General features: G+C 64.5%; 54 protein-coding genes (1 of these 54 only partly in view). 22 read left to right on the top strand and 32 right to left on the bottom strand.

All coding sequences use genetic code 11. From position 1 onward, the window contains the following. Positions 1-2,106 carry the 3' portion of a xanthine dehydrogenase family protein molybdopterin-binding subunit gene (locus HAV22_RS28870; RefSeq protein WP_166864651.1) on the top strand. It extends 114 nt beyond the left edge of the window, so only the last 2,106 of its 2,220 coding nucleotides appear in the window; its start codon lies beyond the left edge, outside the window; its stop codon occupies positions 2,104-2,106. A gap of 291 nt (positions 2,107-2,397) precedes the next feature. Here the strand turns inward: HAV22_RS28870 and HAV22_RS28865 are convergent, their stop codons facing one another. From HAV22_RS28865 to HAV22_RS28830, 8 genes are all read right to left on the bottom strand, one after another. After that, complete coding sequence (locus tag HAV22_RS28865) at positions 2,398-3,915, bottom strand: TolC family protein (protein ID WP_166864649.1); 1,518 nt, start codon at positions 3,913-3,915, stop codon at positions 2,398-2,400. Next, positions 3,912-4,862: an efflux RND transporter periplasmic adaptor subunit gene (locus HAV22_RS28860; RefSeq protein ID WP_229421490.1), complete on the bottom strand. Its 951-nt coding sequence runs from the start codon at positions 4,860-4,862 to the stop codon at positions 3,912-3,914. Before HAV22_RS28860 ends, HAV22_RS28865 begins: the two co-directional genes overlap by 4 nt. A 7-nt stretch (positions 4,863-4,869) precedes the next feature. Further along, the gene (locus tag HAV22_RS28855) at positions 4,870-5,076 is read right to left on the bottom strand and encodes a DUF1656 domain-containing protein (protein ID WP_166864642.1); all 207 of its coding nucleotides are present in this window, start codon (positions 5,074-5,076) and stop codon (positions 4,870-4,872) included. Positions 5,077-5,087: 11 nt separating this feature from the next. Then, positions 5,088-7,118, bottom strand: coding sequence for an FUSC family protein (locus HAV22_RS28850; protein ID WP_166864639.1), 2,031 nt, complete (start codon positions 7,116-7,118; stop codon positions 5,088-5,090). Further along, positions 7,115-7,567 carry a MarR family winged helix-turn-helix transcriptional regulator gene (locus tag HAV22_RS28845; RefSeq protein WP_166864636.1) on the bottom strand — a complete coding sequence of 151 codons (453 nt, stop codon included), beginning with the start codon at positions 7,565-7,567 and terminating at the stop codon, positions 7,115-7,117. The genes HAV22_RS28850 and HAV22_RS28845 overlap by 4 nt, the downstream gene beginning before the upstream one ends. A 196-nt stretch (positions 7,568-7,763) precedes the next feature. Continuing rightward, positions 7,764-8,396 carry an HAD hydrolase-like protein gene (locus HAV22_RS28840; RefSeq protein WP_166864634.1) on the bottom strand — a complete coding sequence of 211 codons (633 nt, stop codon included), beginning with the start codon at positions 8,394-8,396 and terminating at the stop codon, positions 7,764-7,766. Between the two features lie 30 nt (positions 8,397-8,426). Beyond that, complete coding sequence (locus HAV22_RS28835) at positions 8,427-9,569, bottom strand: glycerophosphodiester phosphodiesterase (protein ID WP_166864630.1); 1,143 nt, start codon at positions 9,567-9,569, stop codon at positions 8,427-8,429. Further along, positions 9,569-11,983: a TonB-dependent receptor gene (locus HAV22_RS28830; protein WP_166864628.1), complete on the bottom strand. Its 2,415-nt coding sequence runs from the start codon at positions 11,981-11,983 to the stop codon at positions 9,569-9,571. The genes HAV22_RS28835 and HAV22_RS28830 overlap by 1 nt, the downstream gene beginning before the upstream one ends. 212 nt (positions 11,984-12,195) lie before the next feature. On the opposite strand from HAV22_RS28830, the gene HAV22_RS28825 reads away from it, so the two are divergent. The 3 genes from HAV22_RS28825 to HAV22_RS28815 all read left to right on the top strand — a co-directional run bounded on the left by HAV22_RS28825 (position 12,196) and on the right by HAV22_RS28815 (position 15,405). Continuing rightward, on the top strand, positions 12,196-13,407 hold the full coding sequence (locus HAV22_RS28825; protein ID WP_166864625.1) for an extracellular catalytic domain type 2 short-chain-length polyhydroxyalkanoate depolymerase: 1,212 nt from the start codon (positions 12,196-12,198) through the stop codon (positions 13,405-13,407). 204 nt (positions 13,408-13,611) lie between these two features. Next, positions 13,612-14,763 carry an acyltransferase family protein gene (locus HAV22_RS28820; RefSeq protein WP_166864622.1) on the top strand — a complete coding sequence of 384 codons (1,152 nt, stop codon included), beginning with the start codon at positions 13,612-13,614 and terminating at the stop codon, positions 14,761-14,763. Positions 14,764-14,835: 72 nt separating this feature from the next. Next, the gene (locus HAV22_RS28815) at positions 14,836-15,405 is read left to right on the top strand and encodes an HNH endonuclease (protein ID WP_307736137.1); all 570 of its coding nucleotides are present in this window, start codon (positions 14,836-14,838) and stop codon (positions 15,403-15,405) included. 10 nt (positions 15,406-15,415) lie between these two features. Here HAV22_RS28815 and HAV22_RS28810 read toward each other — a convergent pair whose 3' ends face one another. Genes HAV22_RS28810 through HAV22_RS28795 form a run of 4 tightly spaced genes read right to left on the bottom strand, consistent with a single transcriptional unit; the run spans position 15,416 to position 22,097 of the window. Next, complete coding sequence (locus tag HAV22_RS28810; RefSeq protein ID WP_166864619.1) at positions 15,416-16,606, bottom strand: DUF3322 domain-containing protein; 1,191 nt, start codon at positions 16,604-16,606, stop codon at positions 15,416-15,418. After that, positions 16,590-19,952 carry an ATP-binding protein gene (locus HAV22_RS28805; RefSeq protein WP_166864617.1) on the bottom strand — a complete coding sequence of 1,121 codons (3,363 nt, stop codon included), beginning with the start codon at positions 19,950-19,952 and terminating at the stop codon, positions 16,590-16,592. The genes HAV22_RS28810 and HAV22_RS28805 overlap by 17 nt, the downstream gene beginning before the upstream one ends. Next, positions 19,949-20,647 (bottom strand): DUF4194 domain-containing protein, encoded by a 699-nt coding sequence (locus HAV22_RS28800; RefSeq protein WP_166864613.1) that lies wholly within the window; start codon positions 20,645-20,647, stop codon positions 19,949-19,951. The genes HAV22_RS28805 and HAV22_RS28800 overlap by 4 nt, the downstream gene beginning before the upstream one ends. Then, complete coding sequence (locus HAV22_RS28795) at positions 20,628-22,097, bottom strand: DUF3375 domain-containing protein (protein WP_166864611.1); 1,470 nt, start codon at positions 22,095-22,097, stop codon at positions 20,628-20,630. Before HAV22_RS28795 ends, HAV22_RS28800 begins: the two co-directional genes overlap by 20 nt. Before the next feature lie 379 nt (positions 22,098-22,476). Here HAV22_RS28795 and HAV22_RS28790 point away from each other — a divergent pair, with 379 nt between their 5' ends. The 4 genes from HAV22_RS28790 to HAV22_RS31890 all read left to right on the top strand — a co-directional run bounded on the left by HAV22_RS28790 (position 22,477) and on the right by HAV22_RS31890 (position 24,838). After that, positions 22,477-23,685: an RtcB family protein gene (locus HAV22_RS28790; RefSeq protein ID WP_166864608.1), complete on the top strand. Its 1,209-nt coding sequence runs from the start codon at positions 22,477-22,479 to the stop codon at positions 23,683-23,685. A 3-nt stretch (positions 23,686-23,688) separates the two neighbouring features. Next, a complete protein-coding gene (locus tag HAV22_RS28785; protein WP_166864605.1) occupies positions 23,689-23,859 on the top strand; it encodes a hypothetical protein in 171 nt (56 codons plus the stop codon). Beyond that, on the top strand, positions 23,852-24,604 hold the full coding sequence (locus tag HAV22_RS28780) for a hypothetical protein (protein ID WP_166864602.1): 753 nt from the start codon (positions 23,852-23,854) through the stop codon (positions 24,602-24,604). The genes HAV22_RS28785 and HAV22_RS28780 overlap by 8 nt, the downstream gene beginning before the upstream one ends. A 126-nt stretch (positions 24,605-24,730) precedes the next feature. Continuing rightward, positions 24,731-24,838 (top strand): SEC-C metal-binding domain-containing protein, encoded by a 108-nt coding sequence (locus HAV22_RS31890; RefSeq protein ID WP_208296415.1) that lies wholly within the window; start codon positions 24,731-24,733, stop codon positions 24,836-24,838. 55 nt (positions 24,839-24,893) lie between these two features. Here HAV22_RS31890 and HAV22_RS28770 read toward each other — a convergent pair whose 3' ends face one another. The 3 genes from HAV22_RS28770 to HAV22_RS28760 are packed head-to-tail and all read right to left on the bottom strand — an operon-like array spanning position 24,894 to position 26,591. Beyond that, complete coding sequence (locus tag HAV22_RS28770) at positions 24,894-25,445, bottom strand: hypothetical protein (RefSeq protein ID WP_166864599.1); 552 nt, start codon at positions 25,443-25,445, stop codon at positions 24,894-24,896. Beyond that, positions 25,442-26,017 (bottom strand): transglycosylase SLT domain-containing protein, encoded by a 576-nt coding sequence (locus HAV22_RS28765; RefSeq protein WP_166864597.1) that lies wholly within the window; start codon positions 26,015-26,017, stop codon positions 25,442-25,444. The genes HAV22_RS28770 and HAV22_RS28765 overlap by 4 nt, the downstream gene beginning before the upstream one ends. A 1-nt stretch (position 26,018) precedes the next feature. Continuing rightward, the gene (locus HAV22_RS28760; protein ID WP_166864594.1) at positions 26,019-26,591 is read right to left on the bottom strand and encodes a PAAR domain-containing protein; all 573 of its coding nucleotides are present in this window, start codon (positions 26,589-26,591) and stop codon (positions 26,019-26,021) included. Between the two features lie 319 nt (positions 26,592-26,910). Here HAV22_RS28760 and HAV22_RS28755 point away from each other — a divergent pair, with 319 nt between their 5' ends. Genes HAV22_RS28755 through ybiA form a run of 6 tightly spaced genes read left to right on the top strand, consistent with a single transcriptional unit; the run spans position 26,911 to position 31,148 of the window. Then, positions 26,911-27,576, top strand: coding sequence for an NUDIX hydrolase (locus HAV22_RS28755; RefSeq protein WP_166864591.1), 666 nt, complete (start codon positions 26,911-26,913; stop codon positions 27,574-27,576). Between the two features lie 2 nt (positions 27,577-27,578). Continuing rightward, a complete protein-coding gene (locus tag HAV22_RS28750; RefSeq protein WP_166864588.1) occupies positions 27,579-28,598 on the top strand; it encodes an SPFH domain-containing protein in 1,020 nt (339 codons plus the stop codon). Between the two features lie 14 nt (positions 28,599-28,612). After that, complete coding sequence (locus tag HAV22_RS28745; RefSeq protein ID WP_208296414.1) at positions 28,613-29,530, top strand: diacylglycerol kinase catalytic domain-containing protein; 918 nt, start codon at positions 28,613-28,615, stop codon at positions 29,528-29,530. Positions 29,531-29,550: 20 nt separating this feature from the next. Beyond that, on the top strand, positions 29,551-30,189 hold the full coding sequence (locus HAV22_RS28740; protein WP_166864582.1) for a DUF4291 domain-containing protein: 639 nt from the start codon (positions 29,551-29,553) through the stop codon (positions 30,187-30,189). Positions 30,190-30,214: 25 nt separating this feature from the next. Beyond that, positions 30,215-30,571 carry a hypothetical protein gene (locus HAV22_RS28735; RefSeq protein WP_166864579.1) on the top strand — a complete coding sequence of 119 codons (357 nt, stop codon included), beginning with the start codon at positions 30,215-30,217 and terminating at the stop codon, positions 30,569-30,571. 31 nt (positions 30,572-30,602) lie between these two features. Further along, a complete protein-coding gene (ybiA, locus tag HAV22_RS28730; RefSeq protein WP_166864722.1) occupies positions 30,603-31,148 on the top strand; it encodes a riboflavin biosynthesis intermediates N-glycosidase in 546 nt (181 codons plus the stop codon). Between the two features lie 21 nt (positions 31,149-31,169). On the opposite strand, the gene HAV22_RS28725 is transcribed toward ybiA, so the two are convergent. The 4 genes from HAV22_RS28725 to dnaA form a co-directional block, all read right to left on the bottom strand. Then, the gene (locus HAV22_RS28725; RefSeq protein WP_166864576.1) at positions 31,170-31,802 is read right to left on the bottom strand and encodes a GNAT family N-acetyltransferase; all 633 of its coding nucleotides are present in this window, start codon (positions 31,800-31,802) and stop codon (positions 31,170-31,172) included. Between the two features lie 84 nt (positions 31,803-31,886). Then, positions 31,887-34,391, bottom strand: a complete 2,505-nt coding sequence (gyrB, locus tag HAV22_RS28720) for a DNA topoisomerase (ATP-hydrolyzing) subunit B (protein ID WP_166864572.1) — start codon at positions 34,389-34,391, stop codon at positions 31,887-31,889. Between the two features lie 156 nt (positions 34,392-34,547). Further along, positions 34,548-35,654 (bottom strand): DNA polymerase III subunit beta, encoded by a 1,107-nt coding sequence (gene dnaN, locus HAV22_RS28715; protein WP_166864569.1) that lies wholly within the window; start codon positions 35,652-35,654, stop codon positions 34,548-34,550. 96 nt (positions 35,655-35,750) lie between these two features. Beyond that, the gene (dnaA, locus tag HAV22_RS28710) at positions 35,751-37,169 is read right to left on the bottom strand and encodes a chromosomal replication initiator protein DnaA (RefSeq protein ID WP_166864566.1); all 1,419 of its coding nucleotides are present in this window, start codon (positions 37,167-37,169) and stop codon (positions 35,751-35,753) included. Positions 37,170-37,652: 483 nt separating this feature from the next. Here dnaA and rpmH point away from each other — a divergent pair, with 483 nt between their 5' ends. The 7 genes from rpmH (at position 37,653) to HAV22_RS28675 (ending at position 42,834) form a co-directional block, all read left to right on the top strand. After that, complete coding sequence (gene rpmH, locus HAV22_RS28705; RefSeq protein WP_010401996.1) at positions 37,653-37,787, top strand: 50S ribosomal protein L34; 135 nt, start codon at positions 37,653-37,655, stop codon at positions 37,785-37,787. 33 nt (positions 37,788-37,820) lie between these two features. Continuing rightward, entirely contained in the window at positions 37,821-38,264 is a 444-nt protein-coding gene (gene rnpA, locus HAV22_RS28700; RefSeq protein WP_166864563.1) for a ribonuclease P protein component, read from the top strand. Next, entirely contained in the window at positions 38,261-38,521 is a 261-nt protein-coding gene (yidD, locus tag HAV22_RS28695; RefSeq protein WP_166864561.1) for a membrane protein insertion efficiency factor YidD, read from the top strand. The genes rnpA and yidD overlap by 4 nt, the downstream gene beginning before the upstream one ends. 9 nt (positions 38,522-38,530) lie before the next feature. Continuing rightward, positions 38,531-40,183, top strand: coding sequence for a membrane protein insertase YidC (yidC, locus tag HAV22_RS28690; protein WP_166864558.1), 1,653 nt, complete (start codon positions 38,531-38,533; stop codon positions 40,181-40,183). Positions 40,184-40,257: 74 nt separating this feature from the next. Further along, on the top strand, positions 40,258-41,637 hold the full coding sequence (gene mnmE / locus HAV22_RS28685) for a tRNA uridine-5-carboxymethylaminomethyl(34) synthesis GTPase MnmE (RefSeq protein WP_166864555.1): 1,380 nt from the start codon (positions 40,258-40,260) through the stop codon (positions 41,635-41,637). Between the two features lie 74 nt (positions 41,638-41,711). After that, positions 41,712-42,290 carry a DUF1439 domain-containing protein gene (locus HAV22_RS28680; RefSeq protein ID WP_166864552.1) on the top strand — a complete coding sequence of 193 codons (579 nt, stop codon included), beginning with the start codon at positions 41,712-41,714 and terminating at the stop codon, positions 42,288-42,290. 331 nt (positions 42,291-42,621) lie between these two features. After that, positions 42,622-42,834 (top strand): hypothetical protein, encoded by a 213-nt coding sequence (locus HAV22_RS28675; RefSeq protein WP_166864518.1) that lies wholly within the window; start codon positions 42,622-42,624, stop codon positions 42,832-42,834. 50 nt (positions 42,835-42,884) lie between these two features. Here HAV22_RS28675 and HAV22_RS28670 read toward each other — a convergent pair whose 3' ends face one another. After that, positions 42,885-43,493, bottom strand: a complete 609-nt coding sequence (locus HAV22_RS28670) for an Hpt domain-containing protein (protein WP_166864550.1) — start codon at positions 43,491-43,493, stop codon at positions 42,885-42,887. Positions 43,494-43,509: 16 nt separating this feature from the next. Beyond that, positions 43,510-44,490, bottom strand: coding sequence for a CAP domain-containing protein (locus tag HAV22_RS28665; protein ID WP_308789250.1), 981 nt, complete (start codon positions 44,488-44,490; stop codon positions 43,510-43,512). 157 nt (positions 44,491-44,647) lie between these two features. Between HAV22_RS28665 and pssA the strand changes: the two genes are divergently transcribed. After that, on the top strand, positions 44,648-45,430 hold the full coding sequence (pssA, locus tag HAV22_RS28660; protein ID WP_166864546.1) for a CDP-diacylglycerol--serine O-phosphatidyltransferase: 783 nt from the start codon (positions 44,648-44,650) through the stop codon (positions 45,428-45,430). 66 nt (positions 45,431-45,496) lie between these two features. On the opposite strand, the gene HAV22_RS28655 is transcribed toward pssA, so the two are convergent. From HAV22_RS28655 to HAV22_RS28605, 11 genes are all read right to left on the bottom strand, one after another. Continuing rightward, positions 45,497-45,805 (bottom strand): metal-sensitive transcriptional regulator, encoded by a 309-nt coding sequence (locus HAV22_RS28655; RefSeq protein WP_166864544.1) that lies wholly within the window; start codon positions 45,803-45,805, stop codon positions 45,497-45,499. A 14-nt stretch (positions 45,806-45,819) separates the two neighbouring features. Further along, a complete protein-coding gene (locus HAV22_RS28650; protein WP_166864542.1) occupies positions 45,820-46,749 on the bottom strand; it encodes an aldo/keto reductase in 930 nt (309 codons plus the stop codon). A 137-nt stretch (positions 46,750-46,886) separates the two neighbouring features. Further along, positions 46,887-48,035, bottom strand: a complete 1,149-nt coding sequence (locus HAV22_RS28645; protein ID WP_166864538.1) for a D-alanyl-D-alanine carboxypeptidase family protein — start codon at positions 48,033-48,035, stop codon at positions 46,887-46,889. 100 nt (positions 48,036-48,135) lie between these two features. Then, complete coding sequence (locus tag HAV22_RS28640; protein WP_166864535.1) at positions 48,136-48,765, bottom strand: alpha/beta hydrolase; 630 nt, start codon at positions 48,763-48,765, stop codon at positions 48,136-48,138. An 11-nt stretch (positions 48,766-48,776) separates the two neighbouring features. Next, positions 48,777-49,103, bottom strand: coding sequence for a (2Fe-2S) ferredoxin domain-containing protein (locus HAV22_RS28635; RefSeq protein WP_166864532.1), 327 nt, complete (start codon positions 49,101-49,103; stop codon positions 48,777-48,779). 60 nt (positions 49,104-49,163) lie between these two features. Further along, complete coding sequence (locus HAV22_RS28630) at positions 49,164-50,291, bottom strand: VanZ family protein (RefSeq protein ID WP_166864530.1); 1,128 nt, start codon at positions 50,289-50,291, stop codon at positions 49,164-49,166. Then, positions 50,288-50,911: an ABC-type transport auxiliary lipoprotein family protein gene (locus HAV22_RS28625; RefSeq protein WP_229421489.1), complete on the bottom strand. Its 624-nt coding sequence runs from the start codon at positions 50,909-50,911 to the stop codon at positions 50,288-50,290. The genes HAV22_RS28630 and HAV22_RS28625 overlap by 4 nt, the downstream gene beginning before the upstream one ends. Positions 50,912-50,925: 14 nt before the next feature. Next, entirely contained in the window at positions 50,926-51,873 is a 948-nt protein-coding gene (locus HAV22_RS28620; protein ID WP_166864525.1) for an MlaD family protein, read from the bottom strand. 1 nt (position 51,874) lies between these two features. Next, the gene (locus HAV22_RS28615; RefSeq protein ID WP_166864717.1) at positions 51,875-52,777 is read right to left on the bottom strand and encodes an ABC transporter ATP-binding protein; all 903 of its coding nucleotides are present in this window, start codon (positions 52,775-52,777) and stop codon (positions 51,875-51,877) included. A 2-nt stretch (positions 52,778-52,779) separates the two neighbouring features. Then, the gene (locus tag HAV22_RS28610) at positions 52,780-53,901 is read right to left on the bottom strand and encodes an MlaE family ABC transporter permease (RefSeq protein WP_166864524.1); all 1,122 of its coding nucleotides are present in this window, start codon (positions 53,899-53,901) and stop codon (positions 52,780-52,782) included. 99 nt (positions 53,902-54,000) lie between these two features. Beyond that, positions 54,001-55,491 carry a B12-binding domain-containing radical SAM protein gene (locus HAV22_RS28605; protein WP_166864521.1) on the bottom strand — a complete coding sequence of 497 codons (1,491 nt, stop codon included), beginning with the start codon at positions 55,489-55,491 and terminating at the stop codon, positions 54,001-54,003. Between the last annotated feature and the right edge of the window lie 384 nt (positions 55,492-55,875).

Raw genomic sequence — 55,875 nt, 5'->3', positions numbered from 1 at the left:
ACGAGCACGATCCCCAGCGGCCGCGTGCTCGCCATCGACGACAGCACGGCGCGCGAGATCCCTGGCGTGCTGCTCGTAATGACGCACGAGAACGCCTTCCGGCTGCCGCAAAAGACGAAGCACGGCAAGATTCAGCCACCCGTCGGCCGCCGGCTGACCCTGCTGCAGGAAGACGAGGTCCATTACAACAACCAGCCCGTCGCCGTCATCGTGGCCGACACGTACGAGCGCGCGCGCGAGGCGGGCGCGCGGCTGCGCATCGAGTACGAACGCGAGCCCGCCGTGCTCGACTTCGAGCAGGCGAAGCAGGCAGTGCACCCGCCGGACAAGGTGTTGGCGGAAGAAACCGACACGAAGCGCGGCGACCTGCACGCCGGCCTGCTGTCCGGCAGCGCGCGGATCGACGTCACGTACACGACCCCGATCGAGCACCACAACCCGCTCGAGACGCATGCGACGATCGCCGAGTGGCAGGGCGACCGCCTCATCCTGCACGACTCGACGCAATACATGAAAGGCGTGCAGCGCATCGTCGCGAGCATCTTCGACATCCCGCCGGAGAACGTCACGGCGGTCTGCCCTTATGTGGGCGGCGGCTTCGGCTGTAAAGGCTCCGCGTGGTCGCACGTCGTGCTGGCGGCGATGGCGGCGAAGCAGGTCGGGCGTCCGGTGAAACTGTCGCTGGACCGCAGCCAGATGTTCGGCCCGGTTGGCTGCCGACCCAACACGGAACAGCGCATGCGCATGGCGGCGCTGCCTGATGGACGCATGACGGCGTCCGCCCACGATACGATCGCCTACACGTCGATGTTCGAGGACTGGACCGAGCCATGCGGCCTCGTCACGCGCATGATGTACGAGAGTCCGAACCAGGAAACGTCGCACCGGCTCGCGCGCATGCACCTGGGCACGCCCACGTTCATGCGCGCGCCCGGGGAAGCGACGGGTTCGTACGCCCAGGATTGCGCGATCGACGAGCTCGCCTACGAACTGCATATGGACCCGCTCGATCTGCGCATGAAAAACTACACGGAACGGGACCCCGGCAAGGGCCTGCCGTTCTCCAGTAAATCGCTGCGCCAGTGCTACGAGATCGGTGCCGAGCGCTTCGGCTGGCGCGACCGCAAGCTGCAGCCGCGCTCGATGCGGCAGGGGAACAAGCTGGTCGGCTGGGGCATGGCGACGGCCAGCTATCCGACCAACCGCATGCCGGCGGAATGCGCCGCGACGCTGCTGCCGGACGGCACCGCGCTGTTCCGCTCCGGGACGCAAGACCTCGGCACAGGCACCTATACTGTCATGACGCAAGTCGCGGCGGATGCGCTCTGCGTGCCGGTCGACCGCGTGCGCTTCGAGTTGGGTGATTCGCAGATGCCGGAGGCGCCCGTCTCCGGCGGATCGATGACGGTGGCCAGCGTGGCACCGGCCGTGCAGGCAGCGGGGACGGCGCTGCGCCTGAAACTGCTCGGCATCGCCGCGGCGGACGAGCGCTCGCCTTTGTTCGGCGCGACGGCCGACGAGGTCGGTGTGGACGCGACGTCGGATGGCGGCGAGCTCTACCTGCTGGACGAGCCGGCCCGGCGCGAGGGCATGCAGGCCATCGCCGCGCGCCATGGCGGTCCGGTGGAAGTGACGGCCAGGGCGGAGCCGGGCGACGAGAAACAGAAGTATTCGATGCATGCGTTCGGTGCCGTATTCGTCGAAGTGACGGTCGACGAAGACCTCGGCGAGATCCGCGTGCCGCGCGTGGTCGGCGTCTACGGCGTCGGCAAGCTGATGAACGAAAAGACGGGCTACAGCCAGCTGATGGGTGGCATCGTCTGGGGCATCAGCCTGGCGCTCTTCGAAGAAACGATAATCGACAAGCGCGCAGGCCGCGCGGTGAACGGCAACCTCGCCGAATACCACGTGCCGACGAATGCCGACGTCCAGTCCATCGACGTGCAGATCGTCGACGAGGACGACCCGCACGTGAACCCGCTGGGCGCCAAGGGCATCGGCGAGATCGGCATCACGGGCGTAGGCGCCGCGATTGCAAACGCGGTATTTCATGCGACTGGAAAGCGGGTGCGCGACTTGCCCATTACGCTCGATAAATTGCTTTGACGGGTCGGGTGGACGGCGGCACCGGATCGAACAGTCCTGGCATCGAAGACGGCCGGCTGAACGCTAACGTAGGGTGGACGGCTACGCCGCGGGCGGTAGGGCAGCCGCGCGGTCTCAGCCGCCCACGCGGTGATCCGCGACGGTGGATCGCACGGTCCTGATATCGAAGGAGATTGCTTGAACGCGTGGAGTCATTGAGTCCGGGGGACTCAATGACGAGTCCAGGGGACTCAATGACGAGTCGTCCACCGTGCAACCGCAATGCAGCGGCACGGTAACCACCACTTAGAGTTACTCGCCGTGCGTCACCAGCGCAACGTGCCCATCCTTGCCTTCCTTGACCGCCGCATGCTCGCCCCCATGCGCCGCACGCGTATGCTCCCACCCGCCCCCAAGCGCCAGGAACAGCTGCACCTGATCCGCCGCCAGCTGCGCATCCGACGCGGCGAGCATGCTCTCGGCGCTCGCCAGCGTGCGCTCCGCGTCCAGCTGGGACAGGAAGTCCGTGCGGCCGAACTGGTACAGCTTGGCCGACTGGCGCGACGCCAGTGCGCTCTGGTCGCGGGCGGCGCGCAGCGCCGCGTTGCGGTCGAGCTCGCGAGCATAGACCGTCAGCGCGCTTTCCGTTTCGCGCAGCGCGTTCAGCACGACGCCGTCGAAGCGGGCCAGCGCACCGGCCGTGCCGGCCTTCGCTTGTGCGATGTGGGACCGGGCCGAACTGGTCGCCGGCAGGTTCCACGAGATCAGCGGGCCCAGGCTGAATTTCCACGTGTTCGCATCGTTGAACTGGCTCATCATGCCGACCGCGCCGACCGATGCGCCCAACGTGATGTTCGGGTACAGCTCGGCCGTCGCCACGCCGATGCGCGCGGTCGCGCCCGCGAGCAGGCGTTCGGCCTGGCGCACGTCCGGACGGCGACGCAGCAGGGCGGCGCCGTCGCCGACCGGAATCGTTGACGCGACGCGCGGCGGTGTGGCGCATTGCGCAACCTCGGCAGGGAACTTGCTCGGCACTTCACCGGTCAAAACGGCAAGACGGTACAGTGCCGTGCGACGGCGGGCTTCCAGCGGCGGCAGGTTCGCGCGCAGTTGGTCGAGCTGGGCTTGGGCACGGGAATTATCGATGGCGATGCCGCGGCCGCGCAGGACGCGTTCGGCCGTGAGCTTGGCAAATTTTGCCTGCAAGTCCACCGATTGCTGTGCCACCTTGAGCTGGTAACCCGCCGAACACGCTTCCGCATAGGCGCGGGTCGTGTCGGCGGCGACGATCACGTGGGTCAGGTCGCTGGCAGCTTGTGCGGCTTCCACGTCCGCTTCCGACGCTTCGACGGCGCGGCGGATGCGGCCCCACAGGTCGAGTGTGTAGCCGATCTTGATGTCACCGTCGTACAAGCCGTCGGTGGGCAGTTGTTCGGGAATGCCCAGTTGGGCGCCCGCGATGCGGCCGTACAGCGGGGCGACGCTGGCTTCGACTTCGGGGCGTTTCTTTTCCTCGACCTCTTCCAGCACGCCGTGCGCGCGCTGCAGGTTGGCGGCGGCCATGCGCAGGTCGGTGTTGTTGGCGAAGGCCTTGGCGATCAGCTTGTCGAGCAGCGGGTCCTGGTACAGATGCCACCAGTCGGGCGGCAGCGGTTCGGACTTGAACGGCGTCTCGGCCGCGCCCATGAACGGGGCGTTGGCCGCGTCGCGCCGGATCACGGCCTCTTTCGGCACGTGGTAGTCGGGGCCGACGGTGGTGCAGGCGGCCAGCGTGGCTGCCATCAGCGTCAGCGCGCATGCTGTCCTGGCGGTGGAACGGTACGGTGTCATGATCGTTGCGTCGATGCGTGGGGACGGATGTCGGATGCGGTCGCGGCCCGCGCCGGTGCGGCGGGTGCGCCGGCCGCAGCATGGGCCGGCAAGACCTTGACGGTCGCCGTCTGCCCGGCCACAAGCCGCACGTTGGCCGGCACCGGGTCGAGCGCGATGCGCACGGGCACGCGCTGGGCCAGGCGCACCCAGTTGAAGGTCGGGTTCACGTTCGGCAGCATGTTGGCGCCCGTGCTGCGGTCGCGGTCGGCGATGCCTTCGGCGACACTCTCGACGTGGCCGTGGATCGGCTGGCGCGTGCCCATCAGGGTAACGTCGACGGCGTCGCCGAGCTGGATGCCGGGCAGCTTCGTTTCTTCGAAATAGCCTTCGACGTAGAACGAGCCGCTGTCGACGACGGCCATCACGGGATGCGCGGCCGTGGCGTATGCGCCTTCGCGCAGGTCGAGGTTCGTCACGATGCCGTCCACGCTCGACACGACGCGTGTGCGTTCGAGGTTCAGCTTTGCCGTGTCGCGGTTCACGATCGCTTGCGCCAGCGCGGCGCGCGCCTGGTCGGTACGCGTCTGGCCCTGTTCGCGCGTTTCCTGCGAGACGAGGTCGTCGAGCTGCGTGTTGCGCTTGTTTTCACGCTGCGCCTGGGCCAGTGCTGCCTCGGCCGCCGTCACCTGGGCTTCCGCTTGGCGCAGCGCGAGTTCGAAGCGGGCGCGGTCGATCTCGAACAGCGGTTCGCCCGCCTTCACCTGCTCGTTGTCGTGCACGTGGACCTTCGTCACCTGGCCCGTCACGTCGGGCGCCACCTGCACGACGTACGCTTTCACGCGGCCGTCGCGCGTCCACGGTTCGACTTCGTAGTGGTGCCAAAGCTGCCAGCCCGCGTAGGCCGCACCCGCGGTCACCACCGCCGTGAGACTTACCCGGCCAATCGCCGACAAAATAGTTTTCATAGCCATCTCAAGACCAGTTGCGTGTGTAATACGTCAGCGCGCCGAGCACGATGACGAACAGGGAAAAATCGAACAGGGCCGGGTGCCAGACGATGCGGTAGACGCCCGTCTTCGCCAGGACCAGGTTGATGAGCCGCGATACCACCAGCGCCGCCAGGGTGAGCAGCAGGAGCGGGGGCACGTACAGGCCGTAGATGCTGACTTCGCCGATCATCGGATTGCCTTTCAGAGTGCGGGCGCGTACGGCGCCGCCTTGGGAAACAGGTCGCGGCGCATGCCGGTGAGCGCGGCCAACGCCTCGCGCTGGGCGACGTCGCGCTCGCCGGCGCAGATGGCGCGCAGGGCGTTGTCGAGCGTGTCCAGCAGGCTGCGTTCGCAGTGGGCGTCGACCGCCGGTCGCAACGCGAAATGGCGCGACAGCTGCCGCATCAGCGGGCTGACGGCCGCGTCGCCGCGGCCCAGCCGGGCGCGGACGCTTTGCAGCAAGGTCATGTTCAAGCCGATGCGCAGGTCGCGCAGCGCGTCGACGGCTTGCAGGTCCTGGTCTTTGCCGGCCAGCGCCAGGCGCGGCGTCAGCATGCCGACGCGGTCGACCATTCGCGCCGAGAATTCCGGCAGCGACGGCACGCGCTCGCCGCTGCCGAGGCGCGCCAGCTCGCGCCAGCCCGCTTTCAGCAGGCGACGCGCAGTCCAGCCGGCGCCGACCCGACGGAACACGCTCGTCGTGACGGCGGCCACGACATAGCCGACGACCTGCGCCAAGGTGCTGTTCACGAACGACACCATGTCGGCGTTGTGCGTGTCGATCATGGCCAAGGTGCCGCAGATGGCGAACAGGAAGGGCATCGCGCGTCCGAACGTCGAGGGGCGCGCCAGGAACACGCCCAGCACGAGGAAGACGGGGGCGCACGCGAGGATGAACGTTTCGAAGTTGTGCACGGCCGGCAGGATGCCCAGCAAATACAGGGCCGACAGCGGGATTGCATAGATCGAGTACCACATGAAGGTTTTGATGAACGGCACCGGATCGTCCTGCGTGGAGAAGAAGCAGCACAGCACGGCCGTCATCATCGGGGCGGCGGCGCCGGACGGCCAGCCGGTCACGATCCAGAATGCGCAGCACACGAGTACCGCGACCGCGGCCGCGAAGGCGGACAGCAGCGCCATGCCACGGTCCTGGTGGAGCGCGCTCACGGGCACGCCCGGCAGGTGGCGCACGGCATCGGGCAGGCTCCCGTGCACGCCGGCGTCGATGTGTTGGCGCAAGGTGCGCGTCTCGACGCAGATCTCGATCAGGCGGCGCAGGCGCGCGGCCAGGTTTACTTCGATCATCCCGGTCCAGTCGAGTTCCCGGTCGACCGCCGGTTCGAGCGCCTCGATGCGCTGGCGCAAAGCGGCGCCCTGGTTGTCGATCGCGACAGTCTTCGGCGTCTCGACGAGGGCGACGACGTCCTTCAGCAGCGCATCCCAGCGGGCGGACACGTCCGCGGCGCCGAGGTCGCGCAGCGCGGCCAGGCGGTCTTCGATGCCGGAGACGATCGGCACGAACGCGGCCAGGCGTTCCTGCAGCGCGTTGACGGCCTGCTCAGTCCAGCGCAGGTGCGACGTGTCGAACGGCAGGTGCGTCGTCATCAGGCGCATCTCCGTGATGTCGCCCGCGAGCTTGCGGCGGTCGGACGCGGAGCGCGCATCGCCGGCGGGGTTCAGCGCATCGCGGATCCAGTGGTAGGCGTCGCGCACGGCGTTGTCGAGGCGCGCCAGCAGCATCGGGCCGAACGGCTGCGGCAGCACGAGGCTGTGCACGAGCGTGGCGCACGTGATGCCGAGCAGGATTTCCTCGACGCGCGCGAGCGCGATGTCGAAGATGGCGCCCGGCTCGTTGACGGCGGGGAAGGCGACGAGGCCGGCCGTGTAGCCGCCCAGCATCAACATGTACGAGCGCGGCGTGCGGTCGAGCAGCGACACGTAGAGACAGCCGCCGATCCACAACGCGAGCGCCAGCGACAGCAACTCGGGGGAATTGATCAGGCGTGGGACGACGAACGTGACGGCGATCGCGCCGAGGACGGTGCCGCCCGCCCGGTACAGGCCCTTGGAGCGGGTCGGTCCGGCGAACGGCGCGGCGCAGATGTACGCGGTCATCATCGCCCAGAACGGTCGCGGCAGTCCGATGCGCATCGATACATAGACCGAGAGCATCGCTGCCGCGAATGACTTGACGGAGAACAGGATCTCCGACCGGGTAGGTGTGTTCATGCGTCCTGGACGGCCGCGATGGCCGTGGGCAGGCCGGACAGCACGCGCAAGGTCGCCTCGACGTCGGCCGGATCGAACGCGCCGAACAGCTTGCGGCGGAACGGCGTGAGCGCCTGGTCCATCAGGGCGGCCGTCTTGAGGCCTTCGTCGGTCAGGCGCAGGATCTTGGCGCGGCGGTCCTGCGGGTCTTCATGGCGCGCGACGAGACCCGATTCGATCAGGTGGTCGACGATGCGCACGAGCGACGACGCTTCCAGGCTCAACGTCTCGGCCAGGATGCCCGGGCGCACGCCGGCGTCGCCGAAGCGGCTGATGACGAGCACGGGCAGCCCCGTCGCCTGCGACAGGCCGAAGTCGGACGCGACCTTGTCGGCGGCGGCACGGTAGGCGCGCGACGCGTGGGTCAGCGCGGCGGTGAGACTGCTCAGGGTCTGGTCGGTAAGGCGCATGTTGTCTCGCGTAAATACTTTTGTTGTTCACTGTTGATAAGCGAAAGTTTAGCATGCGAAGTATTTTCCCGCAACGCGGGTGCACCACGTGGGCTCACGTTGCATCGGCGTCGGCGCGGGGCGCCCACCCTATGTGATGCTGTCAATGTAGGGTGGGCACCCCGTGCCCACGCGCGACGTACGCAGCGTGCCGGCTTTACGCAGCCGGCGCAATCCGGCGCAGGTCCACCGGCGTGACGAACTCCGTCGCGCATGCGTGTGCGCGCAAGGCCTCGATGGTCGCATAGCCCCAGTGCACGGCGCCGAACGCGACGCCGGCCTTGCGCGCCGCTTCGGCGTCCGTCGCCTGGTCGCCGACGTACAGCGCCTCCGCGGGCGCCGCGCCGCAGGCTTTCAGGACGGCGCGGATGCGGCTCGCCTTGCCGAAGACGGACATGCCGCAGTCGAAGCGCGCCACGAGGGCCGTCAGCTCCGGTCCCAGCACGGCGCGCACGTTATGTTCCGAGTTCGACGACACGACGGCGAGCTGCACGCCGCAACCGTGCAGATGCCGCAGCGCGTCGGCGATGCCGTCGAACAGGGGGATATCGTGGGCACTGTCCTGCATCATCGCCATGAACGTCTTCGACGCGAGCGGCAGCTTCCACGCGGGCAGGCCGACGTGGTCCATCATCTGGCGCACGCCGAGGTGGCGCAGCTCGCCGGCGCGCGCGACGTCGATACGGCGGAACGCGTGGCGGTCGGCGATGGTGTTGAAGACGCTGAGGAAGAACGGAAACGAGTCGGCGAGCGTGCCGTCGAAGTCGAACATCGCGAGGCGGTAGGTCATGCGCACATCTTACACGCCGCACCCTGGCCGCTATGGGCGGCCGTCGATCGCGATGCGTGCCAGCGCCGAGTCGTCCGAGAACAGCCCGTCGATGCCCGTCTCGAGATAGCGCCGGATTTCCGCGACAGAGCCCGCATCGTTGCGTGCGTTCGGTCCCGCGTCGTTGCGGAAGTCGGCCGCGAGGAAGGCGTTCTCCGGACGGAAGGTCCACACGACGACTTGCAGCCCGGCCTTGTGCGCGTCCGCGACGAGCGCCGTCGGCGCGGCCAGCCGCTCGTCCTTCCCGAGCGGGATCACGGCGCGCGTGTTCGGCGCGACGATGTCGGCGTAGGCGGCGACGTCGCGCAGGCCGCGTGCGGTGACCATCTCGCCATACGTCAGCCGGCCGCCGCTCGCGACGACGTCGGCCGGCTGCTCCATGTCGTATGCACCGCCTGCGATGACCAGCTGGGCCAGCGTGACGTTGGCCGGCCTGCCCAGGCCCGCCTTGCGCAGCGCCTTCAGGTTGGCCACTTCGAACGACTGCACGACGACGGGCGCGCGCCGCGTGTACTCGTGCGCCTTCAACGTCGCGATGAAGCGGTCTTCCAGCGGCAGGCCTTGCTGCGCGAACCAGGTCGAGTGCTTCAGTTCCGGAATGAGGCCGATCGTGCGCCCGCGCGCCGCCGCTTCCGCCGCGACGAAGTCGATGATCTCGTCGAAGCTCACGACCTGGAACTGGCCGTCGTACGCGGTGCCGCGCATCCTTGGCAGGCGTTCGACGGCACGCAGCGTCTTCAATTCCGCGAACGTGAAGTCGGAGACGAACCAGCCGTCGTGCACTTCCCCGTCGATGGTCTTGCGCGTCTTGCGCGCTGCGAATTCGCGCCGCGTGGCGACGTCGGTGGTCTCCGTGATCGCGTTCTCGTGGCGCGCGACGAGGACGCCGTCCTTCGTGGCGACGAGGTCCGGCTCGACGAAGTCGGCGCCGTCCTCGATCGCTTTCGCATACGAGCCGAGCGTGTGTTCGGGCCGCAGGGCGCTGGCACCGCGGTGCGCGTACAGGGTCGGCTTCGCGCGCGGGTCCAGGCGCGCGGCCTGCGCCGATGCGAGGCGCGGCAGCGCTGCCAGCGCGGCGCCGGCGGCGGAGGCTTGCAGGAAGCGGCGGCGCGGCGGGAAGATCGTATGCGTCATCAGATATCGGCCTTCAGGGTGAAGAAGCCCATGCGGGGCGGGATCGGGTAGGTGGCGTAACTGCCGCTCGCCTGGCCCACGACCGGCTGCAGCGGGCCAGCGCGATTCAGCAGATTCGTCACGCTGAGCGACCAGCGCAGGTGTTTCGCGAACGTGGCCGACAGCGGCACTTTACCCGAGACGGTCAGGCCCATCAGGAAGTAGCCCGGTACGTCGAGGTCGTTCGTGTAAGTGGCGTAGCGCCTGCCGACGTAGTCTCCCATCAGCTGCGCCTCGACGTCGGCCGGGCCGCCGAACTTGGCGGTGGCGACGAACTTGTTCATCCACTTCGGCGTGTTCGGCACGGTCTTGCCGGCCGTCGGCACGACCGTCGTGCCGGACAAATAGCTGTCTTCGTAGGTCGAGCGGTTGTACGAGATGCCGTCGTAGAACGAGAACGCGCGGCCGAAGTGGAACGTGCCCGCGAGGTCGGCGCCATCCGTCTTGACGGTGCCGACGTTCGACAGGATCGTCGTGCCGCCCGCGAACGACGTGATGATCGGATTCGAACTGATGGCCAGCTGGCGGTCGCGGAAGGTCACGTGGTACAGCGCGACCTGGCCGTCGAACGCGGTGAGCGGGCCCAGGTCGAGGTTGCGCGAATCGCGCAGGCCCGCTTCATAGGTGACGGACGTCTCGGGCTTCGCGGTCGCCTTGAAATAATCGAACGCGGCCTGCGACGACAGGCTCCATGGCGAATTCCCGCCGCCGCCATACGTCACGTACTGCCGCATGTTCTTCTGGATGTTGGCGAACAGCTGGTCGGACGACGACACGTCCCAGCGCGCGCCGATCTGCGGCAGGAACCATTTTTTCGTATCGATCTTCCCTTCGGGCAGACCGCCCGTCGCCGTGCTGCTGATCGCGGCCGGCAGCTCGTTCACGGGGAAGCGGCCGTCGGCGAACTGCAGGCTCGATTTGAAGCCGCCCTGCACGGCGAAGTCCGGGCTCACCTTCCACTCGTCCTGCAGGTAAAGCTGCACGACCTTGTTGTCGATGTCGCTGCCGTACTGCGTGATCAGGGGATTGCTCGGGCGTTGGTACGGCGTGCTCGGGTTGTTCACGTCGAGCGCGTACCAGCGGCGGTACGCGCCCGAGTTGTTGTGCTCGAACCACAGACCGCCCTGCACGAGGTGCGCGCCGAGATCCCAGCGCACGTTCGACAGCCAGCCCTGGCGGTTGATCTTGTACTCCGTCGTGCGCGTGGCATAGCCCGAATTGCCGAACACGGATTTCAGGTCCTGGTTCGGGAAGTAGACCGCGAACAGCCCGGGCAGGCCGGCCTGGTTGATCGGACCCGCGACGACGCCAACGCCGTCGTTGTGGTGGAAGTAGTACTGGTTCGTCCACGTCACGCTGTCGGCGAGGTAGGCCTCGTACTTCGCGTACGCCAGCTTGTCGGTGCGCTGCGCGTCGCTGTAGTAGTTGCGGAAGTTCGCGCCGACGGAGGCCGGGGGCGCGCCGTTCTTGTCCAGGTAGGCGAGGGCGGCGGCGAAGTCCGGGTACAGGAACGGTCGCGTGTATGGCGAGTCCAGGCCGGCCTTGTGCAGGGTGGAGTCCTCGTTCGGCTCCGTCTTGTCGGACCAGTCGACGAACACCGTCAGCTTGCCGGCATCGCCCTGGTGCACGAATTTCGCATTGAACTGGTCGTTGCTCTGGCGTCCATCGAAATCCCACGCTTTCGCTTCGTGGTGCAGGCCGGACAGGTAAACGCTGTTGCCGCCGCCGACGTCGCCCGAATCGAAGCGGACGAAGGTGCGCGTCGTGCCGTGGCTGCCCAGCGTCTGCTGGACGTTGATATTGCGGTTGGCGGAGGGATCGCGCGAATACGTCTCGATCGTGCCACCCAGGTTGCTCGTCGATGGCGTGCCGAGGTCGCCCGCGCCCGTCGCCAGCACGACGCTCTTCACGTTCTCGCTGGTGAGCGCACGCTGCGGCGCGAGGCCGTTGTAGTTGCCGTATTGCTGGTCGCCCAGCGGCACGCCGTCCATCGTGTAGCCCAGCTGCTGGCCGTTGAAGCCATGGATGAACAGCGACAGGTTTTGTTCGTTGTTGCCCCACGGGTCGGCCGTCTGGAAGCTGACACCGGGCAGCGTCTGCAACGCCTTCAGTGGATTCACACCGGGCAGCACCTTCTGCATTTCCGCGCCGGACAGGGCGACCGACGAGCGCGTCTTGCGCGTCGAGATCTCGACGGTGGCGATGGCGCCGGGGGGCGTGGTGTCCTGAATGCCGGGTGCTGTGGCCGCGGCATCGGCCGGTGCGGTTGCAGGGGTGTCTTCGGCCGGGGCCGCGTGGGCCAGCGACGCGCACAGCGTGGCGGCGGCAATGGCGATCAGGGAGGGGGCAAGGCGGGCGGTACGGGTCGGGGTCATCAGTCGAGCTGCCGGAAGGTTGAAGTGGTCGGCAGATTAACTTTATGACATGACTGCGCGATGACTGCTGCATGACCGATTGATGACGCACGATGGCGCGTTTTTGCACAGCTGCCTGATCGGTTGCGCACACTGTTTTGCGCTTGCACATCGGTCTACCTCAACTAATCTGATTCGGGTCAATCCCACGACGACAAACAATCGGAGACAGCATGACGATCCTGACCAGGGCAAGACATCTTGCCGGCATCCTCATTGGTTTTCTCGGCACGAGCGCCTTCGCGGCCGTCGTCGCCCTGCCGAAGTACAACGTCAGCGTGAACGACGTGTCGGTGTCCGGATTTTCGTCCGGCGCCGACATGGCGGTGCAGATGCATTTTGCGTACTCGAAAACGGTGAAAAAAGGCGCGGGCATCGTCGCCGGCGGCCCGTATTACTGCTCGCAAGGCAATGCCGCGATATCGGTCGGCCCGTGCATGGCGAATACCGGCTCGCGCAACGTGCCGTATCTGAATTCGGTGGTGAATACGTGGTTGGGCAACGGCTATATCGACCCGACCAGCAATATGGCCGCATCGAAGGTGTATCTGTTGTCGGGGACGATCGATTCCACGGTGCGCCAGCCCGTCATGGACGACCTCAAAACCATGTACGGTTCGTACCTCCCGGCCGCCAATATCTATTACAAGAACAACCTCGCCGTGGAGCACGCGGTCCCGACGGATTTCTTCGGCAATGGTTGTGCCGTCAACGGCAGCCCCTACGTCGACAACTGCAATTTCGATACGGCGGGAGAAATCCTGAAGTGGATTTACGGGCCGTTGAATCCCAAGAACACGGGAACATTGAGCGGCAGCTTCATCAACTTCGACCAGTCTGTTTTCTGGGGTAACTTCAATCCGAACTTCTACAGCATGGCCAGCAGCGGCTACGCCTACGTGCCCGCGAATTGCGCGGCGGGGGAGTCGTGCCGGTTGCACGTGGCGTTCCATGGCTGCCTGCAAAGCGCGTCCGTCGTCGGCACGGCCTTTTATCAAAACGCCGGCTATAACCGCTGGGCCGATACGAACAACATCATCGTGCTGTATCCGCAGACGATCGTCACGGCAAACAATCCGGGCGGATGCTGGGATTGGTGGGGCTACGAGGACGTGAATTTCCCGGCCAAGAGCGGCGGGCAGATGGTCGCGATCAAGACCATGATCGACAAAATCGTCAGCGGCAACGCGGCGGCGCCGTTCACGTGCAGCCACTGGTATGCCAGCAACGTGTCGCACGTGTCGGCCGGCCGCGCCTACATCGGGGCGGATGGGCAGGTATATGCGAAGAATTCGAATCAATACCTCGGGTATTACATGGTGACGGCTTATACGGACGTGCGGCAGACGTCGGCCGGGTATTACGCCTATGGTAGTTGTTCATGATAGTCGGACGGCCTGAATCGTCCGCAAAACGCACATCAGGCCATTCATTGCAAAACAATTTGCAACCTCATGTAACAAATTTTACGAGTTGTAAAGCGTGGTCCCGCACGATTCAGCTCGGCTATCATGGCCGCCCGCTCAGCTGTATCGACAACTTTTGTTGCTCGATTAACGTTGGGCAACATTGAATGGCGGGGCTCACACATGAAAGCTACGGGAGTGTCCGGACCGAACGCAGCGGTCCAACTTGGCTTGATCAATCTGTTGAAGGCTGGTGCGGCACAATTGATCGTGTTGCATCACCTGGCGTTCTACGGCCCGATGGCCGACGCCGCGCGGCCGCTGATGCCGTCGATCGTCGACTGGCTCGACCACAACGGCCGCATCGCCGTCCAGGCGTTCCTCGTCATCAGCGGCTTCCTCGTCGCGAAATCCCTGGCGCCGTCCGGCCTGCCCGGCATCCGTAATCCGTTGGGGACGATCTGGCGCCGCTACGTGAAGCTGGCCCCGCCTTTCATCGTGGCCATGTTCCTGGCGATCGGCGCGTCCGCGCTCGCAAGCACGTGGATGGTCCACGACTCGATCTCGGCGCCGCCCAATATGTCGCAGCTGGCCGCCCACGTCCTGTTGCTGCACGGCGTGCTGGGCTACGAATCGCTGTCGGCCGGCGCGTGGTACGTCGCCATCGATTTCCAGCTGTATGCGCTCATCACCGGCCTCCTGTGGCTGGGCGGGCGCATCGCCGGCCACCGTCGCAGCACCTGGGAGATGCCGCTCCTCGTCACGCTGGGGCTGAGCGTCTCGTTGTTCTACTTCAATCGCGACGCCGAGTTCGACGTCTGGGCGCCTTATTTCTTCGGCAGCTATGGGCTCGGCATCCTCGCCTGGTGGGCGAGCGATGCGCGCCGGTCGTTCGGGACGAAGCTGGCACTGTTGCTGATGATGGCCGTGCCGACCGTGCTGGCGCTGGCGCTCGATTTCCGGATCCGCATTGCGGTGGCGGCCGTCGTTGCGTGCGTCCTGTTCCTGTTCGGGCGCACGCGGTTGAGCACGTATGCGAGTTCCGGCTGGGCTGTCGTCAACTATCTCGGCAAGATTTCGTATTCGATTTTCCTCGTGCATTTCCCCGTGTGTCTCGTCGTGAACGCGGCGTTCACGCGCTTCGTGCCGGACGACGCGTACCTGCAGGGCGCCGGCGTAATCTGGGCGTGGGCGGCCAGCGTGGCGGCCGGCGCGGCGTTCTTTCACTGGGTCGAAACCCCGTTGGGAAGGTTCCTGGCGGGGCTGGCGAAGCCGGTCGCGGTGCCTTCATTCGCCGCAAAGCCGGCCGGATTGCGCGGCCAGGTGAATACGTGAAACACGGGTCAGCATTAAGTTGCTGACTTTCGTCCTTATTGACGTTACCCTGTCACCATAGAGGAAGGTGACATGATGAACACCCAGATCCTGGCACTCGACATCGCAGGCAACCCATTCGACTGGATCCCGCCGGAAGACGCGATCCTGTATTACGCGACCGGCAAAGTGGCGTGGGAATTGGGCGCCCGCGAGTTTATTTTCCGCGGCGGTTATTCGCGCTCGGGCGTGCAGTCGAAGATCGCGGTCAAGCCGATCATCGCCATCGCCGGCAGCGAGATCATGACGCGCCTGTTCAAATCCGGCTTGCCGCTGACGCACCAGAACGACCTCCTGTTCAAGCGAGACCGCTACATCTGCGCCTATTGCGGCAACCAATTCCCCCACAAGGACCTGTCGCGTGACCATATCCTGCCGAGGTCGCGCGGCGGCCAGGACACGTGGATGAATTGCGTGACGGCCTGCAAGCGCTGCAACCAGGAGAAAGGCAATCTGCTGGTCGAGCAATTCCGGCCGCTGATCTACGTACCGTATGTGCCGTGCCGCGCGGAGCATTATCTGCTGAGGGGCCGGAATATCCTGGCCGACCAGCATGAGTATCTGGCGGCGCAGCTGCCCAAGCATAGCCGGTTGTTGAATTGACGGTTTCGCGCTAATTGCCGCGCAGAGGCGCATGTGGCGTCGCGAATAAATCGACGAGCGTCGGCCAGACGAAATCCCATGCAATCCGTTCCTGCTCGAGCCGCACAGCGGGCCCCGGCACGTGATCCTTGAGTGCCCGGTACAGGGTGTGCTCGGCGGGACGGAGATGCGGTAATTCTTGTGCGGCGTGCTGGCTTGCCTCGCTGCTCCATAAGGTACGGTGTGCCAATAACGTGGGCTCGTCCATGAAAACCGAACGGACGTCGGGCAGTCGGGCCCTTAAATGGCTCAGTATGGCAAAACCGTGTGTGTCGATATCACCCCAGTAAAAGCAATCCGCTTTGCTTATCCATGGCACGCTGGCGAGCACATCGACACCATAACCGAGCGCCATGAATACCACCGTGCCGGGGAGATCGCCGAATGCGAGGCCCGTCTGCAGGTTCTCGACGATGACGACGTGGCGCGGCGCGAGACCAAGGCGCGCCAATTCTTCGATCGGTACCGTGAGGTCGCCAAGCCCACCGACTCGGTCGCGCAGTGTGGGGTCGAGCACGCGCATGCGCAGCCGCAGCGGCGCCCGGCGCAAGCCGCACAGCGCATGGAAATCGCCATCGATGCCGGCACGGCCCGTTACCCGGCATAGCAGTTCCGCGAGGACGGATTTTCGCGCTTCAATCCACTTCGTGTCGAGACCCGGGATCGGCAACTGGCGCAGATACAGGCCGGAATCCGGATGCCGTTCAAGCCAGGCAAGTGTGGCGACCAACCGTTCGAAATCGGCATCGGGATAATCGGCAAGCACGTCGAACGAGCGACTCAGGCGCCCCGTCAATACCGGCCAACGCCGGACCATCGCGGCCTCGCGTCGACAAGCGCGATCCCAGCGGTCCGCCTCATCGAGCCAGGCGGCGACTTCGCGCGGGCCCGCGAGGCGCAGCAGTTCGGGCATGCGTTGCGTACCAAGTGTGCGCCATTGGCGCTCGGTCCACTGCAACATGCCTGTCCCCTGCCACGATTGCCACGCTCGCACCCAGGCAAGGGCTGCGTCCAACCGACCGCGCGCCGCCTGCTCGGTAGGCACGCCCAATGGAATCGTCAAGGGCCATTCCTCGCCGGCATCCGGAGCGGCAAACCAGTCGCGATGGCGGTTGTCGAAGCGGCGCCGCAACAGTGCGCGAACGTCAGTCGGCAGCTTCAAGCGCGTCCTCCGCATGCAGCGGCTCGGCCAACTTGAGGCGCTGGCGTTCGTCATCGTATTCGATCAGCAACACGCTGGATGTTTTGCGTTCGCGGATATCGACGAAGCATGCACCGCCAATGAAGGGCTCCAGCGTCATCACGGACTTGAGCGGCGTGGCGACGATCATCTGGAATCCGAAGTTCGCAAATATGTTCATGGCAAGGGCAGTAAATTCATTGTCCGCCTTGTCGAACGCTTCATCCAGCACGACCGGCGCGTAACGCGGCATGCCGGTATCGTTGCCACCGAGCTGGTAGCGCAGGGCCGCGGCCAGCACCGTGGTCGCCAGTTTCTGGCGCTGGCCGCCGGACAGGCCGGCGCCGCTCTGGTGCACCTGCACTTCCTGACCATCCTGGTCGAACTCGCGGCCGATGAATTCGACGTGCTGGCGTACATCGAGGACGGCTTCGCGCCAGCGGCGATCGTCCGCCTCCTGGCTGGCCAGCCGGTTCACCAGGCGACGCAGGTCGATGAAGCGGGCCTCGGCGAATTCGCGGTCGTCTATCCACGCGTGCTTGAGCGCGGCCACGATGTCCTGCTTGAATTGCTGAACCTCGGGCAACTGGCGATCCTTCGGCTGGATGTGCAGGTAGGTGCGCTGGTGCTCGCCGCTGTTGAAGGGCACCTGCCGCAGGCTGTCGTTGACCAGCTCCATGCGGGCAAGGATCGCTTTGCGTGCGTCGTTCAGATAGCTCGACAAGGCCGCCAGGTTCTGGTGACTCTGGTTTTGAAGCAGGTCGAAGAAGCGGTGTTCGTGTGCCGGTAACCCGTCCGATTCGAGGCGGGCGAGCTTGCGGAAGAAATCCGGAGACGCCGCCATGCGCGCGTCGAGGCCGTCCGCATCCGCTCGCCAGCGGTTGATGAACATCGCGAACTGGGCTTCCACATATTTTTCACCTTGCGCCAGTTCGGCCTCGATGGCACGGATCTCGTCGTGCAAGGCCTTGCCGACGGCGCGGTCGGCATTGTCCACGTCCTTCAGCCGCACGGTACCGTTCCAGGCAGCGTAGCGCTGCGCCAGGCCCGATTGCTGGTGCGGCGTCGGCTGCACGATGGCGGGATCGTTCCGCAGTGCGGTCAACTGCGCTTCCTGTTCCGCGCACAGCATCTGGCGCGACCGTTGTTCCACGAGTTCGCCGTTCAGGGCATCGCGCGCCTCCTGTACCAAGTCTTCCTGCTGGCGCAGGTGCTCTTCGATGCGCTGCAAGTCCGCGTTTCCCTTCTGCAGCGCATCGAGCTGGCGCTGAATGGCGGCGATGCGCTCCACCAGCGGCTGCACCTCGATTTCCTGCCATTGCAGGTTGATGAGGGTCTGGCATTGCAGCAGACGGGCGCCGCGCGCCTGGCGTTGCCCGCGCATTGCGCGCAATTGCGCGTCGAGCTGCGCCTCGCGTTCCCGCAACTGCCGGGATTCTTCCTCGTACAGGGCAAGCTTGGCACGGTTGTCGAAACCGAGTACCCAATATTGGCGGGCGTCGACGCTGGTGCGGTCGTCCTTTTCGTGGCGAGAACGGTTGTGCTTGATCTGGCCCTCGCGCGTGAGCGCGCGCTCGCGTGCGGCCCGGAACGCGCGCAGCGAATCGACGCAGTCGTAGTCGAAGCGCTGGCGCAATTCGTTCTGCAGCCAGCCGGAACAGCTGTCCTCCTTGACGTTCAGTTTCAGTACCAGCGATTGCGCCTGCAACGGCCGCGCCGGCTGGTCGCCGCGCACCGTGCGGTAGTAGACCAGCTTGCGTCGAAGGTCGGTGTCGTTGACGTACGCGGACACGGCGGCGTACTGGTCTTCCTGCACGAGGATGGACATCGCGAACCCGTGCAGCACCCGTTCGATGGCGCCACGCCATGCGCTTTCTTCGGGCTTGACCTCGACCAGCTCGCCCACGAAGGGCAGCGCTGCTTCCGCCACGCCGACGGATTCGGCGATCTGGCGCCGCAATTCCAGCATCGGTGCCGGAATGTTCGACGGCTGGCGCCGCAGCGAGGCAAGTTCGTGGTCGACGCCGGCGCGCCGCACGCGTACCTCGGTCGCCTCGCGGTCCAATGCCAGCAGGGCTTCCTGCTGGAGGTCGTCGTTTTGCCAGTCATCGATTTCCCGGCGCGCCATGCCGAGCAATTCGGCAAATCCTTGTGGGTTTCCCCGAAAATCCCAGCCGAGCGCCTTGCAGGCTTCCACCGCCTGCTGGCGCTTGCGCATGCGTTCCTTGCGTTGATTTCCCAGCGTCTCGATCTGATCATTGAAAGATTCGATCTGCTCACCCCCGGCCTCGCGCCGCTGGCGCTCCAGGTCACGCAGGGCGGCGGTGCGGTTGTCGAGCACGTTCTGGTGGCGCTGGACATTGCCGGCGAGGCCCTCCAGTTCGATCCCGAGCGCGATGATGTGCTCGGCCAGCAAGGTCATGCGCAGCCGCTCGCGATAGCTGTGCATGCCCGCCACCAGTTCCTGCAGTCCGTTGCGCTCCAGTGCGAGCGCCTCCATGTGCTGGTGCCGGCTGCGCGCGGGCGCCAGTACTTGCACCTGCTCGCGCGCCGTCACCACGGCCTGGTGCGCGGCATGCAGTTCGCCGAACTCGCTGACCAGGCGGTCGGCCACTTCAAAGGTTTCCGGCTTGTCGAGCATGAAGTCGCGCAGGAAGGCGTTGAGGTCGCCGACGTTCTTGGCCGATTGGGTCTTGTGCAGCAGGCGCAGCGCCATGTCGCTTTCGATGCCGAGCAGGCGGCAGAAACGTTCGCAATACGGCCGGAACTCGTCGCGCGCGAACGCGTCCGGCAGCGCCTGTTTCAGCTTGCGCACGTCGAAATTATTGCTGCCGAAATCCTGCAGTTCGCGCAGGTCGAAGGGCCGCTCGAGGACGAGGAAATACGATTTCACGTCGCGGTTGCTGTTTGCATTGCCGCGTACCCAGAACAATTGGACCAGCGCCACCTGCTGCCCAACCTCGTTCTCGTACTGCAGTGCCAGCGCCGACCACGTGGTGCCCGCGCGCAGGTAGCGCACCGCGGATTCGCCGGATGCGGCATCCGTTTGCGCGGTCCAGGCGCCCCGCACGTAGCTGACCAGGTTGCGGTCGCGGCCGGCACGGCTGGCTTCGCGCGCGGCGGCATTGAAGTCGATCCAGCGCGGCGGCACGAGAAGGGCGGACAGCGCATCGAGCAAGGTGGATTTGCCGGCGCCGGAGCGCCCGACGATGAGGAAGCCGCGTTTGCTTACCGGGATATCGTGCAGGCCGCTGAACGTGCCCCAGTTGAACACCTGGAGGCGGGTCATGCGGAATTGTTCGCCGGTGGCGGGCAGCGGCATGTTCATGGTGCGTCGTCCTCGTCGTCGTCCACCGGCTGGCGCGCCAGTGTGGGCAATTCTCCGGCCGCCATGCGGTCGTACAGCGCGGTCAGCGCAATGATTTCCTCGGCCGAGAACAGCAGTTTGAGCGTCGGTGCGATCTCGAAACGGTCTTCGCTGGCGCGCAGTTTCTGCAGGATGTTGTGCTTCTTGAGTTTTTCGATCGACGCGTTGACGCGCTTGCTGAAACCGGCCCGGTCGGTGCTGGCGGCCCGTTCGTATGGCATGAGGTTTTCCACGATCTCGTCGCGTGCGATCACGGCACGCTCGCTATAGGAATCGGCCTGGGTCAGCCGCTGGCGCAGGAACAGCAGCAGCACGGAATCGATGAAGGTCAGTTGCGCGCGCCGCAGCAGGATGGGAATGTCCAGCTCTTCGGCGGCGACCTGTGTCGTGAAGGCGACTTGCAGATCACGGTCCAGCACGAGTTCGAGAAACAGGTCGGCCAGGCGCCGGCGGATGACCTGTTCGTCGCGCAGCAGGATGGGCCAGAGCCGGGCATGACGCCGGCCCTCCAGCGACGGGCCGGACAGCAACTGCACGAGCACGCGCCGCGTGTCGAGTGGCAGTTCGCCCGTATCGTTGACGAACAACGCGCGATCTCCTTGGGCGTCGTCGAGGTGGGCGGGCGTGGCCGCGTCGTCAGGTGCCGGCTCGGACATCGTCGAGCTTCTCCTTCAAAAAATAGATGAGCGGAATGCGGGCCTGGCGGGCGACGCCGTCGCCACCGATCCAGGCGACGGTTTCGCCGTTATCCGCCACAATGCCGTGACGCGCGCCCAATGCAAGCAGGCCGAGCACGCTGCCGAGTCCCTGGTTGGCCGGAAATGCCCGCAAGACTTCGCCGATCGAGGCTTGCGAGCGCACGCCCAGCACGCTGCTCACGTGTTCTTGCAACGAGCGGAAATCGATCTCGGAATGGGCGACGAGTTCCCCGATCATCGCGAGGTCGAGCGGAGCGGCGTCACCCTCCGCCATCCGGTCTGGCAAGGCCTGGAGCGCGGGGTCGTGCAAGACCCATTGCGACAGCGACGTCATCTTGCTGCTGGTGAGCGGCAGCGTGTAGTGCAAGGCCTCGGTGATCTTGACCTCGTCCTTCAACGCGAGGGCGGCCCGTTGCGCCTTGCGCAGCAGCTGGTTCAACCGGCGCTGTTCGATGAATTCGCGGCTCTGCACAAAATTCTTGAGGCTGCGCGCAAATGACTGTAACACGTCGTGCACCATGCCGCCCTGGTCCAGCAAGGTGCGCGTCAGGCGCAACAGGAAGCGGCGTTCGTCGGGATCGAGGCCGGCCACGTAATCGCGCGACATCAACTGGTCCAGCGCGTCGTCCAGCGATGCGGACTGCACCGGGTCGGTCAGCAGCCGCCAGAACGCGGAGAACGTACGCCCGGCTTCGCTCTCCGCGATGACGTCGATGCCGGCGAACAGCGCGTCGAGCACGTCGCTGCGGCTGCCGTCGTTGTCCATGATCCGCTCGCGCAGGTCGCGGTTCAGTTGGTCGAACTGGTCGCGTACGCGGCGGAAATCGCCGGCGAGATTATCGGCCAGCGCGATGATTTCGCGCGTGCGCTCCAGCGCCGCGCTTTCCGACAGCACCTGGAACGTGCCGTGCTCGATGTCGACGATCTCGCGCCGGATCCTTTCCTGCTCGGCGTGCAGGCGCGCCAGGCGGCGCCCCTTGTCGGTATCGGTATCGTCAGCCAGCCTCGACAACGCCCCGATGACGAGGCCAAGCCGGCTTTCGGTCGCGGCATTGTGCGGCCTGACCAGGCTGGTGACATAGCGGATCGCATCGACGGTCGAGGTCGCGAGTTCGTATTCCTCTTCCTTTGACCCTGGCGGGAAGCGTCGTTCAAGGTAGCCATCGGCCAGCCAGCGGGCCACGTACAGTTGCGCCGTCTGCGGCCAGTCTTCCCCGCGGTTACGCAATTGCTCGAGGTCGCGCTCGATACGTTCGTGCAGGATCGAAGCCGGCAGGCTGCGGTCCGTGTCGTGCAGATGGGTTTGCAGCAGCGCGAGCACGGTCGGGCCCGTATCGGCCGCCAACAGGCGCCATAAGGGCTGGTTGCGCAGCTGGCGGTAAAGGGCGAGGGGTCTGTCGGCTTTCATTGCGCGAAGAGTGGACGCATCATTGTAGCGCAGGCGATCGAAGTGCTTTCTTGTGAGGTTATTGCGGAGAAAACAACATCGATGCAATGGAGTTTATGCATCGTTTGACAAGAAAGATCGAGTTGCCGCAGAATCGCACCTCATCGATTTTCGATCAACCCATTTTCAGGAAAGGAACGGCTATGCCACGTACGGCTATCGACAACTCGCAAGACAGATAGCCCCGAGCATCCGCGCTCGGGGCCAGGCACGCATGCCTCCTCGAGCCGGCCGTTCTTCAGAACCCCGGTGAGGAAACTCGCCGGGGTTTTTGCTTTTCGGAAGTCCGTTTTCTTCCGCCGCAGGAACGCCGGCATAACGAACCTTTTATGGACAAGTTATGCCCATCGTACAAACACTGCACAAGGGACGCGTCCCGGTGCACATCTACACGGACGATATCGACCACGCGGCGTTGCAGCAACTGCTGAACATCGCCGACCTTCCGATCGTCCATCCGCACGTCGCCGCGATGCCCGACGTGCACGCCGGCATCGGCGCCACCATCGGCAGCGTGATCCCGACGCGGTCCGCGATCATCCCGGCCGCCGTCGGCGTCGACATCGGCTGCGGCATGAATGCCGTGCGCACGACCCTGACCGCGAGCCAGCTGCCCGACAGCCTGGCCCGCCTGCGCAGCGCGATCGAGGCGGCCGTGCCGGTCGGCTTCGAGCAGCACGCCTGGGACAAGGTGCGAGGCTCGGCCCACGCGCGCGTCGGGCGGCCGCTGAACGACCGGCTGGACGTCATCGTCGGCAAGCACGGCGGCATCATGAAGATGCAGCAGAAATTCACGCAGACGTGGATCTGCCAGCTGGGCACGCTCGGCGGTGGCAATCACTTCATCGAGATCTGTCTCGACGAAGAAGAACGCGTCTGGATCATGCTGCATTCCGGTTCGCGCGGCATCGGCAACGTCATCGGCCGCTATTTCATCGCGGCGGCGCGCAAGGACATGCAGCGGCACCAGATCCATTTGCCGGACAAGGACCTGTCCTATTTCAGCGAGGGATCGACGCTGTTCGACGACTACATCGACGCGGTGGAGTGGGCGCAGGATTACGCGCGCATCAACCGCCGCGAGATGATGCGCCGCGTCGTGGACGTGCTGGCGCAGTATGCGCCGCCGTTCAAGCTCGATGGCGAAGCGATCAACTGCCACCACAACTACGTGGCGCGCGAATCGCATGGCGGCGAGCGCCTGTTCGTCACGCGCAAGGGTGCGATCTCCGCGCGCGAAGGCGAGCTCGGCATTATCCCGGGCAGCATGGGCGCGAAGAGCTACATCGTGCGCGGCAAGGGGAATCCGGAATCGTTCTGTTCATGCTCGCATGGCGCGGGACGCCACATGAGCCGCAGCGAAGCGAAACGCAAATTCGACCGCTTCGACCTGGCGGCGCAGACGGCCGGCATCGAATGCCGCAAGGACGGCGGCGTGGTCGACGAGATTCCGGCCGCGTACAAGGACATCGACAAGGTGATGGCGCATCAGACGGATCTGGTCGAGGTCGTGCACACGCTGCGCCAGGTCGTTTGCATCAAGGGGTAAGACATGAAGATCAAATCGGTGAAGCCGCGCAATCCGCATGCGGTCGCGGCCAGGCAGCGCAATGCGGGCGCGCATGGGACGTATCGGGCGGAGCGCAAGGTGCGTCGCCTGGAAAAGCAGGCATTGCGCTCATGGGTCATCGGACAGGATCGGGAAGGAAAAGATCATGCGTGAAGACATGTTCAAAGTGATCGTGGAACGGCCGCGGCTCGTCAACAGCAATGGCTATAGCCGCGACGGCCGCAAGTTTCGCAACGACGAGAATGCGCCGGGCCGGCTCGGCATGAAGCGCGGCTATACCCAACGGCCGAAATGGCTGAACGAAAACCTCGCGCCATTGAAGCGCTACCTGGAGCAGCAGGTGGACCGTCCGTGGGACAAGGTCTACAGCGAGATCCGGGCAACGATCGATGCGCGCAGCACGGTCAAGCAGCACATTCTTCAGCATATCGGCGACTTCGTCGCGACTGATACGCATTGGGTGGAGACACCTAGCGGGGGCAGGGTGGTCGTCCGCAACCAGAACTGGTGGAACCGCAAGGAAGTAGCGCTCGAGGAGGCCGACGTCGAGCTGTTCGTACATCCAAAGACCGGCATCCTGCTGCGCAATCGCCGTTTCGTTTCTTGGGACAGGCGCAATCGGCAAATGCGCGAGACGAAACAGGCACAGGATCACCTCGATTGCCGCGACATCGACGTCCACCGTCAACTGCGACGCATCGACGGCATCTGGTACGAGGTGACGCTGGGCCTATTGCCAGCGCCTCGCGTGCAAGGAAAAGACATCGTCTGCGGCGCGTTCTGGGATGTCGTCCGCAAGGAATGGGTGCAACGCCAGCATGGCGTTGCGGAAACGTACGCCGTATCGAAGCGCCAGCTCGGCGCGAAAGAATTGAAGAAATACGCGCTCGGCGCATGAGCCGGTTCATCACAAGGAGAACAATCATGAAAACCAGACACATCGATCAACCGTCCTTTCGAGATCTCCAGCAAGCGCAGGAAAGGCTTCCCGTCTGAAACGGCGGTCAAACGCGGTGTCCGGTTCGTGCACGGCGATAAGGAGCTCGTCGAAAAGCTCGGGCGCAACGATCCATGCCCGTGCGGCTCCGGACGGCATTTCAACAGGTGCTGCATGAAGTCGGGAAGCTTTTGACGGCGCCAACCGAAACGACTATTTCCGTTAAGCGGATATCAGTTGCGCTGGATGGTCACGGGCGACCATCCAGCTCGATGACCTCGGCGCCCGCGCGGGCCGGCAACTCGTCCATTGGAACGACCTGGGGTTCGGTGTCCGCCCCCGTGAAGTGACGATAAACGATGAACCTGTTGTTGGTCTCTCCATAGCCGCTCGTGCGTATGACGACGTCCGTCTCGGAAGGGGACAGATACAGCCAGGAGGGCCGGTTCTTTTCAGCAAAGTCCAGCCGCTCGACCAGTCCGTTCACTGGACTACGACTGAGTACGAAACCTTGAAGGAAGTTCGCAGTGAACTCGCCGGAGACCACGAGCGCTCTGGTATGCGAACCGACACAGGCAATGTGGACGGATGCTCCTCTTGAACTGTCTTTGTCCTCAAAAAACGAACGCGTCGAGTCGTTCTGCCGCAAGTAATAAACGTAGGTGTCCCCGATTTTCGAATCACGAAATACATCGACTCGGCTTCCGGCTTTGCTGCCGACATCACACGTTTTCACCAGTTCGGCTGCCTCGGAAAATGCGTGAGCGAGCACACAGCACAGCAATAGAACCGAATTTTTCATTTCACCATATCTCGTAGTACCTGCATGGACTCAGGAGCCGCTTTCAATCTTTCTGCGGCCGCTTTGATTTTGCTGTAGTAGATGCCGTTCCTGACACCGCGGTAATCCTTGTATGCTTCGCTGACAGGATCCGTTGCATGAGCGGCCGTACGCTTCTCGATGAGTGCCCGCATATAGGCCGTGCCAACGCGTATGTTCGTCGCTTCGTCCAGAATCTGGGCGCTGTCGTGGAACTCGTCCGCTTCGCGGTAGAGGTCAGCTTCACGTCTGCGCTCGCGCGAAGGTTTCTTGAGGTTCTCGAGTCGATAAAGCTCCCGAATCGGCGCCCTCAGCAGCTGCATCAGTCCCCGAGCACTGCTTCCGTCGCTGCGTGCGTTCTTGTCAAAGCGGGACTCCATGTAAATCTGGCATATGACTAATTCGGTGGGTAAGCTGGATTGATTGTTTGCCTCGACCAGCGCACGTATCTCGCGCAGTCGGGCGAGATCCTCGATCTCTACATCCACCGCCTTCTTATCTGATATCGACGTCAGCTGCGCAGTGTGCGTCTTGATGATCTTTTTCGTCGACATATTATCGGTCCCATGCCGGGTTGAGAGGAGTTGTTTCCCTCGCGTAGACGATGAGCGTAGCGCGCTCGGCATTTGATGCCGCGACAGTGGCGGTCTTTCCGTCCCGGTCTGTCCTGCCCTCGAGGCGGCGACCACTGCTGAGTTCGATCACATACGGAAAATCTGCGAGAGGCTGACCCGCCTCGTCCTTTACGTGAAAGTGCTGGTCATACGAATCCGGCTGTTCGGCGGCGGCCGCTTTCGACGTTGTCTCGCTGTCCCGGGCAACTTTCTGGCTACCAGCATCGTCCGAGACGACTTGATATCGGACGGTTTGGCTCGAGATGAGGCGCGGATACGGATGACACTTACAGACACACAGGTCGTTTTCGAGCGCCACTTGGATGCCGTTCCAGCGTTCTTCGAGGCGAGCGCCGGCGCACACGATGTGACCTGTGCTTTTACAGGCAGGGCATGAAACCGGGTCGTTTTCAAGCGCAATCCGAGCGCCGTTGATCGCCCCGAGGCTGCTGGCGCCAACCACCTTGCCGCCCGCCGTTGTCGTAGCCCCTTCAGTGATCGTATGTCGTTTCATATTCCCCCCGAGCCAAAGGATCGCGCTACCCGACCGATAGGTAGGCGAAGAACCAATCTAGCTGGGGCGCAACCGTAGATATTGGCTTGGCACAAAGAAGCGCGCCGAACTGCTGGGCATGTGAAGCGGCTTATGACAACCCGACCAATCCTGAAGCCAAATTTGTGTGCCGCATTGGCGCGGTCGGGGACAATGCGCGAACTTAGTTTAAATCTTAAACTAACTATGTTATAGTGATCTCAGGATGCTGCGGACTACCGCGGCGGCGCCAGCTCTCTTAAGTTAATTTGAATACTAAGTACTTGTTCCCGGAGGCGTGATGCAGCAAATCCTGTGTACTGTCGACGTCGTGCTGCTGACGCTGCAGGACGATATGTTGAAAGTCGCGCTGCTCCGTCGCGATCGTGAGCCTTTCAAGGGCGTGGCCGCTTTACCGGGAGGCTTCATCCGACAGCAGGACGATGCCGACACCCGCGATGCCGCCTTGCGCGTATTGCGCGACAAGACCGCGATCGAACCGCCGTACCTGGAGCAGCTGGCGACGTTCTCCGGTCCCGCGCGCGACCCGCGCGGATGGTCGGTGTCGGTCGTGTATTACGCACTGGTGCCGTTCGACGTCATCGACAGCGCAGGGCACCCGGACGTGAAACTCGTCGGCGTCGACAAGCCGGTCGGCCTGCCATTCGACCACCGCCTCATCATCGACACCGCGGTGGCACGCCTGCGCAGCAAGAGCCAGTATTCGTCGCTGCCCTGTTACCTGGCCGGCGAAACGTTCACGTTGCCGCAACTGCAGCGTGTGTACGAAGCGTTGATGGGCGAGGCGCTCAACAAGGTGAGCTTCCGCCGCAAGATGACGGAAATGGACATGCTCGAACCCGTCGAGGGCGCATTCTCCGCGGGCGGCGCGCATCGCCCGGCACAGCTGTATCGCCTGAAGCCGGAACTGCGTGACCGGCTGACATTGATCGAAAGGGGGTTGTAATCATGCTGAGCGTCAAATTCATCAAGTTCCAGCCGACGACGTACGTCATGCAGTTCAAGCACGGTGTCGTCAAGCGCGAAGGTGTCGGCCTCGCTTTTTTCTACTACGCGCCGACGACGGCGATGGTTGCCGTGCCGACCAGCAGTGAGGACGTGCCGTTCATCTTCGAAGAGACGTCAGCCGATTTTCAGACGATCACGATCCAGGGCCAGATCACGTACCGTATCGCCGATCCGAAGCGGATCAGCGAATTGCTGGATTTCTCGATCAATCCGGTGACGCAGAAGTACATCGCGGAAGATCCGCAAAAGCTGCCACAGCGCGTCATCAACGTGGTGAAGGTCATTACGCGCAAGGGCGTCCAGAATCTGCCGCTGCGCGATGCCCTGAAGGCAACCGACAAACTGGTCACGCTCGTCACCGAGGCGGTCAGGAGCAATGCCGAGTTGCAGACGCTGGGGATCGAGATTCTCGGGCTGTCGTTCCTCGCCATCAAGCCGACGCCCGAGACCGCGCGCGCACTGGAAGCGCAGGCGCGCGAGCAGATCCTGCGCGAGGCCGACGAGGCCGTGTATGCGCGACGCAATGCGGCCGTCGAACAAGAGCGGCGGATCAAGGAAAACGAGCTGAACACGGAGATCGCGGTCGAAGCCAAGAAGCGCCAGATCCGCGAGACGCAGATGGAAGCCGAGCGCAGCATCCAGCAGAAGCAGCACGAGCTCCAGCAATCCGAGATGGAAGCGAAGATCGCGCTTGAGGCCAAGAACACCGACCTCGTCGCGCTGTCGATGGACAACGTCAAGCGCGAAGCCGACGTCAAGGCCCACGCCGTCTCGGCCTTGCTGCAGGCCTATGCCGGTGTCGATCCGAAGACCGTGCAGGCGCTGGCCGTGTCGGGCATGCAGCCGGGCCACATGATTGCGCTGGCGTTCCAGGAACTGGCGGAAAAGGCAGGCAAGATCGGCCAGCTCAACGTGACGCCGGATTTGCTGCGGGAGATCATCGCGTCGCCGGCGGGGTGAATATGGACCGGCGCATGGACAACAAGATCGTGCTCGTCACGCGCAAGACCCGGCTGGAAGACCTCGTCGCGCGTTACAACACGGTGAACCAGGCGAAGTTCTACATCGAGCACCTTGGCGCCGACTTCTCCGACTATGTGCGCGAGCACGACACCTACCATGCGTGCGTGCGCGACGCCGACAGCGCGCTGCGGCACTTCGGCCGCGTGCAAATGGTGGAGCGCGGCTTCTTGCCGAACTTCCTGTTCGGACCGGGTGACCTCGTCGTCGCGCTTGGCCAGGACGGATTGGTGGCGAACACGATGAAGTACCTCGACGGCCATCCGCTGGTCGGCGTGAATCCCGACCCGGCGCGCTGGGATGGCGTGCTGCTGCCGTTCCAGGTACGGGATCTCGCGAAGCTGATGCCGGACGTGCTGGCACGGCGGCGCACGATGCAGGAGGTGACGATGGCCAGGGCGCGCCTCAACAACGGGCAGGAATTGTACGGCGTGAACGACATCTTCATCGGCCCGAAGTCGCACACGTCGGCGCGCTACACGATCCGTCTGGGCGACAGGGAAGAACGGCAATCGTCGAGCGGCATCATCATCTCGACGGGGCTCGGGTCGACGGGCTGGCTGAAAAGCCTGCAAGTGGGTGCGGCGGCAATCGCGGCCGGCGGTGGTGCATGGCAGACGCACGAGCAGGTGACGCCCTGGGATGCCGATTACTTGCACTTCACGGTGCGCGAACCGTTCCCGAGCAAGGCGTCGGCCGCGTCGCTCGTGGCGGGCAGGATCGGGGCGCGCGTGAGCCTGACCCTGGTGTCGGCGATGGCCGAGAACGGCGTCGTCTTCAGCGATGGCATCGAGGCGGATTATCTCGAATTCAATGCAGGCATCACGGTTGAAGTGGGCATTGCGGAGAAGCGGGGGTATCTCGTCATTTGATAACAACAAAGAACAAGAACATGAAATTCGAACACTACACAGACCAGATCCGGCAATGGCCGCAAGACGGCCGCCATCTTCTCGCCCAGTATGACGATGACGGCATCGTCGTCTACCAGGCCTACCGACCCTCGATCGCGGAATACGCGGTCAAGCATCAGCGTTTTGGCGGCGATTTCAGCTTCAATCGAATGAGCTGGATAAAGCCGAACTTCCTCTGGATGATGTTTCGCGCCGGTTGGGCGACCAAGGAAAGCCAGGAACGCATTCTCGCCGTGTCGATCCGGCGGACCTTTTTCGAACGCATCCTGGAGCGCGCGGTGGCGTCGAGCTTTGCCGCATCCGGAAGCGCCGACAAAGTCGAATGGGAAAAGGCGATTGAGAACTCGGACGTGCGCCTGCAATGGGACCCGGACCACGATCCGTTCGGACAACCCATCGCGCGGCGCGCCGTGCAACTTGGGCTGCGCGGCGAGACCCTTGTCGAATACAGCTCCGCAGCAATTATCGGCATCGAGGATGTCACCGCGTTCGTGCACGAGCAACATGGCAATGTGACCGGCGATTGCACGCGACTCATCACGCCGCGCGAACGCGCCTATGTTCCCGGTGACACGGCGGCACGACATCTCGGCATCAGTTCATGGCCACTCGATTGAGCGGCCGACCTATCAAGGCCCCATAATGGAAAACGACACCGTCACACTGTACCGGCCGACCCGCCCGCAGGAGCTCGAACTGGTTAAACAGAGCGGCTTCAAACGCTGGCCGCCTCGATTGCCTGAACAACCGATCTTTTATCCGGTGACGAATGAAGCTTACGCAAAGCAGATCGCCACCGAGTGGAACGTCCCGGACAGCGGCGTTGGCTATGTCACGCTCTTCAAGGTGCGCAAGGCGTTCATGGACCGCTACGCAATCCAGAAAGTCGGCGGCGAAAGCCATACGGAGTGGTGGATTCCTGCGAAGGACCTCGAGGAACTCAACGACAACATCGTGGGGGAGATCGAGGTCATCGGCGAATACCGTGAAAAACAGTGATCTCCACGATCGCACTTACGTCATCAGAACAATGAACGATTCGCGATTTTTAGAAGAACTGAGCCGATGCCACCGGGCGGGCGAGCCATTGAAGTATGTGTTTTTCTGGGGGCACCAGCCCGGAAAGGCAGGGATTACATCGTCCTGTTTCAGCCAGTGGTATGAGGCGCCGTTCGTGATCGATGGACAGCGCTACCCTACGGCCGAGCATTTCATGATGGCAGAAAAGGCTGCGCTGTTCGGCGATCTCGCGGCAAGAGCGCGCGTATTGGAAGCACCTACGCCAGGTGCGGCGAAAGCGCTGGGCCGCAGCGTGCAGGGGTTTGACGAGGCAGTCTGGGTGGCCAATCGCTTCGCAATCGTCGTGCGGGCCAATCAGGCCAAGTTCACGCAACATCCGGAGCTTGGCGCGTTCTTGAAACAGACCGGGTCACGCATTCTCGTTGAAGCGAGTCCCGTCGATAACATCTGGGGCATCGGGCTTGCTCAAGATGATGCGAGAGCAAACGACCCGAGCCAATGGGAAGGTTTGAATCTCCTCGGTTTTGCACTGATGGAGATCCGGCGTGGGCTTTAATGCCTACGCAACGTCAGACAATCACGGCGAAGGCAAAACCGCCGTAGACCACGGCGCCAGCATGTGCCACCCAAGACGCGAATAGAGGGCGCGCCCGTTGTCCGTCGCCACCAACAGCCGTTCGCTCGCACCGGCACGGATCGCAATCGAATCGAGTGCCTGCATGACGACTGTCCCGAGGCCGCGTCGGCGATGCTGCTCCGCCGTTTCGATCTGATCGAATATGGCGCAACCGCCGTGCACCACCAGGCGCCCCGATGCTGCCTGCTCATCGCTGGCGTGGATCACACGAACGACGTGAGCGTCTTTTTGCACGTCGACAGCCAGACGATATTCCGGGGACAGCGTGACGTGGCTGGTCATGGGGGCAGGGCACCCCATCAGATGGCCTGGCGTCTCGATGCGCCAGCGCTCGGGGAGGGCGCGGCGCAATACATCGGGCGCGACGGCCGCTTTAAGGAAGATGTGGGGATCTTGAATGCGGTCCGCACAGGCTTGCAGTGCCTGTCTCGCATCGAGGAACACGTGGCGTCGCAATTGGTCCGGCTTGCCGACTTCGACAACGAGGCCACCGTCCTGGTGAAAAGGAAGTGGAAGGCCGCGCGAGAGGCTCCAACCCGTCAGCCAGCGTTCGATGAGCGAAAGGTCGACCAATTTTGAACCGGTGCCTCACACGGATAAAGTAAACGTCCGCCAGAAAATCGAACGGCTCTGGCGGACGACGGGACGGGAAGCGACTTAGACGTCGATATTCCCCGCCTGCAGCGCATTCGACTCGATGAAGTTACGACGCGGCTCCACTTCATCGCCCATCAGCGTGGTAAAGATCTGGTCCGCCGCAATGGCATCCTCGATCTGCACCTTCAACAGGCGACGCACCGTCGGATCCATGGTGGTTTCCCACAACTGCTCGGGATTCATCTCGCCCAGACCCTTGTAGCGCTGCTTGGACACGCCACGCTCGGCTTCTTCGCGCAGCCATTCCATGGCTTGCTGGAAGTCGCGCACGGCGAATTCCTTCATCTTGTCGCCTTCGCCGCGGCGGATGATGGCGCCTTCGCCCATCAGGCCCTGGAACGTCTCGGCCGAGGTTTCCAGGGTCTTGTAGTCGGCGCCGGCGACGAAGTCGGCGTCGATCGACGTCACTTGCACGTTGCCGTAGTGGATGCGTTCGATGCGCAGGCTGTGCTTGTCCGACAGCTCGTCGGAACGCACGCCCACCTTCACGCTCGTGTCGTGGATCGCGTCGGCCAGCGCCTGCGCCGATTTCTCGGCCGCTTCCTGGCTCGACAAGTCCAGCTTCACGCCCGTCATGATCGCGGACAGCGCGGCGCGGTCGATCACGCGCGACAGGCGCATCATGATCGCGTTGGCCCGGTTGTACTTGTCGACGAGGTCGCCCAGCGCGCCGTCCGTGATCGCTTCCGCGCCTTCCTTCGGCAGCAGCGCGGCGCCGTTCAGGGCGAAGCGCATCATGTAGCTCGCTTCCTCGACGTCATCCTTGAGGTAGCGCTCGTCGCGGCCGGCTTTCACCTTGTACAGCGGCGGCTGCGCGATGTAGATGTGGCCGCGCTCCACCAGCTGCGGCATCTGGCGGTAGAACAAGGTCAGCAGCAGCGTGCGGATGTGGGCGCCGTCGACGTCCGCGTCGGTCATGATGATGATGCGGTGGTAGCGCAGCTTGTCGACGTTGAACTCGTCCGGGCCGATCGAGGTGCCCAAGGTGGCGATCAAGGTCGTGATCTGTTCCGACGACAGCATCTTCTCGAAGCGCGCCTTTTCCACGTTCAGCACCTTGCCGCGCAGCGGCAGGATGGCCTGGAACTTACGGTCGCGGCCCTGCTTGGCGGAACCGCCTGCGGAGTCACCCTCGACGATGTACAGCTCGGCCAGCGCCGGGTCGCGTTCCTGGCAGTCGGCCAGCTTCGACGACAGGCCCAGACCGTCCATCACGCCCTTGCGGCGCGTGAGGTCGCGGGCCTTGCGCGCGGCTTCGCGCGCGCGCGCGGCTTCCACGATCTTGCCGCAGATGATCTTGGCGTCGTTCGGCTTTTCCATCAGGAAGTCGGTGAGCGTCTTCGCCACGATTTCCTCGACGGGGCCGCGCACTTCCGACGACACGAGCTTGTCCTTCGTTTGCGACGAGAACTTCGGCTCAGGCACTTTCACCGACAGCACGCAAGTGAGACCTTCGCGCATGTCGTCGCCCGAGATTTCGACCTTGGCCTTCTTGGCGAAGTCGTTCTCGTCGATGTATTTGTTGATCACACGCGTCATCGCCGCGCGCAGGCCCGTCAGGTGGGTGCCGCCGTCGCGCTGCGGGATGTTGTTCGTGAAGCAGAGCACTTGCTCGTTGTACGCGTCGTTCCACTGCATCGACACGTCCACCGAGATATTGCTGCCGTTTTCGGACAGGCGCTCGCCCGTCGCCTGGAACACGGTCGGGTGCAGGACGGTCTTGGCCTTGTTGATGTACTCGACGAAGCCGCGCGTACCGCCCTCGAAGGCGAAGATTTCTTCCTTGCCCGTGCGCTGGTCGGTCAGCTTGATGTTGACGCCGTTGTTCAGGAACGAGAGTTCGCGGATGCGCTTGGACAGGATCTCGTAGTGGAACTCGACGTGGGTGAAGATTTCTTCGTCGGCCCAGAAGTGCACTTCCGTACCGCGCTTGTCGGTGTCGCCGGTGATCTTCATCGGCGACACTTCGACGCCATCCACGACTTCGACGATGCGGTCGATCGGCACGCCGCGCGAGAATTCCAGCTGGTGCACCTTGCCGTTCTGGCGCACGGTCACGCGCAGCAGTTTCGACAGCGCGTTCACGCACGAGACGCCCACGCCGTGCAGGCCGCCGGACACTTTATATGCGTTCTGGTTGAATTTGCCGCCGGCGTGCAATTCCGTCAGGGCGATCTCGGTCGCCGAGCGCTTCGGCTCGTGCTTGTCGTCCATCTTGATGCCGGTCGGGATGCCGCGGCCGTTGTCGGTGATCGAGATCGAATTATCGGAATGGATCGTGACGTGGATTTCGGAGCAGAAGCCGGCCAATGCCTCGTCGATCGAGTTATCGAGCACCTCGAACACCAGGTGATGCAGGCCGGTGCCGTCCGACGTGTCGCCGATGTACATGCCCGGACGCTTGCGTACGGCTTCCAGGCCTTCCAGGATCTGGATCGACGAGGCGCCGTACTCTTCCGCCTTGGCAGGGGAGGATTCCATAACTGCTTGAGTGTTCTCGGACATGACTGCTTTCTCAAATAACGTGTGAATCAGACGGCCGGCGGGTAGGCCTGCGGTCTCGATCGTCGATCAGCCGGGCAGGGCACCGTAATGGAACCTGCTCCGGCCGTTGCCGCACGAAGGACGGCAAACAACGAATATATGGGCGCTTTGCCCGAATTAAATACGCATCGGCATGACGACGTACTTGAAGTCGCCATTTTCCGGGATCGACATCAGCGCCGACGAATTCGAGTCGCCCAGCGAAATATTCACCTGGTCGCACTTCAGGTTGTTCAGCACGTCCAGCAGGTACGTGACGTTGAAGCCGATGTCGATCGTGTCGCCGCCGTAGTCGATTTCCAGTTCTTCCACCGCTTCTTCCTGGTCGGCGTTGGTCGAGCTGATCTTCATCGAGCCGGGGGAGATCATGCAGCGCACGCCCTTGAACTTGTCGCTCGTCATGATCGCGGCGCGCTGCAGCGAACGCAGCAGTTCGTCGCGGCTGATCGTGAAGTCATTCTTGTAACCCTTCGGGATCACGCGGGTGTAATCCGGGAACTTGCCCTCGACCAGTTTCGACACGAGTTCGATGTCGGCGAACGTCAGCTTCACCTGCGAGGCGGCGATGTCCAGGCGGACTTCGTCATCGCTTTCTTCCAGCAGGCGCTGCAGTTCCAGGATGGTCTTGCGCGGGATGATCACTTCCTGACGCTCGAACGTCTGCTCGGCCGTCACTTGCGCGAACGCGAGGCGGTGGCCGTCGGTGGCGACGGCGATCACGTTGTTACCGTCCAGCACCAGCAGCAGGCCGTTCAGGTAGTAGCGGATGTCTTGCTGGGCCATCGCGAAGTGCACCATGTTGAACAGGTGCTTCAGCGTTTTCTGCGGCAGCGTGACGGTCGCGTTGTAGGTGTCCGCGACGGAGACGGTCGGGAATTCCTCGGCCGCCAGGGTCTGCAGCGCGAAGCGCGACTTGCCGCTCTGGACGGTCAGGCGCTTGTTCAGCAGGGTCATCGTGACGTCGCCGGATTCCGGCAGCGCGCGCAGGATGTCCAGCAGCTTGCGCGCGGCGACGGTCGTGCCCGCTTCTTCAGGGCCCGAACCGATGTTGGCCAGGGTCGTGATCTGCACCTCGGTGTCGGTCGACAGGAACGAGACGCTCTCGCCATTCTTGCGGATGAGGATATTGGCCAGAATCGGCATGGTGTGCCGACGCTCGACAATACCACTCACGATCTGCAGTGGCCGGAGAAGCGTGTCTCGGGTGGATTTGACCAGTTGCATAGATATCCTCGGTTATGGGTGGGGTAAAAATGTTGTTCGCGCAATATTTTGCCAGAAATCATCGGGGGCACAGCCTTTTCCCCCGGTGCTCACGCATCAGCCTTTCAGGGTCTGTTCCAGCACGTGCAATTCGTGGTTGCATTCGGCGTTCTTGGCCCGGTCCTGCGCGATCTTGCGCACCGCGTGCAGCACCGTCGTATGGTCGCGGCCGCCGAACAGTTCGCCGATTTCCGGCAGACTCTTCTGCGTCAGCTCTTTCGCCAGGTACATCGCGATCTGGCGCGGGCGCGCGATGTTGGCCGGGCGGCGTTTCGAGTACATGTCCGCGACCTTGATGTTGAAGAAGTCGGCCACGGTCTTCTGGATGTTTTCCACGGAGATCTGGCGGTTCTGCACCGACAGCAAATCCTTCAGCGCTTCCTTCACGACGTCGATCGTGATGTCCTTGCCGTGGAAGCGCGAGTACGCGAGGATTTTCCTCAGCGCGCCTTCCAGTTCGCGCACGTTCGAGCGCAGGTGCTTCGCGACGAAGAACGCGACGTCGTCGTTCAGCATGACGCCTTCCGATTCCGCCTTCTTCATGAGAATCGCCACGCGCATTTCCAGTTCCGGCGGTTCGATCGCAACCGTCAGGCCGGAGTCGAAGCGCGAGATCAGGCGGTCGTCCATGCCCGTGATCTCTTTCGGATACGTGTCCGACGTGATGATGATCTGCTTCTTGGCCGCGATCAGCGCTTCGAACGCATAGAAGAATTCTTCCTGCGTGCGGCTCTTGCCACCGAAGAATTGAATATCGTCGATGAGCAGCATGTCCAGCGAGTGGTAGTAATGCTTGAAGTCGTCGAAGCCCTTGCGCTGGTACGCCGTCACGACGTCGCGCACATACTGTTCCGCGTGGATGTAGCGGATGCGCGCGCCCGGCTGGTCGGCCATCACCTGGTTGCCGATCGCATGGATCAAGTGCGTCTTACCGAGGCCCACGCCGCCGTAGAAGAACAGCGGGTTGTACGACACGCCCGGGTTGTTCGCGACCTGGATCGCGGCGGCGCGCGCCAGCTGGTTCGCCTTACCGGTCACGAAGTTCTCGAACGTGAGGTCCGGATTGACGCGGCTCTGTTCGCGGCGCGGATTGTTCGCGATGACGTTGTCCGGCGTGACGACGGGCATCTCCGGCACCGTCTTGTCGGCCGCGGCGTTGATGCCGATCGCGCCGCCGCTGGACGCCATCGGAGATGGGGCAGGGGAGCTCGATGCCGGTTTCTTCGGCAGGCTGTTCTTCGGGTCGAGCACGAACTGCACGTCGACCGGCCGCTGATAATGCTCGGACGCCAGCGCCGTGATGCGGTTCGCGAATTGCGACTTCACCCAGTCGAGCTTGAAGCGGTTCGGCGCTGCAATGCGCAGCTTGCCGTCCTCGTAGTCGAGGGCAACAAGTGGTTTGATCCACGCGGTATATTGCTGCGGTGTCAGCTCGAGCTCCAACTGGTTGGAACAGGTCTGCCAAAAGTTATCCATACATCGACTAAGTTAAGCGTAACACTCTATTTTACCTGTGTTCTCGCAAGTTATCCACAGGCGATACGCGATTTTTCCACCGAATCAGCGCGCCGGCTGCGGCGCCTTTGTATACGGCCGCAACCGTTTGCGACACGCCCCGGCGCGGTCTTGACACAACGGTTGCCTTGACAGTTGAACTTGAAATGCTGTCTAATTCAGGGTTCCCCGCCCGTACGCTTTGTTGGGCACCTCGCAAACCTACTGCGCGTTGTATTTCCGGCCTGCGATGCTCGCTGTACTTTCGTACAGCTGCGCTTCTCTGCCAGAACTGCTGCCGCTCGCGACGGTTTTCGAGATGCCCCACTAAAATGAGCAAACAGGCGACAAGCTTTGCTGTGGCGTGACGCTGGCTTAACAACTGCGAAATGTCATTGGCGCAATGCTGACTCAGTGTGAGCTCAGCCCCGATTTTGCATCTATTTTGCTTTAAGCGAGACCACCATGAAACGTACTTACCAACCTTCCGTCGTTCGTCGCAAGCGCACGCACGGCTTCCGCGCACGTATGGCTACCCGTGGCGGCCGCGATGTCCTGAACGCTCGCCGCGCCAAGGGCCGCAAGCGCCTGGCTGTCTAAGCCCGGGAAGCTGCATCGACCGCGCCTACGTCAATGACAGGCGAAGGTTCGCACGACTTCGCGCGCGTTCGGCGTATCGTAAAAACGGATGAGTTTTCATCCGTTTTTCGTTTGCGCCCGGCACAAAAAACCGCGCATTTCGTGCTCTATACCCGACCGAATGCCCTGCCTCATGCGCGGCTGGGCGTCGTCGCGGCCAAACGTTTTGCCCCGCGCGCGGTGACGCGCAACACCATCAAGCGCGTCACGCGTGAACTGTTCCGCACCACGCCGCTGCCGGCGCTCGACTGCATCGTTCGCCTGTCCCGTCCGGTCAACGGCAAGGACGGTCCGGCCACGACGTCCGCGTTGAAGGCACTGCTGCGCACCGAGCTGGCGCGGTTGTTCGCGTCGCAAGCGCCGCGCGGCCGCAAGGCCAATGCCGCTCCACAGGCGGCAAACGTCGCGCCTTCGACGTCGGAACCGGGATTATCATGAACCGGTTGCTCGTCTGGCTGTTGCGCGGTTACCAGTTGCTGGTGTCTCCGATGCTCGGACAGAACTGCCGTTTCTATCCGAGCTGTTCCAGTTATGCGATCGAGGCTGTCCAGGTGCATGGCGCCGCACGCGGCAGCTGGCTGACGCTGCGCCGCGTCTGCCGCTGCCATCCGTGGAACGAGGGCGGCGTCGACCCCGTGCCGCCTCGCGTAGATCCGCATTCCTCACCAACCGCTTGCGGTTGCAAGCATTCCTGAATAAGACCAATGGAAATCAATAAACGTACCATCCTGTGGATCGTGTTCGCCGTCTCGCTGGTCGTCCTGTGGAACGACTGGATGGTGGCCAACGGCAAGCAGTCGATGTTCTCGGCGCAGCCGCCGGCCAAGGTCGCGCAGGCGCCGAACCCGGCCAAGCCGAATGACGTGCCGACGGCCGCGGCCCCGGCCACGGACGCAACCGTGCCCGGCACGCCGGCAGCACCGGCACCGGTCAAGACGCAGGTCGTCACGGTGACGACCGACGTCTATAAAGTCGACATCGACACGGCCGGCGGCATCATTCGCCGCCTGGAACTGCTGAAGTACCGCGACAAGGTCGACCCGACCAAGAACCAGGTTCTGTTCCAGAGCAATGGCCCGCGCGTCTACCAGGCCGAGACCGGCCTCACGGGCGCCACGTCGGCCGGCGCTCCGCCGAGCCACAACACCCCGTTCACGGTCCGTCCGGGCCCGCGTACGCTGGACGGCAACAATCAGGTGCAGGTCGTGCTGGACGCGGAGCAGGGTGGCGTGCACCTGACCAAGACCTACACGTTCAAGCGCAACGACTACGTGATCGACGTGCGCCACGACGTGACGAACCTGACCCAGGCACCGATCACGCCGGCACTGTACCTCCAGCTGGAGCACGACGGCATGAAGCCGGAAGGCGACACGTACTTCAACAGCAGCTACACGGGCCCCACGCTGTGGACGCCGGAAGAGCACTACCAGAAGCTCACGTTCGACAAGGTCGCCAAGGGCTCGGCCGAGTACGCGAAGAACGCGAAGGATGGCTGGGTCGCGATCTCGCAGCACTTCTTCGTCTCGGCGTTCATCCCGACCGCGAATATGGCACGCACGATCGAAGTGAAGCCGGTGGGTAACGACCTGTTCGCCATCCGCACGATCCAATCGCTGGGCACCATCGCACCGGGTGCGACCGTCTCGAACGCCGCGCGCCTGTATTCGGGCCCGCAGGTGCAGTCGCTGCTGGAAAAAGTGACGCCGGGCCTCGACCTCGTGCGCGACTACGCATGGGCCGCGATCATCGCCAAGCCGATCTTCGCCACGATGAACTGGCTGCACTCGATGATCGGCAACTGGGGCTGGACCATCATGGCCTTCACCATCCTGATCAAGCTGCTGTTCTTCCCGCTGTCGGCCGCCGGCTACCGCAGCATGGCCAAGATGAAGACGGTGACGCCGAAGATGCAAGCCATCCGCGAGCGCTTCAAGAACGACCCGGCCAAGATGCAGCAGGCCACGATGGAACTGTACAAGGCCGAGAAGATCAACCCGCTGGGCGGCTGCCTGCCGATCCTCGTGCAGATGCCGGTGTTCCTGGCCCTGTACTGGGTGCTGCAGGCCGCCGTCGAGATGCGCGGCGCGACCTGGCTGTGGATTCCCGACCTGACCGTGAAGGACCCGTACTTCATCCTGCCGGTGCTGTACGCGATCTCGATGTTCATCACGCAGAAGCTGAACCCGCAGCCGGCCGATCCGGTGCAGGCCAAGATGATGATGTTCATGCCGCTGGCGTTCTCCGTCATGTTCCTGTTCTTCCCGTCCGGGCTCGTGCTGTACTGGGTCGTGAACAACCTGATCTCGATGGCGCAGCAGTACGTCATCACCAAGAAGTTCGCGCCCAAGGCGTAGCTGGCCGGCCCTCCGGCCACCATGTGAAGAGCCCGTGTCCGCACGGGCTTTTTTATTCGCACTACAATCCGACCATGAAACTCGATACTTCCCCCATCGCCGCCATCGCCACCGCCCCCGGCCGCGGCGGCATCGGCGTCGTGCGCGCGTCCGGCAAGGACCTGTCACCCCTCGTGGCCGCGCTGTTCCCCGGCACGAAGCTGGCCCCGCGCCACGCCACCTACCTGCCGTTCAAGGATGAAGCGGGCACCGTCATCGACGAAGGCCTCGCGCTGTACTTCAAGGCCCCGCATTCGTACACGGGCGAGGACGTGCTGGAGCTGCAGGGCCACGGCGGCCCCGTCGTGCTGCGCATGCTGCTCGCGCGCGTGCTCGAAGCGGGCCGCGATGCGGGCCTGCGTCTCGCGGAGCCGGGCGAATTCACGCGCCGCGCCTTCCTCAACGACAAGCTCGACCTCGCGCAGGCGGAGGCCGTGGCCGACCTGATCGACGCGTCGACGGAAGCGGCCGCGAAGTCCGCATCGCAATCGCTGTCCGGCGCGTTCTCGAAGGTCGTGCACGAGCTGGTCGAGAAGACGATCAACCTGCGCATGCTCGTCGAAGCCACGTTGGACTTCCCGGAAGAGGAGATCGACTTCCTCGAGAAATCGAATGCGCGCGGCCAGTTGAAGGGCATCGTCGATGCGCTGGAAGCCGTGTTCCGCCAGGCCGCCCAGGGCGCGCTGCTGCGCGAGGGCCTGAATGTCGTGCTGGTGGGCCAGCCGAACGTGGGTAAATCGTCGCTGCTGAACGCGCTGGCCGGATCGGACGTCGCGATCGTCACGCCGATCGCGGGCACGACGCGCGACAAGGTCAGCGAGACGATCCAGGTGGAGGGCATCCCGCTGAACATCGTCGACACGGCCGGCATCCGCGCCATCGACGACGGCATCGACGTCGTCGAGCGCATCGGCATCGAACGCACGTGGGGCGAGGTGGGCAAGGCGGACGTGATCCTGCACCTGCTCGACGCGAGCATGGGCCCCGCCAAGGCCGATGAGGACATCGTCGCCGCGTTCCCGGCCGGCGTGCCCGTCGTGCGCATCTGGAACAAGATCGACCTGTCGGGCCACCAGCCGGGCGTGACGCCGTGCGCCGACGCCGTCCACATCTACCTGTCGGCGCACGAGAAGATCGGCATCGACCTGCTGCGCGCGGAGCTGCTGCGCATCGCGGGCTGGCAGCAGACGGGCGAATCGCTGTACCTCGCACGCGAACGCCACCTCGTCGCCCTGCGCCAGGCGCGCGAGCACTTGCGCTACGCCGCCGAGCACGCGGCGCAGGACGACCAGTCGCTCGACCTGTTCGCCGAGGAGCTGCGGCTCGCGCAGGACCAGCTGTCGAGCATCACCGGGCAGTTCACGCCGGACGATTTGCTCGGGGTGATCTTCAGCCGGTTTTGTATCGGCAAGTAACGGTAAGTAAGCGTCAGCCGCCGCCCGCCGCACGTATGCTAGCCTTGCCCCATCCATCGACGAACGGGGCAGGCATGAAGACGACGCAGGACGGGATCTCGAGACGGCGGCTGGGCAAGGCCGCGCTGGCGCTGGCGGCGACCGGCTTGCTGGCGTCGTGCGCGGGCATGATCGGGCCGCGCCGCGTCGAGCTGTCGCAGGCGCGCCTGCAGGCCGGCCTGGAGCGCCGTTTCCCGCTGCGTAACCGCATGCTCCAGCTGTTCGACGTGCAGCTGACCCGGCCCCGCCTCGCAATCCTGTCCGACACCGACCGCGTGGGCCTCACGCTGGACGTCCACGTGTCTCCGCCATTCCTGCGCCAGTCGTGGGACGGCACGCTGGCGCTGTCCGGCCACCTCGTGCTCGACAATGCGCGCAACGCCATCGTCCTGTCGGCGACCCACGTCGACCGCTTCGACGTCGACGGCATGGACAACGACCGCGTACGCGAACTGGGCCGTGCCGCCGACGTGCTCGTGAACCAGCTGCTGCGCGACATGCCGGTCTACAGTTTTCATCCCGAAGACCTGCGCTACGCCGGCGTGCAATTCTTGCCGACCCGCCTGGAGACGGCGCCCGGCGCGCTGTTCGTCACGTTGGAACCGGCGCGCTGACGGTCGCCACGCTGCGCGTCGCGAATCCGACACGGCGGCCACGCACGATTGAACGGCGAATCGCATGCGTTGCCGATACTGCTATTATTTCCGGCAGTTGAAGGGCGCGGCATCGGCGACGATGGCGTCGGGGCCTTTTGACTGTTGTTTCTTGAAAACTAGTTCGCCGGAGGCGTTGCAGAGGTAGCACAAACGGCGCAAACTGGTTTGAACGACCAGAACGGCACGTACCGCAGAAGCGAGCACTAGCGTACTTGCGCTTTCTCATGCACACGGTGTTCCACTAAAGTAATCTCTGCGTTACTGACGTGCTGCCGGTAAGGGGGTAACCTTGGAAACGATACAGGAAAGTGTTCCGGACCAGAGCGTGCCTGCCGAGCCGATCGTCGCCGCCTCGATGGGCGCGACGGCGGTTCCGGCCCGTCTGAGCCTGCCGCCCAAGGGCGCGTGCTGGTATTGCGAGAAACCGCTCGACAGTGTCCGCCGCTTCTGCGGCAAATCGTGCGCCGATTCGTTCGACGAAGAAGCGGAATACAACCGCTGAGCACCCGCTGATCCGTCCCGCCGGCGGCCGCGCTCCGGTCGCCAGGGGCGTCAGCCGCCCGCCACCCGTTCCCGCAGCAGTTCCAGCGCACCGTCGAAGTCGTAACCTTCGACCAGGTCCGCCACCCGGCGGTAACCGTCTTCCCCGAGTTCTGCGGCAAGCGCGTCTCCCGCCTCGCGCACGATGTCGACCGCATCCCCGTTACCCTCGTCGAGCAGCGTCATCAACGTGCGCAGTGCGTCCGGATGGGATCGGGCCGGGCGCGCCACCGCGCGTGCGGGCAGGGTGCTGGCGAGGGTATCGAGCTCGCACAGCACCCGCTCCAGTTCCGCCTGCAGGCGCGCGAGGCTGCCGTGGACGTCGCCCGTGCCCTCGTGCAGCGCCCGCTCCACGGCATCCGCCTGGCGCCGCAGGGGTACCGCTTCGATCATGGCGGCAGCGCCCTTCAGCGTGTGCACGAGGCGCAGCGCCAGCTGGGTATTGCCGTCCTGGTGCGCGGCGAGGATGCCCGCCGCCGCCTGCCGGTACTCGTTGCGAAAGCGCGCGAGGACGCGCCCGAACAGGGCGTCGTCGCCCATCAGGCGCGCGACGCCGCCCGCGTGGTTCACCGCGGGGCCGTCGGCTGCATCGAGCTGGGACCGGTGGTCGGGACTGTGCATGCGGATGGGTTGGCGCTTACTTCGTCGTGAACGACCAGGTGCGGGTGATCGGCGTCCCGTCGATGGCGCCCGAGAACGTGACGTCGTAGGTGGTGGCGGCGGCCAGCGGCGACAGCGGGACGATCGCGGCAGCCGACTGGTTGGTGGCCATCTGGGGATCCTGGCCTTGCACCAGCAGGCGCGTCGACAGGTCGGCGCTCGCGCCGTGCTGGCGGATCGTGAAGGCCTGGACGGTCAGCTTGCGCGTCAGGTTCGTGTGCACGCTGACGGGGTAGCCCACTTCGTTGATGTTTGGTACCGGATCCGGTTCCTCGTAATCGCTGAAGAAGTTGTTCGGCACCTTGGTCTGGCCGTTGATCGGCCACGTGACGATCGTGCCGGCCGCGATGCCGTTGCCGTAGCCGTTGTTGGTCACGAAATCGGCGGTGAAGTAGTTATAGCCGGCCGACGTCGTCGCCGCGCCCGTGCCGATTTCCTGGAACACGGGCTCGAAGATCACGAAGCGGTGGTAGATGGCCGTGATCAGCTCCTCGGCCATGTAGAAACCGGAACCGTTGTTGGTCGCCGAGATTACCTCGCCGATCGCATTGGGGTAGCCGAACGTGTAGCCGGCCGCGCGCAGGCGGTCCGCCAGTGTCTCGCCCGTGAAGCCCGTCTTCCCGGCCGTCTGGACGTGCGTCACGGTGTTGTTGATGCGCTGGTAATCGGAATGGCCTTGGGCCGCGATGTCGATGACGCCGCTGTGCGTCATCGCCGGCATCCCGATCTGGCTGCGCCGGTAGTTGATCCAGTTCAGGCCATCGGTCGCGATATTGTTGGTGGCGACGGGCGCAGAGGCGTCCTGCCCCGAGAACCCGGTCGATGGCGACCCGCCGGACGTTCCGTTGCCGGTATTGCTGCCGACACCCGCAGTGCTGCCGCCGCTGCCGCCGCCACCGCAGGCGACGAGCGCCCACGCCGCGGTGATGGCGAGGGCGATCTGCCGCGCGCGATGCATTCTGCTCATCATATGAAACCCCCAAGGTCCGTCATGCCGGGTAAATAGAGCCTCCATTCTAGGCGAAAACGGCAACGAGTGACGGGTTTGCGGGCATTCCCGGCCCCGGCGTAAGCCCATGTAAAATAAGCCATTCTTCAGCCTTCGACGAATTTCAGTGAACCCGACCCGCCACCGCCTCGCGCGCGCCAAGTTTGCCCTGCCCAGTTTCGTGACCCTGTTGTCGATCGCGTGCGGTTTCGGCAGCATCGTGATCTCGGTCGACAACGCCCCCGTGGGCGACCCGTCCGACTATCGCCTGGCCGCGATCCTGCTGGTGCTGGCCGGCGTGTTCGACGCCCTCGACGGCTTCGTCGCCCGTGCCACCAACACGCAGTCCGCGTTCGGCGTGCAGCTCGATTCGATCGCCGACGTGATGAATTTCGGCTGCGCCCCGGGCCTGCTGCTGTACTGCTACGGCTTCGCGCAGATGGGCGCCGCGCACCCGACTCTCGTGCGCATGGGCGGCCTCGCGTGCTTCGTGTTCGTGGCGTGCGGCGCGCTGCGCCTGGCGCGCTTCAACGTGATGGTCGGCAAGACGGACCCGCGCTACTTCGTCGGCATGCCGATCACCGCCGGCGCCGCGTGCGTGGCCTCCGTGGTCGTCGCCTGGCCCGACCCCGTGGCCGACATGGCCGGCGCCTTCCTCGTCATGCTGCTGATGGTGGCGGTGGGCTCGCTGATGGTGTCGACGATCCGCTTCCCCAGCTCCAAGCAGCCGAAATCGAAGGCGGTGTTCGTGGCGCTGGCCGTCTGCGTGGTGTTGCTGGCGGTGCTGCGCACGCGCTTCTTCGCGCTGTTCTTCGTGTTTTATATCGGCGCGACGCTGCTCTTGAACATCGCGTGGCGGGGCGGGTGGACGAAGGTCGCGCCGCCAAAGGTCTACGACGACGGCGAGTGACCGCCCGGTTAGCGGTAGGGTGGGCACCCCGTGCCCACGCGGACGTTCGCTACTCGTAACGGTTTATTAGGCGAACTTGTCGAGCAGCGCCGCCAGGTGCGCCGCCGCCGCTTTCGCTTCCTCGGGGTCGGCCGCATTGCCCGTGTGCGTGACGATGCTCGCCGTGAGCAGCTGCACGAACGAGCGGTCCAGCGCCTTGCGCGCGGCCGCCATCTGCTGGGCGACGGCGTCGCAGTCGGACGGCGCGTCGGCCAGCGCGATCAGCTTCTGCACGCCGCGCAACTGGCCCTCCACGCGCGCGAGGCGGTTCAGCAAATCCTTCTTCTGCTGCGCCGTGAGAGCGCGGCCTTCGACGATCTTCAGGGGTTCGGCCATGGCGGCGGAAAGGCCTACGCGACCTCGTGCCCGCGCGCGGCGCGCAGGATCATGAACCAGTCCGCGCGCGACAGATGGAACGTCGTGCCCGCGACGGCGACGGCGATCGCCGCCGCGCGGCCGCTGCCCGTCAGCGGAATGGGGCGCGACGGCAGCTGCATGATCCACGCGAAGACGACGCTGGCGAACGGCTGGTGCAGGCGGTCGGCGATGTCCTTGATCACGAGGCGCAGGTTCTCCGCATTCGCGTCGTTCGACGTGAACAGGCGGCCGCCGGCGAGCGGCGACCAGATCATCGGCGCGACGCCGACGTCCTGCAGGCCGTCGAAGGTCTCGTCGAACATCGGCGCCACGTGCAGCGGCGAGAATTCCACCTGGTTCGTCGACAGCGCGATGCGGCGATCGAGCGCCTCGAACTGGTGGCGGCTGAAGTTCGACACGCCGAAGTGCAGCACCTTGCCGTCCTGCTTCAGGCGCGTGAATGCCTGCGCGATCTCGTCGAAGTCCATCAGCGGGTCCGGGCGGTGGATCAGCAGCAGGTCCAGGTGGTCCGTGTGGAGCTGGCGCAGCGATTCCTCGGCCGATGCGACGATGTGCGCCGCGCTCGTGTCGTAGTGCTGGATGGTGTGCTGCGGACGCTTGTTCGACAGCAGCTTGATGCCGCATTTGCTGATCAGCTGGATGCGGTCGCGCAGCGAAGGTTGCGCGCGCAGGGCTTCGCCGAACAGGCCTTCGACGCCGTAGTTGCCGTAGATGTCGGCATGGTCGAACGACGTGACGCCCAGCGCGATGCACTGCTCGATGAAGGCGACGCGCTGCTCCACCGTCATGTCCCAATCGGCCATGCGCCACATGCCGGCAACGATGCGGGACAGTTCGAGACCGCCGCCCTTGCGGGTGGCGATGCGCGGGCAGGACAGGTCGCGGGGCAGGGCAAGGGTCATCGTTCGTCTTCCGGATAATCGTAGGGTCATTATAGACGTAGGGTGGGCACCCCCGTGCCCACGCGGACGTTCGCAAACCGCAAGCGTCACGCGTGGGCACGGGGTGCCCACCCTACGATGTTACGACAGCGCAGCTGTTACTTGATCCAGAGCCGCATCGAGTCCCACGCGCGCCCGAAGATCGACGCTTCACGCACCTCTTCCAAGGTCACGACCGGCAGCGCCAGCAGCGGCTTCCCGTCGACCGTCATCTTCAGCGTGCCCACCTGGGTGTTCAGCGCCAGCGGCGCGACCAGCGGGTCCTTGCGTTCCAGGACCGGTTTCATCTTCTGCGCCACGCCTTTCGGCACGGTCACCCACACGTCGTTCGGGAAGCCGATCTTCACGGTGGACTGCGAGCCCTTCCAGATCTGCGGCGTCAGGATCGCCTGGCCCTTCGCGTACAGCTTGACGGTGTCGAAGTTCTGGAAGCCCCAGTTCAGGAGCTTCTGGCTTTCCGCCGTGCGGTTGCCGTCCGACGTGGCGCCGGACAGCACGGAGATCAGGCGGCGTTCGCCCGCAGGACCGTTCGGACGGTGCGCCGACGCGATCATCGAATAGCCCGAGGCTTCCGTGTGGCCCGTCTTCAAGCCGTCGACGGTCGGGTCGAGCCACAGCAGGCGGTTGCGGTTCTGCTGCTTGATCTTGTTGTACGTGAATTCCTTGATCGAGTCGATCTTGTAGAACTGCGGGAAGTCCTGGATCTCGTGCGACGCGAGGATCGCCAGGTCGCGCGCGGTCGAGTAATTCTCCGGCGACGGCAGGCCGTGCGGATTGGCGAAGTGCGTGTTCTTCATGCCCATGCGCTGGGCGGCGCGGTTCATCAAGGTGACGAAGGTCGCTTCGTCGCCGCCCACGGCTTCGGCCAGAGCCACCGCGGCGTCATTGCCGGACTGGATCATCAGGCCATACAGCAGGTCCTGGATTTTCACAGGGGTGGCCGGGTCGATGAACATCTTCGAGCTGCTGTTGTCGACCTTCCACGCATGCACCGACACGTTGACCATCTGGTCCAGCGTGATCTTCTTGTCGCGCAGCGCCTCGAAGACGACGTAGGCCGTCATGACCTTGGTGAGCGACGCCGGCTCGATGCGGGCGTCGGGGTCCTGCGAGGCGATGACCTGGCCGCTGGTCGCATCCAGCAGGAGCCACGAACGGGCGGCGATTTGCGGGGCCGGCACCTGCTGCGCATGGGCGGCCGACATCAGGAGGGCACTGGCGGCGAAGGCCGCGATTAGCTTTTTCATGGAAGACAATTCAGAAGTGAACAGTGAACGATGCTGCGATGGCAATGCTCGTAAGCATTGCCTTGAAAGAAGATCGCATCATTATAGGCCAGCGTTCGGCTCAAATGTCACGCCGCCACAATTGCGCGACAAGATTTTTAATGTGGACGAGCTTGCGGTGGAAAAAGTGGTCGGCGCCGGGGATCACGGTCACGGGGATGTCGAGCGGACGCGCCCAGTCGAACACGTGCGCGAGCGGTATCGTATCGTCAAGTTCGCCGTGGATCAGGATCGTGTCGGCCGGGACCTCCGGCATCGGCCACTTGCCGGCCGCCGTGCCGACGAGGGCCAGGCGCTCGGCCGGACGGCCCTGGGCGATGAGGCGCTGCTGCAGCTGGGCCTGGACGAACGTGCCGAACGAGAAGCCGGACAGCGCGTACGGCAGGCCCGGATACTGCGCGATCATGTGGTCGAGCATGACCTGCATGTCGTCCACTTCGCCGCGGCCTTCGTCGTGCACGCCTTCCGACTCGCCCACGCCGCGGAAGTTGAAGCGCGCGGTCACGTAGCCGAGGCCGACGAAGGCGCGTGCCAGCGTCTGCGCGACCTTGTTGTCCATCGTGCCGCCGTACAGCGGGTGCGGGTGCGCGACGAGCGCGATGCCGCGCGGGGCGCCTTCCGGTTCGTCCAGCAGGCATTCCATCTTGCCGGCGGGGCCGGTCAGGTAAAGCTTGTGCGAATTCTTGTTCATTGCTGCGTCGTTCAGATCTTCAGGCGTTCGACCACTTCGCCCTTCACGATGTGATGGTCGATGATGTCGTCGATGTCGGCGTTGTCCACGTAGGTGTACCACGTGCCCTGCGGGTAGATGACCACGACGGGGCCTTCCTCGCAGCGGTCCAGGCAGCCGGCCTTGTTGATGCGCACCTGGCCCGGCCCATTCAAGCCCAGTTCCTTGATGCGCTTCTTGGCGTGCTGCTGCGCGGCCTCGGCGCCGCTCTTGCCGCAGCTGGGGCGGCAGTCCTTGCCTTCGCGTTCGTTCAGGCAGAAGAATACGTGGTGTCGATAAAAGGGTTTGTCGTCGTTCATGTCGATTCCGGATGAGTGGGCGGCCATGCCGCCGCGGTCGGTCGTAATGATACGCCCTAATCAGGGCCGGTTCAGCCGGTGCGACGGCAGCAGCAGGAACCACAGGGCGATGAAGGGCCAGGCCATGCCGAGGAACTGGGCGGCGCCGTTGAAATTCAGGAATTTACCCTGCTGCCAGGCCTGCAGGGTGGAGACGAAATACGGGTTCGCGGGGATCGTATTGACGACGATGAGCGACAGTACGAGCGTGGCGACGGCCAGCCGGCGCTGCGCCACCTGCGGCGCGAATGCGAGGCCGGCCAGCATGATCAACCCGATCAGGAAGCCGCCCTCGGCACCCGGCGTGATCCAGACGAGGGCATTCGCGGGCGCGAAGAACAGCGAGGTTGCGAGCGTCTTGACGACGAGGCCGACGGCCGCGAGGGTCAGCATCAGCGGCAGCCGGGGCGCGTCGCGGCGAGTCAGGCACAGCAGGGTGAGCGCGGCGCCCGTCATGCCGCACGCGGTGATGATCGTTTCGGACAGCCAGTACTGCTCGACGCTCATCGGCGCGTCGCCGCGCAGCATGGTCACGAGGTCGATGTCCGTATCGAGCCATTCGGACAGCCATTCCGACAGCAGCGGCAACACCTGGCCGTTGCCGAACAGGTAGTTCTGTGGATAGACCTGCGCCAGCGGCCACAGGGCGACGAGGACCAGTCCCTGGCTTGCATGCGACGCGAACCAGCGCTGGCGCAGCTCGTACAGGCGGCCGCGGTCCAGCAGCATGGGGGCGAACCAGGCACCGAGCAGCGCCCCGGCCAGGCAGCCGCCCGCGTTGGTCAGCAGGTCGAGGTTCGACGGCACGCGCGTGGGCAGGTAGTTCTGCACGGTCTCCATCGTGCCCGACACGAGCAGGCCCGCGATGGCCGCCACGACGACGGCCCACATGCCGCGCACGGCCGGATGCAGCGCCAGAACGAGCAGCACGCCGAACGGCATGTAGCCGACGATGTTGACCATGACGTCGAAGCCGGTCCACCAGCGCGGCATGTGCTGGGTGAGGAAGGCGAACGGCGACAGCCCGCTGCTGCGCCAGCCGGAAAACGGATACCAGCTGGCGTAGACGATCAGCAGCAGATAGGCCAGCAGCGCGGCGCGCGCGACGGGCGACGCGCGCGGGCCGGCCGTGTCTTCCGTATCGGTCATCGGCGCGCGGTGTCGACGGTGGCGGGCATGCCGGCCAGCCAGGCCACGATGTCGGCCGCGACGGCATCGGTGCCGGCGGCGAGGGCGCGCGCGCCGCCGGCCGCGTCGGCGCTGGCCGCGGGGATCGAGCGGCGGAAGCTGCGCTGGTCCACGAGCGCATGGCCGCGGAACACGGACGCGCGCACGGCCACGACGCCGGTACTCTGGCTCACGCCGCCGAAGTCCTGCATGAATTCGTCGACGTCGATGCGCAGCAGCGGGATGCCGGTGGAGGCGTCCGTTTCCGACAGCACGCGCGCGCCCGCCTGCGCGAGCCGCGTCTTGAAGCGCTGGGTCAGGAGCTGCAGCGGGTTCGCCGTCCAGCGGCTGTTGGCATAGGTGCGGGCCTGCAGCGGGTCGGCATAGCTCAGGCGGTAGAACATGCGCTCGTTGTCCAGGGCGCTCGAGCCGGTGACGTCGGTGACGACTACGGGGCCGAGCGCGCCGGGCGCCGGTGCCTGCGCCGTCGCGGGTGCGGCCGGGCCGAAGTCGAATTGCGTGGTCGGCTGGCCCTTTTGCGAGGCGCAGCCGGACAGGATCAGCGCGCAGGCGGCGGCGATGATGAAGCGGGTCGGATGCATGGTCGCTGGGTTCCTCATTTGGTCGGGGGGGCGAAACCGGGTTCGCCCGGTCCGGGTTCGGCGGCCGGGGCGCCGAACAGGATGCTTTGCGGGCGGTCGCCCAGGTTCGTCACGGTGCGGCGCACGGCGCGCAGCGACGTCTTCGCCTCGTCGGCCATCTCGACGACGTGCGGCAAGGTCTGCAGCTCGAGGTCGGACGTCACGCCGCCCAGCGAATCGATGGCCGTGCCTGCGCGCTCGATCGGGCCGCCGGGCGCCTGCAGCGTGGTGGCGAGGCGGTCGTAGTTGCGCACGGCGGCGGTGGCGCTGGTGGACAGGTCGTTCACGGAGCCCATCGTGCGGTCCAGTTTATCGGTCAGTGCGGGCAGGCGCGCCAGCGTGGGCTGCAGCTGGCCCGGGATCTCGGCATACGCGGCGGCGGCCTTGTTGATGCTGTCGAAGGCGCCCGTGATCTTGTCCTGGTTTTCCTTGCTGAGGACATTGTTCAGGCTATCCGTGATGCGCTCCGTCTTTTCCAGGATCGCCAGGCCGCGCTTTTCGAGCTGGTCGAGCAGGCCGGGACGCAGCGGGATGCGGGCCACGTGGCCCTTGTCGCTCTTGAGCAGCGGCGAGCCGGTGCGGTCGTCGTCCAGCTGGATGAAGGCGATGCCCGTCACGCCCTGGTAGCCGAGCGAGGCGAACGTCGTCGTCGTGACGGGCGCGCCTTCCTCGATCGAGAGCTTGATGAGGATTTGTCCCGTCACGCGCGGGTCGAACACGATGTCGTCCACGCGCCCCACTTCCAGGCCGCGGTAGCGCACGGCGGCCTGCGGGTTCAGGCCGGGGATGGTCTGCGTGGTGGCGATCTCGTACGGGTGCGTCGTCGTGCGGTCGCGGTTCAGCCACAGGCCGATCAGGACGGCGGCCACCAGCAGCGCGACCGTGAAGAAGCCCGTCATGAGGGCATACGATCTGTTTTCCATGTCAGTCTTCCGACTCCTTTCTTGCGATGCGCTCCTCCAGCACTTCCAGCGCCCGCTGGCCGCGGGGCCCCAGGAAAAAGTGTTTGATAAAGGGGTGGGGCACGCGCAGCACGTCGCACGACGGCCCCACCGCGATCACGTGCTTTTCCGCCAGCACGGCGATGCGCGATGACAGGGCGAACAGCGTGTCCAGGTCGTGCGTGACCATGACCACGGTCAGGTGCAGTTCGCTGTGCAGCGTCTGGATCAGCGCGACGAAGGAATCCGACAGGTCCGGGTCGAGGCCCGCCGTCGGCTCGTCGAGGAACAGCAGTTGCGGCTCGAGCGCGAGCGCGCGCGCGAGGGCCGCGCGCTTGATCATCCCGCCCGACAGGTCGGACGGCATCTTGTTCGCGTCGCCTGGGCCGAGGCCCACCATGTCCATCTTCAGCAGGACGGCGTCGCGGATGACGTCCTCCGGCAGGGCGCGCAGCTCGCGCAGCGGCAGCGCGATGTTGTCGAACACCGTGAGCGCGGAATACAGCGCGCCCTGCTGGAACAGCATGCCCCAGTGGTTGCGCATGCGCTGCAGCTGTTCCGGGCTGGCGCTGCTGACGTCCTCGCCGAACACGCGCACGCAGCCGCTGGACGGCCGCTCCAGCCCGAGCATCTGGCGCAGCAGCACGGTCTTGCCCGTGCCCGAGCCGCCGACGATGGACAGGATCTCGCCCGCATAGATGTCGAGGTTCAGGTCCTGGTGGACGACGGTGCGGCCGAAGCGCGTCCACAGGTTGCGGATCTGGACGACGGGCGGCCCGACGTCTTCTTCCGGCTTGCGGTTCAATTGCTGCGGCGGGCGCTGGGTCTTGGCGACCGGCAGCGGCAGCGGGGGCGGCGTGTCCTGTTTGGGGTCGTGGTCTTCCATCATCAGAATCCCACTCCGGAAAAGACGATCGCGAACACGGCGTCGGCCAGGATCACGACGGTGATCGCCGTGACGACCGACGTCGTCGTGCCGCGCCCGAGGCTTTCCGTGTTCGGCTTGATGCGCAGGCCGAAGTGGCACGACACGAGCGCGATCAGCATGCCGAATGCGACGCCCTTGCCCAGGCCGATGGTGTAGTTCACGATCGGCACGGCCGACGGCAGCTTCTGCACGAAGTAGCGCATCGTCAGGTTCAATTCGATCTTCGCGGAGACCATGCCGCCGATCAGGGCCATCGCATCCGTCCACACGACGAGCAGCGGCATCGCCAGCGCGAGCGCGATCACCTTCGGCATGATCAGGCGGTAGCCGTGCGAGATGCCCATCACGAGCATCGCATCGAGTTCCTCCGTCACACGCATCACGCCCAGCTGCGCCGTGATCGACGAACCGGAGCGGCCCGCGACGAGGATCGCCGCCAGCAGCGGGCCCAGTTCGCGGATGATGCTCATGCCGAGGATGTTGACGAGGTAGATGTCGCCGCCGAACATGCGCAGCTGCTGCGCCGACAGGTAGGACAGCACGACCCCGATCAGGAAGCCCACCAGCGCCGTGATGCCGAGCGCCTGGAAGCCGGAATGGTAGACGTTCGCGGAGATTTCGCGCCACGGCCCGGACAGCGGATGGCGGAGGAAGCGGCCGACGTCCTGCACGACCTGGCCGATCAGGATGATCACGCTTTTCAGGTGTTCGAAGAACTTCAGCACGCCGGCGCCCAAGGTGATCACCCATTGCAGGCGGCTCTGGCGGGTGCGCGGCAGCGCGATCTGGCCGGATTTCTCGATGCGCTGGAACAGCTCTTCCTGGCGCGGATCGAGCTTCAGCTGCTCGGGGCGGCGCTTGCCCCAGGAACTCCAGAACAACTGGGCGCCGATGTGATCGAGGCTGGCGATGCCGGACAAGTCCCACGTGACCCGCTTGCCGGCGAGGGACTTCATCGTCTTTTCGATGTCCTTGAAGCCTTGCCGGGAGAACGCATGCACCTGCCATACGCCGCGTGCCACCACGGACTGCTCCGCGCCGGTCGGCTCGATGGTTAATGTTGGCGCATTTTCAATCCGCATTGCGGCAGTGTAAAAGAGATTCGCGACCGCCGCCACCAACGTTACGCTAGCGTGCCGCAGAGCGTACGGTGGCGCACATTGCCGTGCGCATTGCCGTCTTTACGCGGCCAGGTGGCGCACCTGGCGCTCGGGTGCGGCGGCCTTGGCCTGCGGCGTCTTCTCGGCCGGCTTGTGCACGGCGCCCGCGTAATCGCTGGCGACGAGGGCCGCGGCGGCATCGGCCGGCATCCCTTGCCGCTGCAGCCACGCCTGCACCAGTTTGGCCAGGCGGTCGAGCGCGATGCGGTGGGTGGCATCGAGCTGCGTGTACATCCAGTCCGAGAACGCCATGAAGTTGGCGAACGGGCTGTCGCCCAGCAGCACCTTGACCGTGTGGGCGAAGCGGCCCGAGTTCGCGACCAGGTCCCAGTAGCGGGCAAAGCGCACGAGGCGCTGCATGGTGGCGAAGTCGATGCGGTCGGTGGCGAGCACGGTGTAGGGCGGGTACGGGTCGTACACCATCTTGTAGGGTTCCGTGTGGCGGATGATGGGCGTGCCGCGCAGGCGCTTGAGGATGCCGAACTGGATTTCGTGCGGGCCGAGTAGCACGAGCTGGTCGAAGCCGCGCGCGAAGGAGTCGACGTCTTCGCCCGGCAGGCCGGCGATCAGGTCCACGTGCAGGTGCGCGTGCGATTGCGTCGTCAGCCAGCGGATGTTGTCGGCGGCCTTCGCATTGTCCTGGCGCCGGCTTACCAGGGCCTGCACCTCGGGGTTGAAGCTCTGGATGCCGATCTCGAACTGCAGCGCGCCGGGCGGGAATTGCGCGATCGTCGCCTTCAACGCTTCCGGCAGGTGGTCGGGCACGAGCTCGAAGTGGGCGTAGACCGGATCGTCCGGATTGGCCGCGATCTTATCGAGGAAGAACTGCATGATGCGCTGGCTCGTCTTGACGTTCAGGTTGAACGTGCGGTCGACGAACTTGAACAGGCGCGCGCCCCGCTGATACAGCGCGTCCATATCGGTGAGGAAGGCGTCGATCCCGAATGGCCAAGCCGTCTTGTCCAGCGACGACAGGCAGAACTCGCATTTGAAGGGGCAGCCGCGCGAGGCTTCCACATAGATGGTGCGGTGCGCGATGTCCTCGTCCGTATAGAGCGCGTAGGGCAGGGCGATGTCGGCCATCGGGGGCTGCACGCCCGCGTGCACTTTCATGATCGGCTTCGGTCCGCCCAGGATCTCGCCGCACAGCTTGGGGAAGGTGACGTCGCCCCAGCCGGTGACGACGTAGTCCGCCAGGCGCACGATCTCCTGCTCGGTCGTCTCGTACGAGACTTCCGGCCCGCCCAACACGACCGTCACCTCGGGCGCCACGCGCTTGAGCATCGCGACGACCCTGGTCGTCTCCTCGACGTTCCATATATAGATGCCGAAGCCGACGATGCGCGGCTGCTTGGCCAGCAGCCGTTCGACGACTTCCGTCGTCTTCGCGCCGATCACGAATTCCATCAGGCTCGTCTGCGGCTGCAGGTCGCCCATATTGGCCAGCAGGTAGCGCAGCCCGAGCGAAGCGTGGGCGTAGCGGGCGTTGAGGGTGGCGAGCAGGACGGTCATGACGGTGCGGGGAGGACGGCAAAGCGCTCATTGTATACGCTGACGCCGTTCGTCAGGCGTGCGGCCCTTGCGGTTCGTTTTCGGCGCTGGTATCATTCGGTCCCTCGTCGAAAATGACAGGCCGTCAAACGGTTCTGAACGCTTCGATAGGGAACAAAAAGAAGTTGACGATTGCCGCGAAACACTGCATAATCTCGCTTCTCTGCTGCTGACGAACACAACGATTCGCAGGCGCAGCAAGGCAGTACCGAATACAAGAGTTCTTTAACAATAAACAGTCGATAAGTGTGGGCGTTTGATGAGGTGCCAGTATCGTTTCGGCGATACTGAATGCTTAAATTATCAAATGTTCACGCAAAAGAAATACGTTGCTCAGCAATGAGT

The sequence above is a fragment of the Telluria antibiotica genome (assembly GCF_011682055.1).
GTDB lineage: Bacteria > Pseudomonadota > Gammaproteobacteria > Burkholderiales > Burkholderiaceae_D > Telluria > Telluria antibiotica.
This window is presented reverse-complemented; position numbering and strand designations above follow the sequence as displayed.

Excerpts from the sequence above, each read along its gene's own strand:
- HAV22_RS28865 (WP_166864649.1), bottom strand. The coding sequence starts at position 3,915 with ATGACACCGTACCGTTCCACCGCCAGGACAGCATGCGCGCTGACGCTG.
- HAV22_RS28860 (WP_229421490.1), bottom strand. The coding sequence starts at position 4,862 with ATGAAAACTATTTTGTCGGCGATTGGCCGGGTAAGTCTCACGGCGGTG.
- HAV22_RS28855 (WP_166864642.1), bottom strand. The coding sequence starts at position 5,076 with ATGATCGGCGAAGTCAGCATCTACGGCCTGTACGTGCCCCCGCTCCTG.
- HAV22_RS28850 (WP_166864639.1), bottom strand. The coding sequence starts at position 7,118 with ATGAACACACCTACCCGGTCGGAGATCCTGTTCTCCGTCAAGTCATTC.
- HAV22_RS28845 (WP_166864636.1), bottom strand. The coding sequence starts at position 7,567 with ATGCGCCTTACCGACCAGACCCTGAGCAGTCTCACCGCCGCGCTGACC.
- HAV22_RS28840 (WP_166864634.1), bottom strand. The coding sequence starts at position 8,396 with ATGACCTACCGCCTCGCGATGTTCGACTTCGACGGCACGCTCGCCGAC.
- HAV22_RS28835 (WP_166864630.1), bottom strand. The coding sequence starts at position 9,569 with ATGACGCATACGATCTTCCCGCCGCGCCGCCGCTTCCTGCAAGCCTCC.
- HAV22_RS28830 (WP_166864628.1), bottom strand. The coding sequence starts at position 11,983 with ATGACCCCGACCCGTACCGCCCGCCTTGCCCCCTCCCTGATCGCCATT.
- HAV22_RS28825 (WP_166864625.1), top strand. The coding sequence starts at position 12,196 with ATGACGATCCTGACCAGGGCAAGACATCTTGCCGGCATCCTCATTGGT.
- HAV22_RS28820 (WP_166864622.1), top strand. The coding sequence starts at position 13,612 with ATGAAAGCTACGGGAGTGTCCGGACCGAACGCAGCGGTCCAACTTGGC.
- HAV22_RS28815 (WP_307736137.1), top strand. The coding sequence starts at position 14,836 with ATGATGAACACCCAGATCCTGGCACTCGACATCGCAGGCAACCCATTC.
- HAV22_RS28805 (WP_166864617.1), bottom strand. The coding sequence starts at position 19,952 with ATGAACATGCCGCTGCCCGCCACCGGCGAACAATTCCGCATGACCCGC.
- HAV22_RS28800 (WP_166864613.1), bottom strand. The coding sequence starts at position 20,647 with ATGTCCGAGCCGGCACCTGACGACGCGGCCACGCCCGCCCACCTCGAC.
- HAV22_RS28795 (WP_166864611.1), bottom strand. The coding sequence starts at position 22,097 with ATGAAAGCCGACAGACCCCTCGCCCTTTACCGCCAGCTGCGCAACCAG.
- HAV22_RS28790 (WP_166864608.1), top strand. The coding sequence starts at position 22,477 with ATGCCCATCGTACAAACACTGCACAAGGGACGCGTCCCGGTGCACATC.
- HAV22_RS28785 (WP_166864605.1), top strand. The coding sequence starts at position 23,689 with ATGAAGATCAAATCGGTGAAGCCGCGCAATCCGCATGCGGTCGCGGCC.
- HAV22_RS28780 (WP_166864602.1), top strand. The coding sequence starts at position 23,852 with ATGCGTGAAGACATGTTCAAAGTGATCGTGGAACGGCCGCGGCTCGTC.
- HAV22_RS28770 (WP_166864599.1), bottom strand. The coding sequence starts at position 25,445 with ATGAAAAATTCGGTTCTATTGCTGTGCTGTGTGCTCGCTCACGCATTT.
- HAV22_RS28765 (WP_166864597.1), bottom strand. The coding sequence starts at position 26,017 with ATGTCGACGAAAAAGATCATCAAGACGCACACTGCGCAGCTGACGTCG.
- HAV22_RS28760 (WP_166864594.1), bottom strand. The coding sequence starts at position 26,591 with ATGAAACGACATACGATCACTGAAGGGGCTACGACAACGGCGGGCGGC.
- HAV22_RS28755 (WP_166864591.1), top strand. The coding sequence starts at position 26,911 with ATGCAGCAAATCCTGTGTACTGTCGACGTCGTGCTGCTGACGCTGCAG.
- HAV22_RS28750 (WP_166864588.1), top strand. The coding sequence starts at position 27,579 with ATGCTGAGCGTCAAATTCATCAAGTTCCAGCCGACGACGTACGTCATG.
- HAV22_RS28745 (WP_208296414.1), top strand. The coding sequence starts at position 28,613 with ATGGACAACAAGATCGTGCTCGTCACGCGCAAGACCCGGCTGGAAGAC.
- HAV22_RS28740 (WP_166864582.1), top strand. The coding sequence starts at position 29,551 with ATGAAATTCGAACACTACACAGACCAGATCCGGCAATGGCCGCAAGAC.
- HAV22_RS28735 (WP_166864579.1), top strand. The coding sequence starts at position 30,215 with ATGGAAAACGACACCGTCACACTGTACCGGCCGACCCGCCCGCAGGAG.
- ybiA (WP_166864722.1), top strand. The coding sequence starts at position 30,603 with ATGAACGATTCGCGATTTTTAGAAGAACTGAGCCGATGCCACCGGGCG.
- gyrB (WP_166864572.1), bottom strand. The coding sequence starts at position 34,391 with ATGTCCGAGAACACTCAAGCAGTTATGGAATCCTCCCCTGCCAAGGCG.
- dnaN (WP_166864569.1), bottom strand. The coding sequence starts at position 35,654 with ATGCAACTGGTCAAATCCACCCGAGACACGCTTCTCCGGCCACTGCAG.
- dnaA (WP_166864566.1), bottom strand. The coding sequence starts at position 37,169 with ATGGATAACTTTTGGCAGACCTGTTCCAACCAGTTGGAGCTCGAGCTG.
- rpmH (WP_010401996.1), top strand. The coding sequence starts at position 37,653 with ATGAAACGTACTTACCAACCTTCCGTCGTTCGTCGCAAGCGCACGCAC.
- rnpA (WP_166864563.1), top strand. The coding sequence starts at position 37,821 with ATGACAGGCGAAGGTTCGCACGACTTCGCGCGCGTTCGGCGTATCGTA.
- yidD (WP_166864561.1), top strand. The coding sequence starts at position 38,261 with ATGAACCGGTTGCTCGTCTGGCTGTTGCGCGGTTACCAGTTGCTGGTG.
- yidC (WP_166864558.1), top strand. The coding sequence starts at position 38,531 with ATGGAAATCAATAAACGTACCATCCTGTGGATCGTGTTCGCCGTCTCG.
- mnmE (WP_166864555.1), top strand. The coding sequence starts at position 40,258 with ATGAAACTCGATACTTCCCCCATCGCCGCCATCGCCACCGCCCCCGGC.
- HAV22_RS28680 (WP_166864552.1), top strand. The coding sequence starts at position 41,712 with ATGAAGACGACGCAGGACGGGATCTCGAGACGGCGGCTGGGCAAGGCC.
- HAV22_RS28670 (WP_166864550.1), bottom strand. The coding sequence starts at position 43,493 with ATGCACAGTCCCGACCACCGGTCCCAGCTCGATGCAGCCGACGGCCCC.
- HAV22_RS28665 (WP_308789250.1), bottom strand. The coding sequence starts at position 44,490 with ATGCATCGCGCGCGGCAGATCGCCCTCGCCATCACCGCGGCGTGGGCG.
- HAV22_RS28655 (WP_166864544.1), bottom strand. The coding sequence starts at position 45,805 with ATGGCCGAACCCCTGAAGATCGTCGAAGGCCGCGCTCTCACGGCGCAG.
- HAV22_RS28650 (WP_166864542.1), bottom strand. The coding sequence starts at position 46,749 with ATGACCCTTGCCCTGCCCCGCGACCTGTCCTGCCCGCGCATCGCCACC.
- HAV22_RS28645 (WP_166864538.1), bottom strand. The coding sequence starts at position 48,035 with ATGAAAAAGCTAATCGCGGCCTTCGCCGCCAGTGCCCTCCTGATGTCG.
- HAV22_RS28640 (WP_166864535.1), bottom strand. The coding sequence starts at position 48,765 with ATGAACAAGAATTCGCACAAGCTTTACCTGACCGGCCCCGCCGGCAAG.
- HAV22_RS28635 (WP_166864532.1), bottom strand. The coding sequence starts at position 49,103 with ATGAACGACGACAAACCCTTTTATCGACACCACGTATTCTTCTGCCTG.
- HAV22_RS28630 (WP_166864530.1), bottom strand. The coding sequence starts at position 50,291 with ATGACCGATACGGAAGACACGGCCGGCCCGCGCGCGTCGCCCGTCGCG.
- HAV22_RS28625 (WP_229421489.1), bottom strand. The coding sequence starts at position 50,911 with ATGCATCCGACCCGCTTCATCATCGCCGCCGCCTGCGCGCTGATCCTG.
- HAV22_RS28620 (WP_166864525.1), bottom strand. The coding sequence starts at position 51,873 with ATGGAAAACAGATCGTATGCCCTCATGACGGGCTTCTTCACGGTCGCG.
- HAV22_RS28615 (WP_166864717.1), bottom strand. The coding sequence starts at position 52,777 with ATGGAAGACCACGACCCCAAACAGGACACGCCGCCCCCGCTGCCGCTG.
- HAV22_RS28610 (WP_166864524.1), bottom strand. The coding sequence starts at position 53,901 with ATGCGGATTGAAAATGCGCCAACATTAACCATCGAGCCGACCGGCGCG.
- HAV22_RS28605 (WP_166864521.1), bottom strand. The coding sequence starts at position 55,491 with ATGACCGTCCTGCTCGCCACCCTCAACGCCCGCTACGCCCACGCTTCG.